The organism is Armatimonadota bacterium, assembly GCA_013359125.1.
In the GTDB taxonomy this organism is placed as follows: domain Bacteria; phylum Armatimonadota; class Fimbriimonadia; order Fimbriimonadales; family GBS-DC; genus JABWCR01.
In genome coordinates, this window is the sequence record JABWCR010000004.1 from 57,672 (window position 1) to 114,550 (window position 56,879).

Sequence of the window (56,879 nt, forward strand, 5' to 3'; positions counted from 1 at the left end):
GCGGCTTTTGATTGAGGTCCTTAACGATGGACGGATCGGCGACTTGGGCATAGCCGACGGACAGCGCGAGGCATATGGAGAGGATCGATTTCATTCGACTTTTTTCCTTAGGACAAAGACCTCTCGGGCGAGTTTGCTTTGTTTGAGATACGCTTTGCGAACATCTTCATACTTGTCGACCGGCAGCGTCTCGTCCTTACCGATTACAAGGCTCGTTGAGGTTAAGACGTTGCCGCTCAGTTTGAAATCGCTCTCGATGCGAGAGCCAGGAAAATCCTTTGACTTGAGATCCGGCGATGCCAGAAGTTCGAAACCTTCAGGGAACTCGATGCGGATAGAAGTCTTGGTCTTGGGCGCCTCGGTAAAGAAGATCGGGTATTTGCGGCTTGGGTCGGTGAAGGCGGCGCTGCCGCCCGCGCCTGCAAAGCCGCCCAAACTTCGGGGAACCAGCATGACGTTGCCCGGCGTCAGAGCGAACTCTTGAAGCTCCATGTCGGCGGTCATGGTCATGGGTCGATCCCAGTCGTCAGTGTCGGTCCAGGTCAGGTTTGTGATCTTTCCAGACTTGGCGAACGACTTGGGCATGCTCTCTTTGATCTCTTCGAGCTCCTTTGGGCTCAGGTCGGCAAAGGTCGCTCGCAACTGAGCAGCCATGTCTTGGCGACCTGTGAGAGCGAGTTTGACCGTTGCAGAACCATCGGGCTTGACGATCACGGATGCGTCGACCTCCATCATTGGGGGCAGCGCGCCAAAGTCAGGGAGTTTTTCGAACTGTCCCTTCTCGATAACGAGCGCTTTGCAGCCTGCCAAAGAGCTAGGAACATCTTCGGCGCCAAAGTACCCGCCGGTCGCATCGAGCCAATAGACTCGGTCGCCGACTTGCGCTCTGGCGATACAGTGGTCGAAGCTATAGGGGCCTTCCCAGTAAAGGTCGGGCGGTTCGTTGCGCGAGTCAAATCGAATCAGCGCCCAAGTGGCCTCGACTTGTGCCGCACGGAGCATTCCGACCAAGAGGGTGGACATGTCCTTACAATCGCCGTACTTGCTGGTGCAGATCTGTTCGGCCGAGTGCGGCTGATAGCCGGATTCGCCCAATTCGACGGCTACATAGCGTATGTTCTGCTGAACCCAGCGGTATACGGCCTTGACGCGATCTTCGAGGCTGGAGTGTCGGCTCACGATGCCTTGTACGACGGTTTTCGCAATCGCCGGCAAGGCTTCGCGCCCTTTGGCGAGCGATTGAAACCACTTGTCAACCTCTGCCCAACTCGTTTCCGATGCGATTTCGACATAAGGGAAGATTTGTTTGGGCGGCGGCATGTTCGGCTCGCCCTTCAGCTCTTCCAGTTGCGAGTACTCGATGGTGTACCGATTGCGACCGTCGGACAGGGTCTCTATCTTGATCGGAGGCGCGCCGTTGAGCGATCGATGCCTGAGCTTCCAACGGGGCGCGGCTGTGATGACGGTTGACGACTGAACCGTGGGAGTCGAGGAAAGAAGGAACTCGGAGTGATGGAAGAAGCCCGGCATTCTGGGCCTGCTATCGGTTTCGTATTCCAGCTCTAACACCGATCCGACTCGAACATCCGGGAAGACGAACGATTTGGCTCGGGTGTCTTCGTACATGGCTGCGCCCGAGTAGACCGGTTCGTCCGAGATGCTGGCAGGAAGAACGTTCTGTACTCGGCCGTCCGACTGAATAGTTCTGGCGGTTAGGATGGTCATTTGGTCGTAATGGCCGCTGTAGTTTAGGCTGACTTCGGCGGCGGACCGTCCGGCATCGGTCAGCACCTTGCGGACCGTACGGATTCTTGTTATAGTCGTTGCGTCGGGTCCAAGAAATGTGGTTTCGCGCCTCAAGATCGTCAGGAGCGAGGAGTTTGGGAAGCGATCTGCCGACGGGGCAGACTGGATTGCTTGACGAAGCTCGTCGCTGAGCCCGTCTTGGGTTGGGAATAGGGCGATCAGAAGCAATAATTGGGGTATCAGCATTTGGCTCTATTTTCTCCTTTGGGTTCGGCGCATCCTGCCTGACTCGTGTATATTATGGATATGAAGGCGTTCGCGGCTTCGTTCGGCTTGTCCGTCGGCTTGCTCATTTGTGCCTACGTTGCTTCGAACGACAAAATTCCCGCGCCGTTGCTTGCATTGGAAAAACGGTTTGAGTCCCAGATATGGCCGATCCTGAACTCGAACGGATGCGTCGCCTGCCACACATCGGGTAAAGGAGGCCCTCTCGAACTGCCCAAGGCGCCGAGGGATGCCTTTTATCATCTGGTAGACGAGGGCTACTTTGACGCCGCGCAGCCAATGAGCCTGGCTGTCCGATTGACCGAGCAAGAGAACGATCGGGTTATGCCGCCGCCGCCGTTAGAGCGTTGCGAGCAGGGCGCGATCGATCGAATAGTCGCATTCTCTGCCGAAGTGATGGAGGCGATCAGCAGTTCGGGAATTGATCTCAAAAGGGAACCGCCATTGTCTGCGCGGATTCCCTATGTCGGCGCCAAGCCCGATCCAGGCGAGACGCCCGCGCTCACTTACTATCAACTAAAGCAGAAGATCTTGGCGCTTTTTGGCGACGATTGGGTTCGAGACGGGAAGGACCGTTGGGCAGAGAGCGCAGCGCTCTTCGGGGGCGCCGATTTTCACAAGAGTTTTTCTGAATCGAACCGCATTACCGCACAATATCTGACCGGCGTCGATCGGCTGGCGAAGGATGTGGTTTCTCGGGCCTATCTCAATGCTGCCGGGCCGTTTCAAGGCCTATCGTTGGAACTCGCGGATCCGCGCAAGTTGAAATCGGTCGATGCGCAGTACAAAGCGGCAATCCGGCATCTGTACCGGCGTCTCTTGTTCCGCGATCCGTCCGTTGCAGAGGAGACGTCGTCGTTCAAGTTGGTTCAGTCGGTCTATGCGAACGAAAGTCGTTTGATGGCGGAGGAGTCGGAGATTGCGTTCGAGGTCGTCGCAACCGATCGAGACGGCATGAAAGCATCGGCGACCGTTTCTATGACCCTACTCAATTCGGAGCTGGCCGTGTATCAGGAAGAGATCGATCAATCGGAGGGCAAGGGCGTCGTCGTCAAGAAGCTTCAGGGAACGTTTTTGCTTAAGAAAGGCGATGTAAGACAGTCCGTGAGAATCGACAATGCCGAGACGGAAGGCGTGGTCAGCGTTTTTGGAATCGAGACGGCGCCTGTTGGAGGGGGGGCGAAGCGGATCAAGGCCAACGATCGGTCGGTCAGGGCGGAAGGCGCCTGGAAGCGAGACGGCGACGGCTATCACGACAACGACGAAAGCAAGGGCGCGAACTCGATTGTGTTTCCGCTCGCAGTGGATCAGGACGGGGAGTATGAGATCGCGCTCGTTTACAAGGTGTTTGGCGATCGGTACATGTCGAAGCGAACAGTGGTCGAGGTGGCCAACCATAGCAGGCGCCAGATTCAGGAAAAACGTTTGGAAGAGACAGGCGTTGGGGCTTGGCTGGTCGATCAATCGGACGATGCAAGGCCGCATTGGCAACCGAACGCGAAGTTTCGGTTTACCGATGCCGGGCATGGCGTTACGATCAGCAATGCGAACACGCGGAAGGAGGTTTCGGCAGACGCCGTGCGATTCGTGCCTGACAGAGGCGAACCGATCCTCGTTCGCAGCACAGAAGCCAAGGGGCATGAGGATTGGGCCGAGTTCAAGCACAAGTCGTTCGAGGCTTACAACACAGTCGGTCCGAAGCTATTGAGCGACGAGAACAAGCGAAAGGGCGAATTAACACTGCGCTACTCTCCGGTGGGTCGTTCTGGATGGAGCCAAGACGCGCTCTATCGAGTACAAGTCGTCTATCCCGGCAAGCAATTTAGCGAGACGCGGGTTCCGGTTACCATTTCGGCAGCGTTTTCAACGCCGATCCTCCGCATAGCGCGTCCCTTGCGGGTTCAAGTTGGCCAGAAAGCAGTCATCCAAGCGGAAGCGCGAAATGTGCAGGCTTCGCCCATTGCGCTCGCTTGGAAACAGATTGGCGGTCCAAAGGTTGCCTTGAAGGCGTCGGCCAGTAGCACGATCGAATTTGTAGCGCCCAAATTGTCGCCCAAACAGGCTGCGTGGGAGGCGCTTGCTCAAGCCCTGATGCGGCATCCGGATTTTCTGCTTTCTCGTCCGCCCAGCTTAGACGCGGTGAAGGATTCAGCGACGATCAAGCGATTGCGACTGGTATGGATCGCTCAAGACTTGGCAGGCAGGCCGCCAACGGACCAAGAGGTCGCCCGGTTGGATCGAGGGGAAAGCTTTGCTCAGTTGATAGACGCCTACTTGGCTTCGGACGAGTTCGATCGGTTCTTTATACGGCGCGTCAGGCTTTACTTGGAATCGAGGGGCAGCGACGAAGACGAGGAGCCGGTTCGTTTGTGGCGCTATGTGCTGAATAATGGACGGGCTGTCGCAGAGTTGCTGACTGCAGACTATACGGTGGGGACAAATGGAGAAAAGAGGGAGCGGCCCGCTCAGCACGGCAAGACCGGGTTGCTGACGATGAAGGGGTTTATGAACGGCAAGCCAGGGCTGCCGCACTTTAATTATGCGGCGATCGTAGCCGAGAAGTTTCTAGATTACTCGTTCGAGGTGCCTCCCGAGATTGTGGAAGCAAGGCAAACGGCGACGGCAGCCGGTACGACCGATCCGAAATCGTCCTGCTACTCTTGCCACAAGGTGTTGACGCCGCTGGCCTACCAGCGATTGCGATGGAAAGACGACGGCACATACGCAGAGCAGGCAGATGGCAAAGCGATCGACGATACGGATAGAGGAGCCGTTGCGTCGTATCCATTTAAGGGGCGGGGAATGGAAGCATTTGCCGCGCAGGCGGTCGAGTCGGAGCGCTTTGCGCGCGCTATGATCAACGTCCACTTTCTTTTTATGAACGGACGGCTCATGCGCTGGCAGACGGATGAGAGGGAGACCTATCTGCGCCTGCGAGCGACTTACGAGCGGCATGGCGGCAAGATCAAGCCCATCCTAAAAGCGATCTTGCTAGAGCGGGTCGCTCGATAGGCTATCGATCTCTTCTCGTTTGTTGGCGATGATCTCGGAGAGTTCGGAGAGAGCCGATTTGAGCGAGGCCAAGTGCCCGGGATGGAGGGAATCGACTTCCAAAAGGTCCAAGTATCGGGCGAAGCTCTGAATGTGTACCGCCGGGCCGGTGATGGCTGGTCGAACTGCGGCCTTGCCTATAGGCTCGGCAAGGAGCTCTTGTGCGAGTTCGGGCGACTGGGTCATGCTGCGCACAAGGCTTTCGGCTTGTGCAGAGGTGAGCCCCTCCTTGCGAATCTTGTTTGCCAGTCCGCGCTGCAATTCAGGCGTTTCGTTCAGGTCTCTCAAACTTCTTGCATGCGACTCGGTCAAGGCTCCCGACGCAGGCCTGCCTTGCGAACTGATCACCTGTTCTGAGATTTCCTCTGGAAGTTCCAAGATGCTGAGCGCATTCCGCACGCTGCGTTCGCTGAGCCCGAGCATGTTGGCAATATCCGTCGTAGCCAGGCCTTGGCTGGTTTTTAGGGCGGCCAATCCTCGTGCTTTCTCGAGCGGCGACAGATCTTCTCTTTGAAGATTCTCTATCAGTTGTTCAGCGGCGATCTCGGCAGGATCGATCTCTTTGACAATGCAGGGGATCTGTGTCAGCCCGGCCGATTGGGCCGCGCGCCAGCGGCGTTCGCCGGTTACTATCTGGAACATGTCGACGCTGTGCAGAGGGCGGACGGTTATCGGATTCAGCAGGCCGTGGCGGCGAATGCTGTCTGCCAGCCCCAAAAGGAGTTGTTCGTCGTATTCTTGTCTCGGCTGATCGGGATCTTCGATGATTTTGTCAACGGGTATGGTCTGGACTTCCATGTGCGGGTTTTCTCCTACAGACTAGTTTACCCGGGGCTTTGTTTGGGGTAGAATCGACCGAACGATGACTGATCAACTTGGGATAGGGATCATTGGCGCCGGCGGAGTATCGGGCGCCCATGCTAAAGCCTACCAATACTTGGGACAGAAAACGCGGCTTGTGGCGGTGGCCGATACGGACGCCGATACCGCGAGAGCATTCAAGGAACGGTACCAGTTTGATCAGTGGACGACGGACTATCAAGAGCTGATCTCTCGCGAGGACGTTCACGCTGTGAGCATCTGCACGCCTCACCATCTGCACTGCAAGCATAGCGTGGACGCGCTGAACGCAGGCAAACACGTCTTGGTCGAAAAGCCGATGGCGATCAGTCTTGAAGAAGCCGACGCGATGATCGCAGCCAGCGAGCGCAACAACAAGAAACTCGCTGTTGTTTATCAGCTTAGAATGGAGCACGATGCTCGACGAGCCAAAGCGCTGATCGACAGCGGCTCGCTCGGCAAAATGTTCTATTGCGAGGCGGCTTGCCTTTGGTGGAGAAAGCCCTCGTACTACAGCGTATCGTGGCGCGGGTCTTGGAACACGGAGGGCGGAGGCGCCGTGATCAATCAAGCCTCGCATCACCTGGACCTGATGCAGTGGCTGCTTGGAATGCCCAAATCTGTGGAGGCGTGCGCGGCCGTTGTCGCCCACGACATCGAAGTTGAAGATTGGTGCCGGGCGACGCTCCAATGGGAGAACTTCCGCGGATCCTTTATCGCAACGACCGCAGCCGAACTGGAGAGCGACCAGAATCGGCTGATGGCGCTTGGGAACCATGCCAGCCTGCAGCTGTTTCCGTTCCGACCCCATTCCCGTAGCGACGAGCAACTTGGTCAGATTATCGACGTGCTGAAGAAGGTAGAGGACGCTGGGTTAAGCGGCCATGTGGCCCAAATCGCCGATTTTGTAAACGCCATTTCGAGGGACCTGAAACCCGCTGTGGATGGCTATGAAGGGCGGAAGTCATTGGAGTTGGCGACCGCCATTTACGAGTCGGCTTTTGCAGGCAGCATTGTAGAGCTGCCTGTTGCATCGACCTCTTCATGTTACACCAGTCTTGGAAAGCGGGAGGCCGCGCTCGCTGCGTTTGGCCGACGCTGACCTCGCTCAGTTAGGCGCCCCTTGCGCGCCTTATGGATGCACATGCGAGAGGTTAGAAATATGGGCACTGTACGCGTTGTTGTCGCAGAGGATGAGCAATTGACGCGCGAACTGCTCGTTGAACAGCTCAAGCAACTCAACCACATAGTCGTAGGAGAAGCCACTACCGGCGCTGAGGCCGTTCAGGTTACGGTCGAGAAGGAGCCGGACCTGGTCATTCTGGACATCCAGATGCCCGAAATGACGGGAATCGAAGCCGCCAAATCGATCATGGAGTCAAGACCGACCGCTTTGCTCTTCTTGACAGGCCATGCCGAGGAGGAGCTTGTCGAACAGGCGGTCGAACTCGGAGCCTTTGGCTATCTCTTGAAGCCTTTTCGGAAGCAGGAGCTCGGGCCGGCCATCGAGGTCGCCATCAAACGGTTTGGCGAGTTCCGTTCGAAAGACCGCGAAGTTTCCGACCTGAAAGAGGCGCTGGAAACCCGAAAGTTGATCGAGCGCGCAAAGGGAATCTTGATGGAACGGCAGAACATCAGCGAGGCAGAGGCGTTTAGGCGCATTCACTTTATGGCGCGCAATCAAAACAAAACGATGAAGGAAGTCGCCCAGAGCGTGATCATGGCGGCCGACATCTTGTAGCGTGCGCCTGCTACTAGCCTCGAACTCTCCTCGCCGGAAGGAACTTCTGGCCCGAGCGGGCTATCAGTTCGAGGTCGCGCCTCAGGACGTGGACGAGAAGCCCTTTCTGTCGCTCGCGCCTGCCCAAGAAGCGGCCATCCGCTGCGCCGAGGCAAAGGCTCGGTCTGCGTTTGAGGCCTGCGGCGGGGTCGTGCTTGCGGCCGATACGGTGGTCGAGATAGAAGGCGACTATCTGGACAAGCCGGTCGATGCGCCGGATGCCGCACGAATGCTGCGGCTATTAAGCGGCAGAGAGCATCGCGTAACGACCGGGGTTTGCGTTTGGTCTCAGAAGGGCAGCGACAGCCTTGCCGCGACGACAAGAGTGTGGTTTCGGTCGCTCGACGCAGAACTAATCGAGCGATACGTGGCGTCGGGCGAGCCTATGGACAAAGCAGGGGCGTACGGCATTCAAGATTTCGGCGCGCTGCTAGTCGAGAGAATCGATGGGTGCTACTTTAACGTAGTCGGCCTGCCCATTTCCAAAGCGTACGACCTCCTCGGCTCGCACGGCGCTCATCCTTCGTTGGTTCCTGTTCCTTAGGGTATTGTGTTGCCTCTATGAGTCTTTCGTCGCCCAAACTCACAATCTCAATCGTCAGTTGGAACGCGCCGGAGCATCTGGCGAAGTGTTTGGAGACGATTCGGCTCCAGCAGACGAGTTTCGAGGTCGAGACGATCGTTGTGGACAATGCGTCGAGCGAAGGGAACGCGGAGAGGGTGCGGCGCGACTTTCCCTGGGCTCGGCTCATTGTCAACGCAGAGAACCTTGGTTTTGGAGCTGGGCACAACAAGGCGATCGAGGCGGCGAACGGCGAATTCGTGTTTGTCTTGAACCCCGACACCGTGCTGCACGACGGCGCATTGGAGACTTTGGTGCAATTTGCCGAGGAGCATCCGGAGGCTGCGATCATCGGGCCCAAGCATCTTTCGCCTTTGGGCGATCTGCAATATTCGTGTCGCACTTTTCCTAATCCCGTTGCGGCGATGTTCAGAAACACGCCTTTGGGACGCTTCTTTCCCAACAATCGGTACACGCGAGACTATCTGATGACGGATTGGGACCACTCGTCTCCTCGCGAAGTGGATTGGGTGAGCGGGGCGGCGATGCTGATTCGTTCGGACTGGCTGAAGGCGCATGGAGGGTTTGACGAACGTTTCTTTATGTATTGCGAGGATGTGGACATTTGCAAACGAGCATGGGAGAGCGGCTGGAAGGTTCTGTACTGCCCCTTGGCCAGCTTGACCCATGTGATCGGCGCCAGCACGGACCGCGCGGTCAACAAGATGCTGATCGCGTTCCATGCAAGCATGTACAAGTATTATAAGAAGCACTTGGTCAACGAGACGCCCTTTTGGCTGAGAGCGCTCGCGCCGCTCGGATTGTCTTTGAGGGCGACGATCTTTATCCTTGCGAACTGGAGAGACGCCCTATTGAGAAAGGTTGCACCGAGGCTAGCTCAACCTAAGAGCCCGCCAAAAGATGCGAACTTGGTTGCGGAATCGACCAAGAGTCGCGACGGCGAGAAGGCTCCAGACCAACAGGCGTAGCGATGCGCCGCAAAGGTTTAGGAGACGGCAGAGCGCGGCGGCGGCCGGACCGTAACGCTGCCCGATAAACAGCGTTTTGCCTCGGTTGTAATGCGCGATCATGGCGCCGCGGTCGCCCTCGCCGCTTCCGCCCAGCGCGTGGACGAAGACGGCGTCGTGAACATAGTAGAGCGGCCCGACTTCTTTCCATAGACGGTCGCACAGATCGGTGTCTTCGCAGTATAGGAAGTAGCTTTCGTCCATTCGTAAGAAGTGGCCGTTTTTGTCTCGGCGCATCAGCAGAGCGGCTCCCATCAGTTGTTCGGTCTGAAAGGTCGAATCGAGTTCCGTTCCCTTGCGCCAGTATCCGCCAAAGTTGCCGATCTTCTCTAACAGGAACTGCTCGCAAAAGATGGCCCATAGGGTTAGCGCTCGGGCGCACGATGGCTGCACCCGACCGTCCGGGAAGAGCAGTTTGGGACCGCAACCGGCGGCCTCTGGATGCGCGTCCATGAAGGCGAGAAGTTTACCGATTGCTCCGGGCTTTGCCGTGCAATCTGGATTGAGCAGAAGCGCGTAGGGCGCGACGGCGCGCTCTAGAGCCTGGTTGACCGCCTTGGACAAACCGAGATTTGCCTGGTTTTGAAAGAAGAGGACTTCAGGAAACTGTGTCCGAACGATCTCTGCGCTCTTGTCTTGCGAGGCGTTGTCGACCACAATGAGTTGGGCTTCAACGTCGACAGAGCGCAGGCAGTCGGCGACGTGCCTTTCGCTGTTGTACAGGATTACGATTATGGAGAGGCGCGGCGAGTTAGGAACGGTGTCGCTCAGCCTCCTCGATCATCTTCTGGACTGCTCGGAGCTTGGCGTTCAGCATCAGCAGGTATGCCCACACTCCAGCCCAGATTATCAGTGGAACCGCGATCATTGCGACTTGCCAGTTCATTTGCTTTTGCCTCCAGAATGCCGACGTCGACTCGGCGACGATAGAGAATCATGACCGTTACAAAGTAAAGCGCAAAGGCCAAGTAGAGGGTCGTTTTGTATTCGATCGAGAGGGCGCTTCGATCCATCAGCGTGTTGGACGGATGCAGGCTGTCAGACATAATGCGGGGCAGCACGAAGATGAGAAAGGGCACGGAGATGGCGGCGAAAAGACCATAGCCTGCCGAGTAGGCCGCTCGCTGGCGATCGTCCTCGATGCTGCTCCGCAGAGCAAAGTAGCCGATATAGATCAACATTTGGATGAGGATCGTGGTTTGGCGCGGATCCCAGCTCCAGTAGGCGCCCCATTGCTGCTTGGCAAAGATCATGCCGGTAGCCGTAGCGAGTATGCAGAAGAGCAGCCCGACTTCGTTTGCGGCACAAGATCGGATGTCGTGCGTCCATTCTTTGGTGGTCAAATACCGAAACGCGAAGTATCCGCCCATAAGAAACGCGACAACGCAAAGGATGGCGGCAGGAACGTGATAGACGATAATCCTTGCGCTTTCTGGCTGGGTAAAGAACTGAGCAGGCGGCACCCAAAGCAACGCGAGAAAGACCAGCGCTACAAATCCAATGCCGATGACTGCGTCTCCAAGTCGTATCATGCTACTTCTCGCTCCATATTCTATCCAATAGCAACGAGGCGGCGCCGCACTGAGCAAGCGAGTAGCCGATCAGTCCCTGAATCGCCGTCCAAGAATTGTCGCCCAAGAGCGCCGCTTTGGTCGCAGCAATGGCCATGATCGTCCAAGGCAGAAGAATAGGAAACGCAGCGACTGCAAGCAACATACCCTTGGCAGAGGAGCGCGCAACGAGCGCGCCGCAAAAGGTTAAAGCGCTGACCAGGCTGGCGCCCCCGACAAGGAAGACCGCAACGAGAGCCATAGGCGAGGCAACGACTGGGACCAACAGAAGATAGTAGACGGGCAACGAGACAGACGCGATCACCGCAAAGAGCAGGGCATGGTAAAACCATTTGCCCCAGAACGCGCCCGCCCCAGAGACTATTGAGCGCAAGAAATCGGCGGTACCGGTCTCTTCTTCTTGAATAAAACCTCTGCCCAGGGCTGCAAACGATCCGAAAAGCAGGGCTACCCAGATGAGCCCCGCATGGTGTCCTGCAGCAAGCGGTTGACCGTAGGTGGCGAATGCGATCGCGACCACTGTCAGCAGCGCCATCATGATAGAGGAAGTAAGGCCGTGCCGAAAGCGAAGTTCGGCTACGACCTCTTTCCTAAACACGGCTTTCGCTTCTTTCGCCCAGGCAGAGGAGCCGGTTTCCAAAAGTCTTCTCCCGTTCGTCGTTGGTCGCAATGACCGTTATGCCCTTTCGATCGTCCAGTAAGTCGGCGAGGATCGCCTTGCCCTTTTCGTCCAAGTTCGAACCAGGTTCGTCCAGCAGCAGGATCGGCGGATCGCCCAATGCAGCCATAGCCAGGCGCAGTCGCTGGCGAAGGCCGGTAGAGAGTTCGCGGGCTAGTTGGCGCTCTCTGGCGTTGAGGCCAAATCGATCGAAGTGTCCTCTCGCAAGTTGGACGCCGCGAACGTCGGCTATGAAGCGGAGATGTTCTTCGACCGTGAGGGTAGCGTACAGCGACTGTTCGACGGCCGACCATCCAATGAGCGAGCGTCGCGATTGGGCTTTGTCGCCATTTAGCAGGAAACTAGTTCGGCCTTCGCTGGGTTCGACAACGCCTGCCAGTATCTTGAGCAGCGTACTTTTGCCGGAACCGTTTTCACCGACGATCACTAGCGATTCGCCGCTGTGGATCTGCAGTTCAAGACCTCTAAAGAGCCATCTTGGGCCGTATCGTTTGCCCAAGTCGGCGCACTCGACCAAGACGTTGCGGTCCATCATTGAGCGGTTACGATCAAGACGCAGCCTTCGGGTCTCATGTCCCAACGGACGAGCGCCGTCCCGTTTTCTTGTCGGATATTGAACTGTGCAGGATTGCCCGTAGCATCAAACATCTCGATTTTGGCGCCCTTGCCGAGGGCGATGCGGGCCGCGCCCGGTACGCCCAGGGGGCCGCGTAGATAGTAGCCGCTACGGCTGGCCGTCTCTTGCACAAGGGTCGCTTTTCCGGTTGAATGCAACAGCGCCGGCTTGGAAAGGGAGTTGGAGACGTGAAGCAGGAGCTTAGGCGTCTTGATAGGGATGGTTGGATCTTTCATCACGGCGAGGTTTGGATCGAGCGCGTCGACAAATAGTCCTTTTAAGGCGGTTGGGGCGGTTGTGGCATAGATGGCATGCCACTCTCCGCGCTTGGCGATGTAGCGAGGGCGTTCGATGTAGCGAAGATTGGCGCGCTGGCAAGCGAACTTGACGATCGACCTCAAGGCGTCGTCCGACTTGGGATACCGACCGAAGGCATCCGGCGCAATGCCGACAAAGACGATGGCGCCTTGGCCGGCCGGGGCGACAAACCCCAGCACGCCTTCGTCCGATTCGAACAGTCGCTCGTAGTTGGGCGCATCGGCGAAGGTCATGGGTTCGTCGTTCCGTAATTTCAGGCCTTGCAAGTCGGGTTTAAGGGCGCGGACAGCACGTTCGGGGAAGGGCGGCTGCTCAGAAAGCGAGACTTCCCACTGTTGCGCGATTTCGAAGCCGATTTGCGCTCGGTCGGCCTTAGGCAGGTTGAAGCGGTAGGTGAAGGATCGGTTGCCATCGGCGAATCGGCCATCGCGGTTGGTCTTGCTGCCTTGGTCGGCATATAGGAAGATTTCTTCGATCTGGCTGCCGGTAAAGAAGGCGGCTCCCACTCGACCGTCCAGTTCGAGTCGGACTTGGCGGATATGGGGGCCGAAGCCGTCCGATGGATAGGGGTCGTTCAATCTTAAGTAGACGCTCTTGCCTTGACGAGCCTGCTCCGCAAGGTCGAACCACACCCAACGACGAGCATTGTCTTGGGTTGGCGCCGGGCCGTGCCTGCCTAACTCGATCCATGTGGACTCGGCAATTGGATCAATATACGTTTGTCGAAGTTTGGCCTCGATGCCAAGCATTGCGAAGAGCGCTTCGGAAGGCGTTTGGCGACCTTGCTGCCGCCACCACGATTCAGGCATGTCGTTGTACGGGTCCGTCCCACCGAGCAGCACCAGCACGTTGCCGCGCTTGACCCAGTCGGCCAACGCTCGGACGTGCGGTTCGTCGGGCTTCATGTAGTCAAAGCTTATCAGGCCCACCCTTGCGCGCGCGGCATAGTTAGGCTCGGTCATGCGCTCCATTGATAGCATCTGTACGGGGATACCGCGCTCGATCAGGGGAAATGTTTTGGCAAGGAAGCCTTCAAAGCGACTGATAGACGGTTCTCCGCGCTGATAGGCCATGGTGTCGGAGAAGAACGCGGCGACCCCGTTCGTGCCGGCATCGAGAGTTGCATTCGAACGGGCCGCCGACTCCAATGCCCGAATCCCGCTGAGAACCGTCGTAGCATAGTCGGTTGGGACGCGGCCAAAGATTCGCTCGGGCCAGGGGAGAACTTCGAATTGTTGGGCTTCAGTAAAGAATAGTGACGCTACCAGCGTGGTCGCATAGAGGCGTCGGCAATCTTCGATCGCTAAGGTTGGAGCGTCGGAGAGCGGGTCCATCAGAAACCAAAGGTTCTTGCCCGTGCCTCGCGTCAGGCCTGCGAGCGATGCGTATTCGGCGTACGATAGCAAGAACGGTTCTTCGGGGTATCGGCCCAGATCGATTTCGGTGCGCACGGTGTCGCTCCAGACCTGACCGATCGCGTCTTGCACGAGAGGATTGAGCAGGGTTTGATGATGAGCAAAGGCAATCCGCCAAAAAGGATAGTTGATGGGGCTGTGAACGGCAATCATGCGGCGCGCATTTGAGAATGGCTTCAAGATCGAATGGGTCATATCCGCCATCAGTTTCGCTTTGAACCGATCCGTCTGCCAACGGGCGGAAGGAGATGAATGGGGAAGCGGCGGGTCGGCGCCGAACTGGTCGCGCCAGAGCGACTTGAAGGCCTCTTCGTAACCGGCGTCGGCCCAATACTCGGGCTCTTCGGGCGCGATCGCGGTGGAGCCTGCTTGGATCGCCTTTCGATAGTAATCTAACTGCGTTTGAAGGCGGTCTTCGGTCGGCGCCAAGTAGAAGCTATTGGCAATGCTGATAGCGGAGCCGTCTGCGCGTCTCTGTACGTTTTGCGGATTGGCCTCGGCATACGGTTGGTAGTCTCGAAATCCGCCCATGGTTTGAACGCGATAGCCTCGGTCGGCCCATCCCTTTATCCGGTTGGCATCGCTTGAATAGACGAGCACGGCGTCTGTGAAGAGGTCTAACTTCGGCTCGTAAGGCGCCCCCGTTTGGAATGTGGAACGGGGAGATGCCGGCGGTTTTACGCGCACCTGGCTGCCCGGCCCGCCGACTAGCCTTTCGATCGCATCGCCATAGCCGCTGTTGTCCAGATCGACGTCTTCTGCGCTAAACGATGCCGAGTAGAAGACCATCCTTTGTCCCCGCCCGGCAGAAAGATTAAGGCTGACCGTTTGCGTCGGCGGCGATGTTGGAAGCGAGAATTCGATTGCGCGCGTGTCGGCTTTGCCCGTAAGCGCTCGCGATAGAATCAGTTTGCCGCCAGATGAAATCCTTGCCGTTCCAGCGCCTGCAGACGTGAGACTGATCCGACATTTCATACCGCTGAGAGCGCGGAAGTTGACGGTCATTTGTGCGTTGGCAGGGACTATTCGCTCCCCATTTTGAAATCGCGTGCGCGCGTTGAGCGACATTGCGCCAGCTTCGCTACCGGCCTTGACGCTGGATGAAATCTTGGCCATCTGGGCGGGCGAATAGTGGAATAAAAGGAAGAGAAGCAGGGCAAGAACGGAACGCATCCCCCTGATGATACCTAAGGCTGTGCGAACCCTACTACGTCGTCAAGCGTATAATAAGGCAGAACCCGCATGAAACGAACCTTGATTCTATTGGCGATTGTCTTGCAGGCCGCGCTTGCGTGTCAAGATCCGCCTCCGGTCGATCCTAAGATGAAGGAGGCGATCGAGTTCGGCACGTCCGCCGCCGCCGAGATCGAGAAGCAGTTCAAGATTGTGAGCGATCCGGCGATGAACGAGCGGGTGAGCAGGATCGGCCAAGCGCTGGCGGAGATTGCGCGCAAGACTCCCGTAGAGGCGCACTGGGGCGAGGAGCGCGGGTCTCAATTCGAATACAAGTTCAAAATACTGGACGAAAAGGACGTTAACGCCTTCTCGATTCCGGGCGGTTTCATCTACGTGCACAAGAGCCTGTTGGACTTTGTTCAGTCAGATCACGAGCTTGCGGGGGTACTAGCGCACGAGATCGCCCATGCGGCGCATTACCATGTGATGAAGCTGATCGCAGAAGACAACAAGGTTAACCGCCAAGTCATGCTGCCTGTGCTGATCGGCGCGCTGATCGGCAAACTTCCCACAGAGGATACGATCAATTTGTATCAGGGCGCGGCGTTGTATCGGGTGGCCAAGATCAACAGTTTTGGTCAAGAAGCCGAGATCGACGCGGACATGACGGCGATCGAATACCTGCGTCGTTCCGATTACAATCCGGTCGGGCTACTGACCTTCTTGGAGCGTTTACAGGCTGAGGAGCGCAAGCGGCCCCAGTTAGATTGGGGTGTTTTTAGGACGCATCCGCCGACCCGAGATCGCGTCAAGAGCGTGCTCGGGCACTTAGCAAAACACAATTTGCCAGTCAAGCGACGAGAGGTCAGCCCGGGATTGAGGATCATCGCCAAAGAGCTCGCGCCCGACCGATTTGAGGTGCGGCTCGAGACCATCAGCATCTTTACGACGGCAGAGAAGGATAAGGCCGAGAAGATAGCCCTTCGGCTCAACGCCGCGCTCGACGACGGTCTGGAGCTTTATGAGATTCAGATGGGGACGGATGGCCGCTCCGTGTTTATGCGCGGCGAACCATTGATCGAGGTATCCGAGGCGGATGCGAAAGCGGCGGGCGACGCGGCCGAGAATCTGGCGCGCGCCGCCCGCGAGGCGATCCGAAGGCTTCTGTGGGCCGATGCCGTTCGTCGATCTTAGCTCTTAGGGACAGCCTTGGCCAAAACCGGCCAACACCGTCGCTAGGTCCGTATCGTCTACCACTCCGTTCTGGTTGATGTCGCCGAGCAGCCGGTCGCCAGTCATGCCGAACTGATCCAGCAAGATCGACAAGTCTGTGTCATCGATACAGCCGTCGTTGGTGATGTCGCCTGGCATGGGAGGTCCTACCCGGACGTTATCGATGTACCAGATGTCGTTCGTTTCATTGACGTTTACGCCAAAGCGAAGTCTAAACTCGTTATGCCGACCGGCGGTCGGGAAGGTGAAACGGTAGCGCCTGACAGAATCGCCCGTCGTCCATGGCTCAATGGTCGCTATGTTGACCCAACGCAAGTTGTTCGCCCAATAGTCGACAATGAGGGCGTCTCCCGGCTCGCAACCTTGAGACTGCGCCAAGAAACTGGCTTCGGTGTTAGAGGGCGCGCCGCCCATGAGGATGAAGTGCGTCCTGAGGTCGTCGTTTCTCAAGGCATTGTTCGGTGTGAAGGAGTTGTCCAAGCGTACTCGCCATGGCTCTCGAAAATCGCTCGCGGTGGCGATAGTCGGGCCCTGGACATAGACCCACTTGTTAGCATCAAAGGAACTAGTGGGGAACGAGTCAAAGAAAGGAAGCGGGATCGGCGCGGGTTCGACAGTCAGACAGGTTCTCGAGTTTCGGAAGGTTGTAATGCTGTTGCGCGATCTCGTTCCAAACGTGGTGCAGTTGCCTGCGCAACCGCCCAGTCCGCTGCACATGATGTAGCAATCGGCGTCGCCGTTGCAGTGGCTGGCGCTCCAGTTGTGGCCCAATTCATGGGCGGTCAGACACGTTCGACTGGTCATGTTGGTCGTGTAGCGCGACTCGGAAACGCCATAACCGCTGCCTTGAGACGTGCTTGCACAGATCGTGCTTAGGTAAGCGATGCCGATAATGTTGCTATCGATATCCTTGCCTGTAAATAGGTGCGCGATGTCTCGCCTCACGAATGGAAGGTTCGTGTTCCAGTGGGATCGGAATTCTCCAAGCAGGGTGCTTGAGTTGGTGCTTGTATAAGGATCAGGTTCGCCGGTTCGAACGATAATGGTGGTAACTTCGTATGAGATGTCAACGGTGTTCTCATAGATGGTCTCCACATTATTCATAACCAGTTCGATATCGTTCACCGTGTTGGGAACGCTATTGCCGTTTCGCCCATAGAACTCGAAATCGGCGTCTATGGCAACATCGCAAATCATGTCGCCTGTCAACTGAATATTGGCCTCGAAATTTGCAAGTTGCTTGAGCCAGGCTCGATGGTCGGGCTGATCGATGTCGTCCGCGCCGCAGCGATAGTTTTCGGTCTTTCGCACGTCGCAACCTTGATAGACGACGTGCATCTTTGGGTCTGCGGTCGGGTCAAAGTCGATAAGGGGCTGAATCCAGTAGGTTGTATCGCTACCGATTCGGATTTGCGCGTTCAGCCGACCGTCGATCAAGTTGCCAGCGACGAGAGAATCTGGGTAGTCTCGCGCTGTACCTCTAAAGGTACGCGGCGCAGGCGCAGGATGGTCCACAAGTTTTCCGTCGGCGCCTTGGACGAGAAGTCGGAAGTCGTCCGAGCGCATTGTATAGGGACGTACGAGGAGCGCTCGATCCATGTCGGCAAATCGAACCACAAGGTCGATTTCGGCTTCCACGCGATCGGGCAATTCAAGCCGAACGAGCTCGCACTGGGCGAATTCGGGCAGTTTCGGTAATTGTTTCGGAGTTGCGCTTCCTGGTTGCGCCGCGGCGACAGCGATCGCCGCAAAGCAAAGGACGGAGATCAGAATCCGGTTGCTCATAGGGCCTCCTATTGCCTTGGTCTCGTTAGGAATTGTACACCAAGTTCTTGAGGAAGGCCCCCTCAAAACCCGAAAGATATGCCATAATCTAAGTAACCCTACACGCGGGAGGCGCACGATGCACAAAGCAATCAAGGTTGGAGTACTGACCGGAGCGTTGGTTCTGGTCGCTGGTTTATTCTTTTCGTCCGGCAGCGCCGAGTTGGCCAAGGGGCAGAAGATGCCCGCAGCCGCGCTCACGGACATCAACGGCAAAGAGGTCAAGATCGGCAAGACCGGTCGAGTAGCCTTGGTCGACTTTTGGGCGACTTGGTGCGGTCCTTGCAAGGCGGCTATCCCCCATCTTCAGGATCTGCACAACAAGTATGCCAAACAAGGCGTAGACATCATTGGCGTTGCGCTCGATTCGGGCGCTCCGAACGAGGTCAAACAGTTTGCTAAGGAGTGGAAGATGACCTATCCGGTCGTGCCCATGCCCAGCGAGCGCGTTGACAAAGAGATGATGTCGAAGTTCAAGGTCGAGGCTTTTCCGACCATGTATATTGTGGACAAGAAGGGCATTATCCGCTTTGCCCATACGGGCTTTAGCAAGGACGACGTTGCGAAGTTCAACAAGGTGATTGGAGATCTGCTTGCGGAATAACGTTCGAGGGCCGCTCTTGACAATAGCGGCCCTCCTTCGATATAATAGCGCGGATTTGGAGGCTACTGCAATCGAGGCGTCGTGGCAATAGATAGGCAATTTCGCATCAACGAGCGCATAACCGCTCGCGAAGTGCGCGTTATCGACGATGAGGGCAATCAGTTAGGCATCATGCCCTCTCGCAAGGCTCTCATGATCGCCCGGGAAAAGGGGTTAGATCTCGTCATGGTGTCTCCTACTTCGAACCCGCCGGTCTGCCGTATTTTGGATTTTGGTAAGTTCAAGTACGAGACAGAAAAGCAAGAGCGGGAGTCGCGCAAAAAGCACAAACAGGCCGAACTGAAGGCCATTCGCATCCGACCGAACATCGACGACCACGACATTGCGGTAAAAGTTCGTCGGGCGATCGAGTTTTTTCAGGATGGCGATAAGGTAAAATTCACTCTCATTTTTCGAAGTCGAGAGATTACGCGGCCCGAACGCGGCCATCAGGTGCTCGAGAAGATCGTCAAACTGACGGAAGAGTACGGCGCGGTTGAAAAGCCTGCTGTGGCCGAGGGACGCACGCTGATCATGATCATGGCGCCCAAAAAGGGCGCGACCAAACCCGCCGAGAAGGCGGCCTCGACGGGAGGTAAGGAGAACGATGCCGAAGCTGAAAACGAACAAGTCGGCGGCCAAGCGGTTTAAGAAAACTTCGACCGGCAAATTGATGCGGCGCCATGCCTATGACAGCCACCTGTTTTTGCACAAAAGCGGGAGCCGCAAGCGCAGACTGGCCCGCGAGGGCGAAGTATTCAAAGGCGAATTGAAGCGAATGTACCGCCTGATGGGCGGCAAAAAGTAATAGCGCCGAATTTAGACGGAGGACGCACATGCCACGAGTGAAAGGCGGGATTGTTACCCGACGACGACATAAGAAACTGCTAAAGAGGGCCGAGGGCTACTTTAGCGGCAAGAGCAAACTGTACAGAAAGGCGCACGAGCAGGTGATGAAGTCCCTGATGTACGCCTATCGCGATCGTCGCGCAAAGAAGCGCGAGTTTCGCCGTCTTTGGATTCAGCGCATCAGCGCAGGTTGCCGAAGCATGGGCGTCAAATACAACGAGTTGATCCATTCGATGACCGAGAAGGGCATGGCGATCGACCGCAAAATGCTTGCCGATCTGGCCGCTCGCGATCCGCAAGCATTCGAGCAATTCGTCCAGCAAGCGCGCGCTTAGTGAATGGACGTTATCGGCGAAGCGCTGAAATCGGCCAAAGCCGAGATTGCTTCGGCCTCAACTGTCTCTGACCTAACTTCCATCGAGCACGCCTACTTAGGCAAGAAAGGCGTGCTCAGCGTTCTTACAAAAGAGATTCCAATGCTGTCGGCCGATCAGCGGCCTGCGTTCGGCCAGCGGTTGAACGATGCTCGACGAGAGGTCGAATCGCTGATCGAAGACCGACGCGCCGTGTTGCTGGCAATAGAAACGGCCACGGCGATCGAGCGCGACAGAGTGGACGTTACCTTCCCCGGGACGGCGCATCGGAGCGCAGGGCGACATCCCTTGACGATTACCGCCGCACGGGTCAAGGCGGCGCTGATCGGCTTGGGCTTTGAGTTCCTGGAGAGCCCCGAGATCGAAAAGCACGAGTACAATTTCGGCGCGCTCAATTATCCGGACGATCATCCGGCGATGGACGAACAGAACTCTTTCTTGCTGGCCGACGGATGGCTTCTGAGAACGCAGACAACGGCCGTGCAGGGCAGGGCATTCGAGACGAAAAAACCACCGATGCGATGCGCAATCATCGGTCGCTGTTTTCGATACGAAGCGGTCGATGCGACGCATCACCACACCTTTCATCAGGTAGACGCTTTCATGATCGATCGCGGAATCAGCATGGCGAACCTAAAAGCCACGCTGGGTCAATTTGCTCGCGCAATGTTCGGCCCCGGCGTCCGAGTGCGATTTAGGCCGGACTTTTTCCCGTTCGTCGAGCCGGGCGTCGATTACAGCGTGTCCTGTTTCTTCTGCGATGGACAGGGCTGCGGGATTTGCAAGAAATCTGGCTGGATCGAGTTGGGCGGCGCAGGACTGATCCATCCGAACATCTTGGAGCGGTACGGGATCGACCCAGAAGAGTGGTCCGGGTTTGCCTTTGGCCTCGGAATCGAGCGGATACCCATGCTCCAGTACGGCGTGGACGATCTGAGGCTGTTTCTTGAGAACGACCTGAGATTCTTAGACCAGTTTAGGAGTTTGGGCGGCTAATGCGCGTCCCTATCGACTGGCTTCGGGAGTTTGTGGAGTTTGACTTGCCAACCGCGAAAGTGGCCGAGCGGCTGACGATGGTCGGGCTGGAAGTAGAGCGCGTGCTGGAACTCCCAGAAGGCGAAACTTTGGCGATCTACGTTACCCCCAATCGCGGCGATTGCCTCAGCATCTATGGCATTGCAAGGGAGGTGGCCGCATCTCTCGGGAGCGAATGCAGAACGACCGAGTTGTTCGAACGCGCGCGAACAGGGTTTGGCAGCAGCGCTCAGGCGACAACTGCGTCGAACGAGAAGGCAAGCATTCAGATCGACGATCCAAAACTTTGCCCGCGATACTCGGCATTGGCGGTATCGGGAATCCGAAACGGCGCATCGGACTCGCTCATTCAGAGACGTTTGATCGCGGCGGGCATGAGGCCCATATCCAAGGTAGTCGATGTTACGAACTATGTCATGCTCGAATTGGGACAACCGCTCCATGCTTTTGATCTGAGCAAATTGCCAGGCGGTCGCATCGTAGTCAGGCAGGCTCAGTCGGGCGAGAGGATAAGAACCTTGGACGATGTAGAGAGGCGATTGGCGCCGCCGATGCTTGCCATCTGCGACGAATCGCGTCCGATAGCAGTCGCGGGCGTAATGGGCGGTGGCGACACGGAAGTCGGACCAGGGACGACCGAAATCTTGTTAGAATCGGCGCATTTCGATGCCTCTTCGGTTCGTAAGACCTCTAAGGCTTTGAATCTTTCTACGGAAGCTTCGCAACGATTCGAGCGGTTTGTCGACCCGACGTTAACGGTGGCCGCCTTGCTCAGGACGGTTGAACTCATAGGCGGAGAGGCGACCATACCCCTGCTGGATGCGAACTCGGCGCACCTCGGCGCTCGGTCCTTGTCTGTGCGATTGAGCAGAGCCTCGTTGCTTCTGGGCTTTGAGGTTGACAAAGACGAGGCCGAAGGCGCGTTGGAGCGATTGCAACTCTCGCCGACCTGGAAGTCCGATCGTTTTGAGGTTCAGATACCGACATTTCGACCAGACTTGGCGCGAGAAGAAGATTTGGTCGAAGAGATCGGACGGATCGTGGGATACGAGCGCATTCCAGAAGCGCCGATCGTGGGGTCAGCGACCCAGGGCAGAGACAGCGAGGTCGGTCAGTTTGCCGAAAGGCTCAGAGGCTTGTTCGTTTCTGCGGGATTGCAGGAGGTTGTAACGCACACCTTGCAGAAACCCTCGCCGCTATCGGAGCCGAATCAGATCGAACTTCACAATGCCCAAAGCGAAGAGCTCTCGGCTATTCGGTCTTCGCTCCTTCCAGGGTTGACGGGCGTATTGAGCCACAACATCCGTCATGGCACGGTCAGCGCAGCGCTGTTCGAGATCGGCCGTACAGGAACTGTGAGAGACGGTTACGACGAGCGAATGAAGGTCGGGGTCTTGATGAGCGGCGATGTTGCGCCAGTGTCATGGAGAGGCAAGCCGCGCGAGATCGATTACTTCGATTTGAAGGGCGCCATAGACTCTGCGCTTGCCGGAATAGGAGCAAAGGCAGAGTATGCCAAGTCTCCAGACAGACGTTTTCATCCCGGTCGGCAGGCGTCGATTCTGTTGGGCGAAGAGGCTATAGGCACGATGGGCGAACTGCATCCCGATTTAGCACGGGCTATGGAGTTCCGACGCCGGATCTACATGGCAGAGTTGGATTTCGACGCTTTGCACCGTGCGGCCAATCTTCATGCAAAGTTTAGATCGTTGCCCAAGTACCCGCCTGTCTTGAGGGACGTTGCATTTGTGGTCGAAGAAAGCGCCCCTTACGTCGAAATCGAGCAGGCGTTAGTCGAAGCCGCGGGCGACCTCTTGGAAAGCGCCGAACTGTTCGATCGATACGCGGGCAAAGGGATTCCGGAAGGCTCCCATAGTCTGGCCTTTTCGCTAACGTTTCGCAGTCCAGAACGAAGCCTGACCGACGAAGAGGCGAACGCCGCGATGGAACGGATCGTCTCGATGCTGGGTCAGCGGTTTGGCGCACAAATCCGATCATGAGCGGCCGACAGTATGCGAGCCTTGCATCCGGCGGGCTTGACCCGTCGTCTCCAGCCATGCGCCTGTTTCAAAAGGCAAAACGGTTCGGCATCTGGAATCCTTGCGATATCGATCTGGCTCAAGATCGAGTCGAGTGGCCGCGGTTTGACGAACGTGAGCAGGATGTCATTTTGAGGCTCGTAGCGCTCTTTCAAGCCGGCGAAGAGAGCGTCGCAGTCGATCTCTTGCCGCTCATTGGGGTCATCGCATCCGAGGGTCGCCTTGACGAGGAACTCTATCTCGCTTCGTTCTTGTGGGAAGAAGCCAAGCACGTTGAGTTCATGCGTCGGTATTTGACCGAAGTCTGCCAAGCGAGCGGCGATCTTCATGCCTATTCCACGCCTAGCTACGAAGCCATCTTTGGCGAGGCATTGCCGACAGCGCTACAAAGGCTTCGAACCGATTCCAGTCCGCGCGCTCAGGCCGAGGCTTCGGTCATTTACAACATGATCGTCGAAGGCGTCTTGGCAGAAACGGGCTATCATGCCATCTTCACCACTTCGGATCGGCTGGGGATACTCCCCGGGCTGCGCCGCGGTATGGAGTTGATGATGCAGGATGAAGCTCGACATATCGCCTATGGAGTGTTGCTGCTATCGCGCCTTGTCGCCGAGCATCCTGAACTTTGGGAGCAGATCGAAGCGAAGCTTCAGGCTTACTTTCCGTTGGCCGCGGGGGTTATCACGGAGGTGTTCGATCATTATCAGCCCGACGTGCCGTTCGGATTGGATTACCAGGAGTTCTTGATGTATGCCATGAATCAGTTTGAGCGCCGGTACAATCGCCTTTTGCGAGCTAAGGGGCGGGGAGCGGACGCCGCAATGCAACTGGCGCACCAATCGATAGACGAAGAGGAGAACTCGCCATGAAGATGGTTACGGCTTTGCCACAATCCGAGCAGTTGGCCGTGCAGACCGCCATGATCCGTCAACTGTTCCCCAACCACGATATCAGCGTCGTTACGACGATGGAAGACTTGTTTCGTGAGGCGACCACCGCTGACGTGCTTGTATCGACGGCCTTCTTCCCGATCTCGAGCGACCTACTGAGAAGCGCTCCGTCTTTGCGCATGGTTCAGGTTGCAGGGGTCGGAGTCGATCACGTCGATATTGCCGTTGCGAAGGAACTGGGCATTACCGTCGCCTGCGTTACCGGCGCCAACACCGTAAGCGTAGCGGAGCACGTAGTGATGTCTGCGCTTGCTTTGATAAAGGGACTTGCTCCCGCAAACTCCGCTATGCACAGGGGAGAGTGGGCGCTGCCTATATGGATCAAGTCGGCGCGCGACATGGCTGGAACGACGTTTGGCATTTTGGGGATGGGTCGGATTGGTCGAGAGGTCGCTTTGCGGTTGCAGCCGTTTCAGGTTACTGTGCTCTACAACGACATCCAACCGATCGACGATGAGGAGCGATACGGCGCCACTTTCGTCGATTTTGACACGCTGATGTCGGAGAGCGACGTGGTTTCGCTTCATCTGCCTTTGAACGATGCGACACGGAAAATCATCGGTGCCGACGCTCTGGACAAGATGAAGTTTGGGGCTTGCCTGATCAACACGGCCAGAGCAGAACTGATAGACGAGGCCGCGCTGGCAAAGGCGTTGCAAAATAGGCTCGGCGGAGCCGCCATCGACGTTTTTCATCCAGAACCGCCGCCGTCCGATCATCCGCTCGTGGGCTTGCCTAACGTCATTCTGACGCCGCACGGCGCAGGCGTAACGCTGGAAGCGCAACAGCGGATCGCTCAGGGAGTCATTCAAAACGTGCTTCGCTTCATCGACGGGCGGCCGCTAGCGGACGTTGTGGTCGAGGGCTCGCGTTGACGGTTCGCGAAGCGGTCTTTCAATGGCTGAAAGAGCGCAAGGTCGATCGGGTGTTCGGCAATCCGGGTTCTACCGAACTCTCGTTCTTGGTCGACTTTCCGAAGGAGATACAGTATGTTCTAGCGCTTCAGGAGAGCGTGGCCACCGCGATGGCGGACGGGTATGCCCAGATGACGGGTCGCCCAGCCTTCCTAAACTTGCACGTTGCGCCCGGCGTCGGCAATGCGATCGGAGCGATGTTCAATGCGCTGAAAAACAAGTCGCCTTTGGTGGTAACGACTGGACAACAAGACACGAGGCACATTCTAAACGAACCGTTTTTGAGCGGCGACCTGGTCGGCTTGGCTCGACCTGTCTGTAAGCACGCGTATGAAGTTCTTAACCCATCGGATACAGCGCCTGCGCTCGAACTGGCCTATCGAATAGCCAATACGCCTCCAAAAGGTCCCGCGTTTGTAAGCATTCCAGTCAACTACTGGACGATGCAAGGCGATCCGGCAACAGTGCGCCAGGAGCATGCTTCTAGCGCGGCGGACGGATTGGATCGCGTTGCCGAAGCGCTGAACAGCGCTGTAAAGCCTGCGCTTGTGTTAGGCGCGCAGTGCGACGAGCCAGAGGGGTGGGAGGCTTCGATCGCGCTTGCCGAGAAGTTGGGCTGTGCGGTGTTTAGCGCGCCATTGGCATCAAGGATGGCATTCCCGACCAATCATCCGCTCTATCGGGGCACGCTGATTCCGGCGGCGCCTCGATTGTTGCAGGTCCTTGCGGAGTTTGATCTGGTTCTAGCGGTCGGGTGTCCTGTGTTTTTGGTCTACCCATACTTTCCCGGCAAACTGATCCCGCCAGGATGCCGCGCCATTCAGATCACGGACGATCCGACCGAAGCGACCAAAACCGTAGCGAGCGAGACTCTGATGGGCGATCCCGTTCAATCGTTGGTCGAATTGGCTGCGCTGGTGGAAGATAAGAAGCCGGCGCTGCCTTCCAAAGCGGTCGAGACAGCCAAACTCCGGTCGGAAGCGATGCGAGCCAAGCCGACCATGGGCGTTTCTTACGCGATGTATGCGTTGAGCAAGAATCTGCCGGACGGCGCAACGGTGTTCGACGAGTCGATCTCATCGACATTACAGCTTAAATCGCACATTGCGAGCGTTGGGCCTAAGCAGTATTTCACAGTGGCGAGCGGAGGCTTGGGCTGGGGCATGCCGGCTTCGATCGGCGCAAAGTTGGCCGAGCCGGATCGCCCGGTCGTCTGCGCGATCGGCGACGGTTCTTGCATGTACTCAATTCAAGCCCTGTGGACGGCGGCCCAGCAGCGCGCTGGGGTGTTCTATTACGCGATCAACAACAGCGGCTACTCCATTCTCAAAAGCTTCACCAAGGCGTTTTATCCCGGCGCAGAAGGCACGGTGCCGGGACTAGAGATACCCCAGTTAGATTTGGTCGCCTTGGCAAAAAGCATGGGGGTCGAGGCAGCCAGGGTCAGCGATCCAGAAGGGTTGGAAGCGGCCATACAACGGGGTTTGGCTTACGGCGGACCGTATCTGTTGGATGTTATGGTCGATCCAACCGTACCCAATCTGTTCTAGTCGAGCATCGGAATCTTGACGCCAGTTGCGCGCGCTGTCTCTATCGCTTGGTTGTAGCGAGCATCGGCATGTCGAAGAACCCCCATGCCCGGATCCGTGGTCAGAACTCGCTGGATTCGAGCGGAGGCTTCGGGGGTACCGTCAGCGACGATCACCATGCCTGCGTGCTGAGAGTAACCCATCCCGACACCGCCCCCATGATGCACGCTGACCCAACTGGCGCCATTGACGGCGTTGATCAACGCATTGAGAAAGACCCAATCCGAAACCGCGTCGCTACCGTCCTTCATCCCCTCGGTTTCGCGATTAGGCGAGGCAACGGAGCCGCAATCGAGGTGGTCGCGCCCGATCACGATCGGAGCCTTGAGGCGACCTTGAGCGACCATCTCGTTCATCTTGAGGCCCATCTTTGCTCTGTCGCCATACCCAAGCCAGCAGATGCGTGCAGGCAGTCCTTGAAAGGCAACTTGCTTTCTGGCAGCACAAATCCAGCGTTGAAGCCCTGCATCGTTCGGGAAGAGTTCCAATACGGCGTCGTCGAGCGCGGCTATGTCGGCGGGATCGCCCGAGAGCGCTGCCCATCGAAACGGCCCTTTGCCTTCACAGAACAGCGGGCGAATATAGGCGGGCACAAATCCAGGAAAGGAAAATGCCTGGGCGAACCCAGCGTTAAGGGCTTCCTGCCGAATGTTGTTGCCGTAATCAAAGACGACGGAGCCTCGCTTTTTAAGCTCGACCATTGCCTTAACATGAGTCGCGATCGATTGGGACGCCAGCTCTAGGTACTTCTTTGGGTTCGATCTTCGGAGTTCGGCGGCTTGTGCTACATCGTAACCGGAAGGCACATAGCCATTGAGCGGATCGTGTGCGGCGGTTTGATCGGTAACGATGTCTGGAACGACGCCTCGAGCCAACAGTTCTGGCAGAACGTCCGCTGCGTTGCCCAATAGAGCGATACTTTTGGGTTCTCCGGCTTCGCACGACTGGCGCGCGATGGCGATCGCTTCGTCAATGTCTGAAGTCCACTCGTCGCAATAGCGGGTCTCGATTCTGCGCTGGATACGGCTGGGATCGACCTCGATGCAGAGCGCGACGCCTTCGTTCATAGTGATCGCCAAGGGTTGGGCGCCGCCCATGCCGCCTAATCCTGCTGTAACGCACAGTTTGCCCCTTAAAGTGGCAGAAAACTCTTGCTTGGCTAACGCGCCAAAGGTTTCGTAAGTGCCCTGCAGGATGCCTTGCGAACCGATGTATATCCAACTTCCGGCGGTCATCTGGCCGTACATCATGAGACCCTGTTGGTCGAGCTCCCGGAACTTTTCCCAAGTCGCCCATGCCGGAACGAGATTGGAGTTGGCGATCAATACCCTTGGAGCGTTGGAATGAGAGGGAAGAATGCCAACCGGCTTGCCCGATTGGACAAGCAGAGTCTCGTCGTCGTTCAATTCCATCAAACTGCGTGCAATGGCGCGCAGGCATTCCCAATTGCGGGCCGCCTTGCCCAAGCCGCCGTAGACGATGAGGTCGTCCGGTTTTTCGGCGACTTCTGGGTCGAGGTTGTTCAAGAGCATCCGGAGCGCGGCTTCCTGAATCCAACCTTTGCAGTTCAGCTGGGTTCCAATGGGCGCGGACAACGGAACAGGGCCATGGGAAGAAAGCAGGCGGTCGATAACGGCATCAGGCATAAGAATAGGATACCCTTGGGTATTCTTGTTAGGCCGATGTTCGACCCTTCCAAATTGCGAATTCCGATTGTTGCTAGCCGCTACAACGGCGTCGTAACCGAGCCGATGGCGGCGGCAGCCCAACAAACCTTGATCGAAGCGGGCGTATTGCCAGAGAACGCGCCTGTTTTCTGGGTTTCAGGAGCATGGGAGATCCCGTTTGCCGTCCGCGAAGCCAAAGGCGACGGGGCAGTCTGTATTGGCGCGGTCCTGGACGGCGAGACGCGACATGCGGAATTCATTTGTAGCACAGTTTTGAGTTCGCTACAGCGCATAAAGCGACCGATCGGTTTGGGCATTTTGACCTGTTTGACGTTGGAGCAGGCGATGGAGCGAGCCGGCGGATTGCACGGCAACAAGGGCGCCGAGGCCGCCCAGGCGGTTTTGGACTTGATCAAGACTTGTGAGGAGATAGCAGAGTGGCGCGATACCAAGATATAGTTGCGATGGAGACTCTCGGCGCGGCGAAGTACCTGTCGAAACTGACGCGAGAGATGCCGGAGGAGAGATTGGGTTGGACGCCCTTAGGCGAAGGTCGGAGCGCGCTTCACCAGGTGGCCGAGTGCGCGGTGGTGGCGGATTGGGTTGCGAACGTCATCGAGAGGCGATCGACCGACTTTCTGCCCAAAGATCTATTCGGCGAGCTGAACAAGGAGGCCTCTTCGGTACAGGATGTAAAGGAAGCGGTTTCGAGGTTGATCGAAAACACAGGGCGATATGTGCGCTTGGTAAAGGAGTTTCCAGACGAGGAATTGGACAACGTCGTGCCCATGTGGACAGGCGATCAACCGATGTGGCGCGTGCTCAATTGGCACTATCGAAACATGATGTATCACATCGGCCAGATCAACTACATTCAAACGCTGTACGGCGATAAGGAGATGCGCTAGGCTTTGTCTGTTGCATAGAGTTCCAGTTCCATATTATAGAACTGGGTGGTCAGACCTAACAGCCTCATGCCCAGCCGCAGGGCGACGCGCTTGGACGGCTCGTTGAGAGGGTGGACGATCGCGTAGATTCGGTCTAATCCAAGGTCGCCGAAGCCATAGTCGAGCAGCGCTTTGCCCGCTTCCGTCGCATATCCTTGACCCCAGCAGTCGCTTCGCAAGTGCCAGCCCACCTCGATCCAATCGGAGTTGGGCAACGGTTTCAAAATGCCCGAGCCGACGATCTGGCCGTCGTCTTTGCGGATTAGCTTGCAGAAGCCATAGCCCGGCAGCACTTCCATGGCCTTGCATCGATCGGTCAATCGTTGATGCTGTTCTTCTAAAGTCTCGATAGGCTGGCCCTGCATGGGCGCCATGACTTGCGGGTCGCCGTAGATTTGGAAGGCGGCCTCGACATCTTCGGGAGTCCAGTCCGCAATCAGCAGACGCTCGGTCTCTAACGTTTTATCGATCAAGATCCGTATCCGCCTTTGTGCCTGCCGCCGCGCATTACGTGGAAGACGTGAAAGATAGCGGGGAAGAGCGCTTCGCAACTTTGGCGGGCTCCTTTTGTGCTTCCCGGTAGCGCGACGATCAGACTGCCGCCAGACATGCCGGCTATCCCTCGAGAGAGCATGGCATAGGGTGTGCGTCGTTGGCCGTACGCCCGCGAAGCCTCCGATATGCCCGGAATTTCGCGGTCGATCATTTCTCTTAAGGCCTCAACCGTCTTATCCCGAGCCGACAAACCGGTTCCGCCGACTGCAAGGATCAGGTCAAATCCGTGCTCTTTTGCCCAGCCGATTCTTTCGCGCAACAGGTCTGGTTCGTCAGGCAAAATCTCGTAGTGTTGCTCGCCGACATTTGGAGACTGTAGGAATTCCATTGCCGCTTTGCCTGCGCGATCCTCCTTTTTGCCCGCGGCTATAGTGTCGGAAAGCACGAACACAGCCGCCTTGATCGGGGGATCGAGCACGGCTTTGAAGTCGCTCTTGCCGCCAGACTTTTCTAAGAGCCGTATTGATTGGATCTCAATATTCTCGGTGTGCGGTTTGAGCATGTCGTAGAGGGTGAGCGCAGCGACGGAGGCTGCCGTCAGGGCTTCCATCTCGACGCCGGTAACCGCGATAGTCTTGACGCGGGCGCGAATAGCCAGCCCTGGCGACTCGAATTCGTACTCGACGTTCGCATAGGTGATGGGCAGAGGGTGGCAGAAGGGGATGATCGAGGGCGAGTTTTTGGCCGCCATCACTCCGGCAACGCGCGCGCATTCCAACGCGTCGCCTTTGTCCGTTGCGCGCCTTTTCAAAAGGTCGATTGCTTCCGAATCAAGGCTCATTCGCGCCTCGGCGACGGCTTCGCGCAAGGTCTCGTATTTGTTGGTAACGTCCTTCATGCTAACCGCCCATCACATGCATGGGCAACGGTTTGAGCGACGAACGGCTGTTAAGAGCGACGAAACCCTCCCATTTGGCATAGATCGCAACCCTGGCTATTTCGATAATCTCCTCGTCGGAAGCGCCGTCGCGCATGGCGTCGCGAAGGTTTGGGCCTCCGGGAGAGAAGAGACACGGCAAAAGCACGCCGTCGCTGGTGATTCTCACTCGATCGCACTGGTCGCAGAAGGGGTTGGAGATCGTGGATATGATGCCCAGAAGGGGCTTGCCATTGAGCAAATAGCCCCGCGCAGGATCGGACGGATCGCCTGCTGAAAGCCGGATGTCGAAGGCTTTGCGACCCTCGGCTAGGATGTCGGATTCGGTTATCGTCAGTTTTGGCTGCCATAGGCCGCGTCCGTCCAATGGCATGAATTCGATGAAACGTAGCACAATTTCTTGCTCAAACGCCCATTGCATCAAGGGCAGAATCTGATCTTCGTTCATGTCGCGGATAGCGACCGCGTTCACCTTGACCTTAAGCCCAGCATGGCGAGACGCCTCAATGCCGTCCATTACCTGCCTCAGGTCGCCCCCGCCCGTGATGCTGCGAAAACGGTCCGCATCGACCGCATCCATGCTGACGTTGACATCGTCCAGGCCAGCGCTCTTGAGGCTCGGCGCCATGTGTCCCAGTCGAACACCATTGCTGGTTAGAGAGACGCGCTCCAATCCATCGGCGCGTAGCGGTTGGAGCATCTCGATAAGCGTCGCGAGCCCAGATCGCAAGGTTGGCTCGCCGCCCGTTAGTCGAATGCGACGTATGCCTAACCTCCGAACAAAGATGGAAGCCAATCGAGCCATCTCTTCAAGGGTCAGCACCTCTTCCCTTGGCTTCCACACCGGTTCTTCGGGCATACAGTAGATGCACCGATAGTTGCAACGATCGGTAACCGAGAGCCTGAGCTTACGCTTCACTCGACCGAACTGATCGACCAACGGGGCGTCGTTTTGCATGGTTCGCTGTAGGATTATACCGGCGTTTAGCGGCAGGAGGAACGGATCGCGCGAAGAATTGGACGCTTGTAACCATGTTAGACACATTGCCAAAGGCGCTGTTCCAGAGCATCGACCAGTATGGCGATAAGCCGGCTTTGATGTATCGCGAGGGCAAGGAGTTTGTGCCCATCTCTTATCGACAGTTGGGCGAGCGGGTTTATCGGTGCGCGGCGGGTCTGTGGGCGTTGGACGTTCGGCCAGGCGATCGCATTTGCATCTTGTCGGATAACTGCCCCGAATGGGCGATCGCCGATTGGGCCAGCATCTGCCTTGGGGCCATCAGCGCGCCGATCTATCCGACTTTGACTTCGGCACAGGCAGCCGAGATACTGGCGGACGCGGAACCAAAGGTCGTCTTTGCCCGAGACGACAAGCAGATCAACAAACTCCACGAAGCTTTCAAGATATTGAAGTTTGGCGCCAGGATCGTCAGCTTCGAGAAGAACTCCTCGACCGACGCAGTAACGTTAGAGCAGCTGAGCGGTATGGCTTCTGATTTGGACGAGGCGACGTTTCGTCGTCGCGCTTTGGAGATCGCTCCGAGCGAGATCGCAACGTTTATCTATACGAGCGGAACAACCGGCGAACCGAAAGGCGCGATGCTGTCGCACAGCAACCTCATGTCGAATATTGAAGCCTCGTTGCAAGTGTTGCCGGTCGACCATAACGACACGCTGTTGTCCTTCCTGCCGCTGAGCCATGTGTTCGAGCGGATGGCCGGGCACTTTTTGGCGATGCGCATAGGAGCAACTGTCGCGTATGCGGAGAGCATGTTCACGCTGTCCAGCGACATGTTGTCGGTGCGACCGACCGCAATGCTCGCAGTGCCTCGATTCTACGGGTCGATAATGGACCGAATTCTTTCGTCGGTTGCCGATTCGCCCGGCTTGCGCAAGGCGCTTTTTTACCGTGCTTTGGAAGTTGGCAAGCAGTACTCGGAGCAGTGGCGCAATGGGCAGCACACCCCGTTTTTCTTGGGCCTTCAGCACAAGTTGCTGGACAAACTTGTGGGCGAGAAGATTCGGGCGCGCACGGGCGGGCGCATACGATTCTTTGCATCGGGCGGGGCTGCTCTGCCTCGCGATGTGGCCGAGTTCTTTCACGCGTTCGGCCTGCTGATCGTAGAGGGGTACGGCTTGACAGAAACCAGCCCGGTCATCACCATCAATACGGTCGAGGCGCCGCGTTTTGGAACCGTCGGCAAGCCGATTCCTGGAGTAGAGGTGAGAATCGCTGACGATGGCGAGATTCTCTCGCGCGGCCCCCACATTATGCGAGGGTATTACAACAAGCCCGAAGCCACTGCCGAGGCGATCGATAAAGACGGTTGGTTCCATACAGGCGATATCGGCGAATTGGACGCCGACGGGTACCTGAGAATAACGGATCGTAAAAAGGATCTCCTAGTTTTGGCCAATGGCAAGAACGTCGCGCCGCAACCGATCGAGAATCTCTTGAGATCGAGCGAATTGATTCAGGAAGCGGCGCTCTTCGGGGACGGCATGAGTCAGCCGATAGCCTTGATCATCCCTGACTTCGAGCGGATAAAGAAGCATGCGCACGATCATCAGATCGTTTTTGCGAACCTACACGAGCTGATAGAAAACGAGCAGATTGAGGCGTTGATCAAGGCCGAGGTGGATCGCGCCAATCGGCAGTTGGCCGACTATCAGCGAGTCCGTAGATTTCGGCTATTGCCCGAGCCATTCTCCATCGAGACGGGCGAGTTGACCCCGACGCTGAAGGTGAAGCGAAGGGTCGTGCTACAGAAATACGCGGCGATTATCAATGAGATGGCTTCATAGAGATGTCCCAACGCATTCCAACCGGTCCTGAGCGTCAGCAGCAGATCTACCAGGCTGGCGCAATGGGACGCAAGCCAACAATCCCCCTTTCGTACTCAGATCTGGAAGCTTTGGCAAAGTCAAAGCTGCCTCAAGAGGCCTACGACTACGTAGCGGGTGGCGCGGGTTCGGAAAACACGATGGCAACAAACTTAGCGGCGTTTGACAGATGGCGAATCGTGCCTCGAATGATGCGCAATGTGGAGCGCAGGGATATGGCAGTCGAGTTGGGCGGGCGCAATATGCCGGCGCCAATCCTGCTAGCGCCCGTGGGCGTTCTGGGGATCGTTCATCCTGACGCCGAACTAGCCGTCGCGCGGGCTTGCAAGGCGCTTGGTCTCACGATGATTCTGAGCACGCTCAGTTCGTTTACTTTGGAGAACGTCGCCGAGCTAGCGGCTCATCGCTGGTTCCAGTTGTATTGGAGCAACGACCAGGACATCGCGGCAAGCATGGTAGCCCGTGCAGAGGCCGCTGGTTTCGAGGCTCTAGTTGTTACTCTCGACACCCCGATCATTGGATGGCGCGAACGCGACCTGCAGAACGCCTACTTGCCTTTCTTGCAGGGCAAAGGATTGGCGAACTACTTTACCGATCCGGCGTTCTTGAAACCACTCAGCAAGTCGCCCGAAGAAGAGTTGCTGCCGGCGGTTATGCGATTTGCTCAGGTTTTCGGCAACACGGCTCTCACATGGTCCGACTTGGCATTTTTGAGGGGAAGAACCAAGCTCCCAATTTGGGTGAAGGGCATTCAGGCCGAGGAGGACGCACGGCTGGCCATCGACCATGGAGCAAACGGCATTATCGTGTCGAATCATGGAGGCAGGCAAGTGGACGGCGCGATCGGATCTCTAACTGCGTTGCCACCGATTGTCGAGGCGGTCAAGGACCGAGTCCCCATACTGTTCGACAGCGGCATCCGGCGCGGCGCAGATATATTCAAGGCCGTTGCATTAGGCGCAAACGCCGTGCTGGTTGGACGTCCTTATACTTGGGGCTTGGCGGTCGGCGGGGAGACCGGGGTTCGAGAGGTCCTCTTGAATCTGATCTGCGATCTAGACCTGACGATGGGATTGTCGGGATGCGCAACCCTGCGCGATGTGAAGGCGGATAGGCTTCATGCCGTATGAGCCTCTTCCATATCGCCCGCCAAGACGATCTCTCGAAGATGCGCGCAGGGAGCTCGACGAAAACTTTCAAATCATGGCGAGTCGTCGAAGCGTGCGCATGTTCTCGTCCGATCCAGTTCCCAAGGATATCATCGAGACGGCCATTCGCATAGCCGGCACTGCGCCAAGCGGAGCCAATCGGCAACCGTGGCAATTTGTAGCGATTAGCAATCCAGAGGTGAAGCAGAGGATTCGGCAGGCAGCCGAGGAGGCTGAACAAGAGTTCTATCTGCGAAAGGCGCCCAAAGAGTGGCTCGATGCGCTGGAGCCCCTGGGTACCGATTTTGTCAAGGAACACATTACGGCTGCTCCGTGGCTAATCGTCGTCTTCCGGGTAGATTACGTCGAACTAGGGGATGGCGGGCGATCGAAGAACTACTATGTGCCCGAGTCGGTGGGGATCGCAACGGGCTTCCTGATTCAGGCCCTGCATAGGGCAGGCTTGGCGACGCTGACCCACACTCCAGCCCCGATGACGTTCTTGAGGGAAATCTGTGGTCGGCCGCTCAACGAGAAACCGTATCTATTGATGCCGGTCGGCTACCCAGCAGACGATTGCACGGCGCCCAACGTATCGCGCAAGGCGTTGGCAGAGATTTTTGAAGCGATCGAATAACTGAGCCTGTCCATTTTACCGTTCTTTGGCCAATCTGAAGCAGTTACTGGGCAGATAGGCACGAGTTTTGCCACGATGAGATAGAGCCAGAAAACTCATATTCTCAACGGAGGCAGAACATGTTTAACCTAAAGACCGTTGCCGTGATCGCTCTTGCTTCGACCGCTCTCTTTATGGGCAGTCAGCGAGCCGAAGCGATCATCATTTTCAACTTTGACACCGTATACACGGGATTTACGCCGGACGGCCCGCCTGCTTGGGCAACCTTGACGATCGTCGATTTTGCAGCAGACGAAGTCAAGATGACCTTGTCTGCGAACTGGGACGGCTCGCTCTACCCGGCACAGTTCATACGAGACCTTTATTTGAACATTAGCCCCTTCCTAAACGCTACGCTGGTCTCTGGCAGCGTGTCTGGTCCTGCAGTGATCTCTGGCGTTTCGTCGTCTCTGGATGGCATCAATGGCGGCGCGGGCACATCGTACGACCATCGAGTCGACTTCCAAGTGGCTGGCGGTCCAGGCAGGCTCACTGGCGGCGAGACGGTATCCTGGCGCGTTACGGCTCCTGGATTGACCGAAGCGCATTTCCTAGCCACAGAGCCTGGCCAAGGACTGGAAGCTGGAATGCATATTCAGGGCATCACGGGCGGCCTGTCGGGTCACGTTACAACCCCCGAGCCGGCCAGTTTGTTCGGCATCGCATCGGGACTGATTGCTCTGGCGAGAGCGCGTCGCAATCGAAAGTAAACAAAAAAAGGAGCCTTGGGGTCTCTCAAGGCTCCTTTTTTGTGTCTCAGGCCTAGTAGTTTTGCCTGTTTTAGAGGTCGAATCTTGTCCCGGGAACGTTGCAAGGCAGCGTCATATTCTATAATGCTATAAGGTAGCGTGATTTCGACAATCCGCGCCACAAAAGGAGACAAGAAATGAGAACCGCAAAGCTTCTACTCGCCGCACTGTCGTGCGCAACACTGATGTTCGCTGGAGCCTATAAGGCTGACGCTATCGTAACGTACAACTTCAACGTCGTATACACCGGCGGCACTCCGGACGGTCCGCCTGCTTGGGCGTCGCTGACGATCACCAACTTTGATACCGACGTTGTTCGAATGTCGCTGACGGCCAACTGGGACGGCACCCTGTTCCCCGACCAGTTCATTCGGGACATGTATCTGAACATCAGCCCGTTTTTGAACGCTACGTTGGTTGCGGGCAGCGTGTCTGGTCCTGCCAACATTACAGGAGTTACCTCTTCTGAAAATGGGATTAACGGCGCTGCGGGAACGGCGTTCGATCATCTGGTCGACTTTCAGGTTTCAGGCGGGCCAGGGCGTTTGACCGGTGGGGAAACGGTATCTTGGAGGGTTACTGCTCCCGGACTGACCGAAACGCACTTTATGGCCGTTGAGCCCAATATGGGTCTGGAGGCCGGAATGCACATTCAGGGCATCACGGGCGGCCTGTCGGGTCACGTTACGACTCCCGAGCCTGCGAGCCTTTTTGGCATCAGCGCAGGTCTTTTGGCGCTGGTTCGCGCTCGACGCAACCGCAAGTAAGTAAGTCGGCACTTTGGGCGATCGGTCGTTCTCCGGTCGCCCTTTTTGCTGTCTAATCGCGGTTGGGTTCGTGGATGTAACGGACGAAGAAACGGCTAGCCGCATGGGCGATACAGTCGGCAAAACCTTCCGCTCTTAGATCGGCAGTGGCCAGGATGGCAGAATCGGGGGTCAACCAGCCTCCGTTGGCCAAGAACAGGACGTCGTTGTGAGCGTAATGGCCCGGTTTGGTCGGCACGGTCTTGATCGCCTCTTTGGGGTTTGGCGGGTAGGGATTCTTGACAATCGTGTTGAGGATGGGCGTTAGCAGTCGGACATAGCGCGCCAGCGACACTGCCAGTTCGAACTTGCCGAGAATGTCTTTTCCTCTGAAGTTGTCGGCGCTGGCCAAGCCGCGCGCTGTAACTTCCCAAACTGCCGAACGTGCCCAATCCGGATGTCTTTGGTCCAGGCGCCTTGCAATCCTTGGAGCGGTGGACACCGGTTTGCTCAGAGACTGGCTCAGCGCTCTTTCTAACTTAGCCATATAGCCGGAGAATGCCAGAGCGAATTCGTATCGCCTTAAGGGGTGTTTCGCTGCTGGATTGTTAGATGTTTTGGGAATGTCGAGGTGCTTTCGCACGCGATCCAAGTCGCTCAGATCGTCCGGCGGTTGGAACAGTCGTCTCATCGTCCTGCCTCTGCGATGGCCGGCATCTCGTCAAGGGCGCGACCGGTGCCGAGCGCAACGCAGGAGAGCGGGTCGTCGGCTACTCGCACTGGGATATCGGTCGCCTCTTGCAAGAGGCGGTCCAATCCACGGAGAAGCGCGCCTCCGCCGGTCAGGACGATTCCCCTTTCGATGATGTCTGATGCCAGTTCGGGCGGCGTCTCTTCTAGTGCCGATTTGAGTTTCTCAACGATATGGTTCACAGGTTCGCTCAAGGCTTCCCGGATCTCGGGCGAGTTGATTTTTACTGTTCGCGGTAGTCCAGCGACCAAGTCGCGGCCTCGAATCTCCATCTCGAGTTCGGGCTCCAAGCGGTAGGCCGAGCCGATCTTGAGTTTGATCTCCTCTGCCGTTCGCTCGCCCACCATTAGATTGTAGGCAGATCGAATATAGCGGCCGATGGCCTCGTCCATCTTGTTTCCGCCGATACGTAGGCTACGGCTCAGCACCATGCCGCCGAGAGATATGACTGCGATGTCGGTCGTACCGCCGCCGATATCGACGACCATGTTGCCGCCCGGCATATGGATGGGCAATCCGGCGCCGATCGCGGCGGCCATTGGCTCCTCGATCAAGTTGACCTCTCGCGCCCCGGCTTCTTTGGCGGCCAATTGAACGGCTCGTCGCTCGACGCCCGTAATGCCCGAAGGCACGCACACGAGCACGTGTGGCTTGAAGAGGGATCGTTTGCCCACGACTTTCTTGAAAATGTAGGAAAGCATCTCGAGCGTAATGGTGTAATCCGCGATGACGCCGTCGATCATGGGGCGGGTTGCGACGATGTTGCCAGGCGTGCGGCCCAGCATCAGCCTGGCTTCTTCTCCCACCGCCAGCACTTTGTTCGAGGGGCGAGCCATCGCAACGACGCTGGGTTCTCGCAGGACGATGCCGCGCCCCTTTTCATAGACCAAAAGATTGGCCGTGCCCAGGTCGATGCCTAGTTCAGGGATTAGGCGAAACATGCTCTCTCTTTCCTGATCGATCTGTACTAAACCGTTCAATATCCGCGCCAAGGCCTCGAAGTTTGTCTTCGAATCTCTCGTAGCCGCGGTCGACGTACTTCATGTTGTGCACTTCCGATTCGCCCTCTGCCGCCAGGGTCGCAAGCACGAGCGCTGCGCCGCCGCGAAGATCCTGCGCCCGCATCGATGCGGCATGGAGGCGGTCTACGCCTCGAATCACGATGGTTCGTCCGTCAGCATTGATGTCGGCGCCCATGCGCTGAAGTTCGGGCACATGGCCGACTCGTTTTTCATAGAGGGTCTCTTTGACCAGCGAGGCGCCGTCGGCTATCGCGAGCATAGCGCACATCGGTTGCTGAAGGTCTGTTGGAAAGCCGGGGTAGGGCATTGTGGTGATGTCTACCGCCTTGGGTCGGCCATGTCCCGAGATGCTGATCTCGTTGTCCCTCTCTTCAATTTCGACGCCGGCGTCTCTCATTTTGGAGAAAAGCGCCTGAAGGTGATCGCCATCGGCGTTCTTGAGGATTACTTGGCCCTTAGAGACCACTGCAGAGATCGCGAAAGTGCCGGCTTCCAGCCGGTCAGGGATGACATCGAACTCAACTTCTCGTTTGAGTTTATGGACGCCGTTTATGGTGATGGTTGGCGAGCCGACGCCCTCGATGTCGGCTCCGCAAGCGGCCAGGAAGCCAGCCAGATTGACCACTTCTGGCTCGGCGGCCGCATTCTCGATCGTGGTCGAGCCTCTTGCAATGGTCGCCACCGTCATCAAGTGCTGCGTTGCGCCGGCGCTCGGCAGGTCGAGGTATATCTTGGCTCCGGCAAAAGAATCGACAGTGCCTTCGTATTGGCCGGGGTCGGCAATAATGGTCGCGCCCATCGCTTGCAGGCCGTTAAGATGGTAATTGACGGGACGGTTCCCGATGTCGCAACCGCCCGGATCGGGCATAACGGCTCGGCCCATTCGTGCCATCATCGGGCCGAAGATGTAGAACGACGCCCGCATCTTTGCGACCAGATCGGTCGGCGGTTCGTTCTTGTCTAAGCCGGAAGTTTTGAGCGTAACAGACGATCCGTTCCAAGTAGATTTGACGCCAATGGCATCGAGGATGTCTAGCATGGTGTAGATATCTCGAATCTTTGGGACGTTGTTCAAGCGAACTTGACCATCGACCAGCAACGAGCCGGAGAGAAGCGCCAAGGCTGCGTTCTTGCTGCCCGAAATTGTAACGGCTCCTGACAGGGAACGTCCCCCGACGATGCGCGCGGCATCCAAGGTCGTCTCATCCATGATGGCCATCTGGCGAATTATACCTGTGAAGCTGGCTCGTCCAGGTACCAATGGATATTGGGTTTGGTGATCCAGGCAACGGGCAGGGTTTGGTCGCCCGATGCGGTTTGTTTCAGGATGAGTCTCTTTCGCTCTCCCGTAGCCAGGAACCAGACGTGTTTGGCGAGATTTAGGTACCGTGGCGTGAGGGTCAGCCGTTGGTAGGGCTTGAACGGCGCGACGGTGGCTGCGGCGAATAGATCTGTGCGCCTCGTTTCCTCGTCGCCCGGGAAAATGGAAGCGGTATGGCCGTCCTCGCCAACGCCGAGAAGCACCAAGTCAAGTCCATTCTGGGGCACGATTCGTGCGTAATTTTGTGCTACAACTTGCGGAGAATCCCGTTCAACGGCAAAAGGGAACAGGTCCTCGCGATCAGGTCTGATCGAGCTAAGCCACAATCGCCATGCCTCTCCAAAGTTGCTGTCCGGGCTATCGTAAGGCACGTATCGTTCGTCCGCCCAAAAGAAGCGAACGTTGTCGAGATTGCTGTTGCCAGCCGCAAGAACCTTGAAAATCGCTTGCGGGGTCGAGCCGCCGCTTAGGGCGATGTTGACCGTGCCATGTTGAGATGCGAACGAGATCAGGCGTTGCGCGACCGCCGTGGCGTACTCTTCTGGTTCGTAGATTGTTACTTCGCCAAACAGCATCCTATCGGCATTTTACCTATCGTACCGAGTATAATCGGAGGCACCAATCCTTTAGGAGGAGCAGTGCAAATGAAATTCGCATCTAAATGGGCCGGCTTGATCGCTGTTCTTGCTCTCGCGGCATCTGCGCCAGCCCAAGACGGGGTGAAGCTGAAGCGAGTCGCTAAGACGGGCGACACGATGGTTTACAAGATGAGCGCTCTGGTGGACTTTCAGGGCACCGAGATTGTTTTTAGCGCAACGGTTACCGAGAAGGTTACCAATGTTGCTTCGGACGGGAAGATTACCGTTGAATCGAAGCAGGGCGACGTGAAGGTGAAGTTTGGCGATCAGGAGATGAACCAGGAAGGCATGGAGATGACGAGCACCGTCGTTTCTGCCGCCAATGGAGCTGTCGTCGAGCTGAAAGGCGACGACACGGGTTCCGACGCCTATCGGCGCGCCAACATGATGGGGTTCATCTTCCCCGACAACGCATTGACCGTCGGCCACAAGTGGAGCCAGGAGTACAAGGCCGACACGAAGACTGGAGCGGTCGCTGCGAAGGCCGAGTATGAGGTCGTCGCTATGGAGAAGGTCAATTCTTGGGATTCGATCAAGATCAAGTTCTCTTATAAAGAGACGGCGGGCGACAATCCGGCTTCCACAAGCGGCCACGTCTGGCTGAATACGGCGGACGGCTCGTTGATCAAAGTCGTTACCGACGTGAAGGCGATGCCTGTCGCTGGCGCTCCGATGCCGATCGACGGCAAGATCACGATGGAGCGAACAAAGTAGGTTTCTCTCGGGCAGGCGGCCATCGCCTGCCCGCTTTGATCATCCTGGCTGTGCTCGAGGTCGTAGTCTGACCTTGGTTTGGGTTGTATCTTCTTCTTCCTCTTCGTCCGGCTCTTCGGCAACTTTGGGAGCGGTCGGCGGTTTATCGTTGGAGTGGGGCGTCTCCATGCCCAGCAGTTCTAGGAACTCCTCTCGATTGAGATTTTCTCTTTCGAGCAAGGCTTGGACGATAAAGTCCATCTTGTCCTTATGTTCTATCAGGATGCTCCGCGCCCGCTCGTAGGCCGATTCAACTATTTGGCGAACCTCTTGATCGATCTCAAAGGCGACCTGTTCGCTGTAGTTTCGGTCTTCCATTAGGTCGCGGCCAAGGAAAGGGTTGCCGTGGCGGCGCCCAAACGTAAGCGGTCCCAGCTTTTCGCTCATGCCGTACTCGGTCGCCATTGCGCGCGCGAGTTCGGTCGCTCGTTCAAGGTCGTTGCTCGCGCCGGTGCTCACGTCTCCAAAAACGATTTCTTCCGCTATGCGGCCACCCAGCAATCCAGCGATCATATCGGTAAGGCGAGCCTTAGAACTAAGGCGCTTATCCGAATCGGGCAGATTGATGGTGTAACCGAGCGCCATGCCTCGCGGCAGTATCGAAACCTTGTGCACGGGGTCGCCGTGGGGCACCAGTTCGCCGACGATGGCGTGGCCGACTTCGTGATAGGCGACTATCTGTCGTTCCTTCTCATCCAGCGTACGGCTGCGCCGTTGCGGGCCGGCCAACACTCGATCGATCGCCTCGTCAAAGTCGTCCATTTCGATTTTGGTCTTGTCTCTGCGGGCGGCTAAGAGCGCCGCTTCGTTGACCAAGTTGGCCAGATCGGCGCCGGTAAAGCCGGGACTTCGCTTGGAGAGCACCTCGCTGTTGACGTTTCGCGCCAATGGCTTGCCGCGCATGTGGACTTCCAGAATCTGTTGTCGTCCCTTTTGATCGGGCGGATCGACGACCACTTGTCGATCAAATCGGCCTGGCCTGAGCAGCGCGGGATCTAGGATGTCTGGACGGTTGGTCGCCGCAATCATGATGATGCCAATGTTGGGGTCAAAACCGTCCATCTCTACGAGGAGTTGGTTCAGGGTCTGTTCGCGCTCATCGTGACCGCCTCCCAGTCCGGCGCCTCGCAATCGACCGACGGCATCGATCTCATCTATAAAAATCAGTGCAGGACGGTTGGCTTTGGCGTTCTCGAAAAGATCGCGCACGCGCGCGGCGCCGACGCCCACGAACATTTCGACAAAGTCGGAACCGCTGATGTGGAAAAAGGGCACGCCCGCCTCGCCCGCGACCGCCCGCGCAAGCAGCGTCTTGCCGCATCCTGGGGGACCAAGCAACAAGATTCCCTTCGGGATCTTTGCGCCCAGCGACTGATACTTCTTGGTATTCTTGAGGTAGTCGACGACCTCGGCCAACTCGATCTTGGCTTCTTCGACGCCGGCGACATCAGAAAACGTTACCTTGGGCACGCTTTCGTTGTACCTTCGGGCGCGGGCTTTGCCAAAGGAGAAGGCCTGGCTGCTGCCAGCCTGCGCCGTTTTGTTCATGATCAGCCAGAAGACGACCAGGATGATGATGAAGACGAGAATCCATCCGCCGATCTGCATGATCATGTCCGAGACCGCGGTATCGACGTACTCAAACTGTACTTTGTTATCGACTAAGAGCTTCTCGAGATCGCGGCGACTGCTCTCTCCTTTAGGCAGTTCTACAAAAAAGAGACCGCCGTTGTTCGCATACTCTCCGTTAAATCGGTTCTTTTCAAAGGTCCCTTTCAAGACGCTGCCACCCTCGATCTTGGTTAAAAACTGAGAGTAGTTCAGCTTCTCCGGACTTTGGCCGCCAAATAGCGATGGACGAGTCTGCATCAAGAACATGAGCAGAATCATCCCGCAGCTTATGATTAGCAACGTTCGCGCGCTTTTACTCAAATGGCTCCTCCTCGGATTCGGGCCGTGCCCGCTCTTTGATTATACCGATTTTCTTACTCGATGGTTTCTTCGTTTTGGACGACTCGGAGCGCGATTGCATTAGTCGTCGATTTAGCGATCTTGACCCTTTCGGCGATGGTGTATCCGGGGAACCATACAATTCCCATATTGTCGGCGATCATAGGCCAGTGCGGGCGGTTCTGTCGCGGGATCTTTCGGTCGATGAAAATGTCCGACAGAAGTTTGCTGCCGTTTAGTCCAAGCGGGGCCATGCGTTCGCGAGGTTGGGCGCTTCTGACAATGAGCGAGCCTGCAATCTTGTCGGCATCGATAGTGGCGGACATTGGGTCGGACGTTTCAACTTGGTCTGGCGGCGTCTCGCGCATGAAAATGGTGAAGTTGCCCCAGCGCGTTTCGTTGGCGAGGCGCATAGGGCTAGGGGGCGCTATGGGTTGTAACGATAATCGAGCTTCGCTGTTCTTGACCTCGATAAGTCCCGCTGGAGTGGCAGTCTTCAGGTCTGATTGGTCTGCGATGGCTTTGGCGAGAGTGCGACTGGAGGCCAGGTCCAATTCTGGAAACTGTCGGCGCAGCGCGCGCCGAACGAGCGGCTCCGGCGGATTTGGACCAAGGTTTGCCGCAAGCTGATCGAGCAGCGCATCTTCTTCTTGAGCGATGTCGGCCAAGTCGCACAGTTTCGTCTTCCAATGTGGCGCGATCTGATCAAGGGCAGGGGCAATGTTCTTTCGAACTTGAACGCGAAGTCGGGAAATATCCTCGTTCGTGCTGTCTTGGCATAGCGCAAGCCCGGAGTTAGAGACTGCTGCATGAACAAGGCTTCGAGGCGCATCGATCAGGGGTCGGACGATCGTCAGATCGCCATCGGTCCGAATTGCTGGGATGCCGCCAAGCCCTTTCAGTCCCGAACCTCGAAGGATGTTCATCAGCACGGTCTCGGCACGGTCGTCTTGCGTGTGGCCGGTGGCGATGATCTTGGCGCCGAATCTAATCGCCGCTGTCCGGAAGGAATCGTATCGCGCCTCTCGGCCGGCCTCTTCGATGTTCAGGCGCCTTTCCTTGGCTAACTTCGGCACATCGACCTCGGCAAGTTCGAACTGTACGGAGAGCGCATGGCAAATGGCCTTGCATCGATCGACATCCGCACGGGCATCGTTTCGCATAAGGTGGTTTACATGCAAAGCGATGGGCTCAATGTCTGGCAGTTGGCGGAGGCATAGGAGCAGGGCAGTGGAATCGGGTCCGCCGCTGAAGCCGACGATGACACGGCCTGATAGCGGCATCTTCCGGTTTTCTATCGTTTTGCGAACGATACACAGCAGTCGCTCCATTTGCTAAGGATACCGCGGTCAGGTAGGATGGGTTTGTCATGCGGACAGCGGTCGCGCTGGGATTAGGCCAAGAACAGTTAGACGTTAAGCTTTGCTGCAACAGCGGGCAGGCCTTTCGGTGGATTCGGTCGGGCGACGAGTGGGTTGGCATCGATGGCCAGCGTTTGTTTCGATTGTGGTTGACCGACCTTGGCTGGGTCGGCGAATCAGAACCTCGGGCGGGCGACGAGGAGGCCCTCAGCCGCTATTTTCGGTTGGACGCCGATTTGAACGCAATTCGAAGTCGGATTGCAGTTTGCGATGAGCGGTGGGCACCGATCGTTGCCGGATTGCCAGGTTTGCGGCTGATACGATGGTCCGTGCCCGAAGAGTGCCTGATTTCCTTTCTTTGTACGTCGGCTAACAACATCCCTCGGATTACGGGCATGATAGCGCGACTGTGCGAGGCTTATGGAGAGCCCTTGAGAGGGGCGGGGAAGATGTTTCCCACTGTCGATCGGCTCTCATTGCTCGAGCCAGAGGCGCTTTATGCTCTGGGATTCGGGTATCGTGGGCGTACCGTGGCGAATGTGGCTCGATCGCTGGTCGAGCGCGGGGACGGATGGTTGGATTCTTTGCGAGAGGTCGGTTATTGGGAAGCAAAGCGAGAGTTGATGCAACTGCCAGGCGTAGGGGCAAAGATAGCCGATTGCGTCTTGTTGTTGGGTTTGGATTTTGCCGAGGCGGTTCCGGTCGACACGCACCTGTGGCAGGCTGTGGCCAAGATCGCGCTGCCCGAGCTAAGGGGCGCCTCGATCACGGAAGCGAGGTACCGGATGGTCGTCGATTTCTTTCACGATCGATTTGGCGCGCTGTCCAACTGGGCGCACCAGTATCTGTTTACGGCCCATTTGAGGGGCATGCTATGAAACTCTGCTATGACGGGAACTGCCGGTTTTGCGCAAGGGCCGCGCGCTGGGTGCAAAAGAAGGTTCCCGCTATCCAGATAGAACCTCGGTCCGACCTCAGCGCTGTCGAACTCCATACTCAGGGCAGGGTTTATTCTGGGATGGAAGCGATCGTGGTCGCTCTTGCGCGACAAGGCGGCTTGTGGCATCTCTGGCGCGTTTACTATGCGCCTGGGGTTCGGCAAGCAATGAACGGGGCGTATGCGCTGTTTGCAGCCAACAGGCATAAATTGGGATGCGCTATAGAAGGGAGCGCTTCGCCTGTTCCAAGCGCGCCACCGTCCTCTCCTTGCCCAGCGCAGCGATCATCTCAAAGAGACCAGGACCGGTCGTCCGACCGCTCAGCGCCAAGCGAACGGGATGAATAACGTGCCCGTTTGGAACGCCCAGCCATGCGATCGTGTCGCGCGTTACGCGCTCGATCTCCTCTGGTTCGAACCGTTCTAAGTCGGTGTAGCTGCGTATCAGGGCGTCCAGCATCTGGCCGATGTGCGGCATCCCTTGCCATTTCTTGGCTGCCGCCTCATCCATTGCGATTCGGTCTGTAAAAAAGAACGAAAGCAGTTCGGGCAGTTCGGATAAGAGTTTGACCTTTTCTTGTTCTAAGGGGATGACTTTGCGGGCGTAATCCAGGTTTTCTTCCGCGACGATGCCAGCCTTTCTTAGAAACGGGACGGCGGCTTCGACAAACTCATCGATAGGCAGCCGTTTGATGTACTGGCCGTTCATCCACTTGAGTTTGTCATGGTGAAAGACGAACGGATTGGTGGAGATGCGATCGAGGCTGAAGTCCCGTATGATTTCTTCGCGGCTCATGATTTCGCGCTCGTCTCCGGGCGACCAGCCGCAAAGCGCTAAGAAGTTGAACATCGCGTCGCTGAGGTAGCCCTGCTGGATAAAGTCGCTGAACTGGACGGCGCCGTGCCTCTTGGAAAGTTTGCTGCCGTCCGGCCCCATCAGCAAGGGCACGTGGTTGAGCTTAGGGGGCTCCCAGCCCAACGCGGCGTAGAGCTGAACGTGCCGCGGCATCGAACTGATCCACTCGTCGCCTCGGATGACGTGCGTAATTTCCATCAGGTGGTCGTCCACCACATTGGCCAGATGGTAGGTTGGGTAGCCGTCCGATTTGAGCATTACAAAGTCGTCGACAAGGATGTTTCGGAACTCGATGAGACCGTGAATCCCGTCGTTGTATTGCGTAACGCCTTCGAGCGGCATGGCAAAGCGAACGACATAGGGATCGCCTTCGTGCGCCTTGACCTCATCCTTGCTGAGGCGACGGCAACGACGATCGTAGCCGGTCGGCTGTTTGCGGGCTTCCTGCTCCTTGCGCATAGCATCAAGGATCTCGGGCGTGCAGAAGCACTTGTAGGCTTTGCCCTCATCGACGAGCCGATGGGCGATCTCTTGATAGATGTGCGTTCGTTCGGACTGATGGTAAGGCGCAAACGGCCCGCCGACGATTGGACCTTCGTCATAGTCCAGACCGAGCCACTGGATGGAGGCCAGGATGTCCTCCTCCGAACCTGGGACATACCGGTTGCGGTCTGTATCCTCGATTCGAACGATGAACTTTCCGCCGGAACCTCTTGCAAAGACCCAGTTGAACAGCGCGGTGCGAATGTTGCCTACGTGGGGCATGCCCGTGGGGCTGGGCGCATATCGAACTCTGACCATTATCGATTAGTGTCCATAGTAGGCATGGATCAGGTCTAAGGCGACCTCGCGGACGTTGTTCGACTGTGGCGCGCTTTGGCTCTTAACAATGGCTTTCACCGCTTTGGTCGGGTGAACTTTGCGCTGGGCAATTTGGTCGAGCCATGCGTCGGGGTCGGGAATCTCGAACTCAAAGCCGTTGACCGTAAGGAAAGAAAGCAGACCAATGAGAGCGGTCCTGCGATTGCCATCGCCAAACGGACGGTATAGGAGGGTCGAGGCAACAAACTGGCCTGCTTGCTTGGCCCAGTCCTTGCTTTCTCCATAGCCGTAAAGGAAGAACGCGCACTCTTCTAGGGCGTCAAATTCGTAAGAGTTCGTGCGTCCGGTAGCTTCAGAATTGATCCAAATGAGGTCTTGGAGCGTAAGGTATTGGTAAGAAAACGAAGGACCGGGCGCCGGTTCTAGCGCGATCGAATTGTGCTGGGCAATGAGCGATTCGGCTTTGACCAACTTGCTTCCGATCGCTCGCACCGCCGATTCTGCGATTTCAAGCCAACGCCGGTCGTCTTTCTTCCCATCCGATGCTCCTGCGCACGCGCCCGGCAAATCTTCCTCGATTCGGGTCAAATCCACCTCGAATCCATTGGCTCGCAGGGTCGCATACGCCGCGCTGGCGGCGACCGCTGCATTACCAATCGGAAACGGCTTTCGGTCGAGGATCGCGTTGGCCAAAGCCAATGCGTAGGCTCTAGGATCAAGTTTTTGGCCCGCAATTTCGAGGCAATCTTCTATCTCGGCCGAAGAGACGCTGCCTTGCTCGCTCGCAATCGACAGATGAAGCAAGATTAGTTCGCGGGCGGTCGGTTGACGAAATCGCCGTTCAAAGGGAATTAGGGCCGATGCTGCGTTTGAGAGCGCATTGAGTTCTGCGGCGCTCGCAATACCGGCCTGCGCTTTGCCCAGAATGTCAAGCGCGCCAACGTCCAGTTTGTCTTTTATGTATTCGGCTTCTGCAATGATCCTTCCCGCACGAACCTCTTTCAGCGGTCCGACTTCCTGAATCTCAAACGTCATACCGAAGAGTCCTCCGTGACCTGACGGCAAAACAGGCCGAGCCAAAGGGATCGCATTGGCTCAGCCTGTGAAATGTAGTCTGCAACGATCAGCAACCGAGGCCGAAGTTTGAGAGTACGATTGCGAGGTCTGTGTCGTCGATTATCCCGTCATCGTTCTCGTCGCCAAGACCCGTGCCGCCGAAGCCGCCCAGCACGATTGCTAGATCGGTATCGTCGACGCAACCGTCCCAGTTGACATCACCGGCCAATCGGGGACGCCAGAATCCGCCCGTTAGCGTGAAGGCGCCTCCAGAGAGGGCATTGGCGCCCGTAGCGTCAGGCTGCCCCACGGTGCCGCCCATTTTGAAGGCGCCGCCCGTGGCAAAGGTGATTCCGCCGCCGTCGATCGTGTTCCAGGTTAGGTCAAACCCGCCGCCCGTCTGAGCGCTGGCGCCTACGATCAGGCACACCGAAAGAACGACCATGAAGCCCGTCTTCTTAAAAAAGGATCCAACCATCTCGCTGCCTCCTTTACGACCTGTGGATATTATACGCCACATCCGCCAGAGATTCCTTCCACGTCAGGAAGATTTTTGAAAGTTCTCGATTTCTTTCGAGGCCAGTTGCAGCGCATCGACCACTTTCAACGCTTGCCCTTCGGCTATCAAGCGCTGCCAATTCTTTGCGCCCAGGGCGTTCTTCGCTTTATCGACTGCCGCTTCCCATCGTTGCTGATCGTCGGGCATCGCATTAAGCAGGTCGTCTTCCAGACGGTCCATCGAGGCTCCGACCAACACGCCTGCAGAATCCAAGAGGCCGACATGAACAAAGAGCTGTGCGGCGACTCGCAGGGTTGCAACCTGGTTGACCGGAGAACCGACCTCGAAGGCATCTTGTACGCATTGGGCACAGAAGTCGAACGACTCCCTCACCCGATTCAGTCGATAAAGAAGCTCGACCCCCGCCTCGTAAGCCCCAAAGATGCCTCGATTGTCATTGATTTCTTTGCTCTTGGCCAAGGCGCGTTGAGCATAGTCCCATCCTTGTTCGAGTTCGCCTGAATAGAGAAGCGTGGATGCCAAGTTGCGGTAATTCTTGGCTTCCCATAGCATGTTGCGTTGTCGAAGGTTGAACTCGAGCGACGATTCGTACAGTTCTCTGGCTTTGGCATAGTTCCCTCGGCTGCGCTGCACGTTGCCCATGTTGTTCTTGATCGCCGCTACGCCGGACAGATCGCCGATACGGGCATAGTATTTGAGCGCTTGTTGGTACGCCTCGTCGGCCGCTTCGATGTCTGCCTTGTATTGGTGCGTCGTGCCGATGTTGAGGTAGTTATGGGCGAGCCAAGAGTAGTTGCCCATTTTCAGGTTGATGTCTCTGGCCTCTTCAAACAGGGCCATGGCTTCGTCCAGTCTGTCGATCTGCTGCAAGGGCAGGCCCATATTGTTCAGGCAGCCGGCAACTCCCCTCAAGTCTCCTTGCTCCCGACGAAGCTTCATAGCGATCTCTATGTGCTTAATTCCATCAAGATAGTTGCCTTGATTGGTGTATGCATTACCGAGACCATTGTGGACCTCGGCAATTCCAATTCTGTGGTTCATGCTCTCTGCCAGTTCGAGCGCCTTTCCGTAAATCTGTTCGGTATCTGCATGTCTGGCTTGGGACCAGGCGACCGTCGCCTTGGCAAGCAACATTCGCAGATAGAGCGTTTGATCCTGCGGGTCGATAATCTGTTCTGCTTGGTCTGCAGCCGACTGAGCGCCCACATAGTCGCCGACGCGTATACAGCTTGCGGATTTCGTTACCAAAGCGATCCCATGCCACACCGTATTGGCAGGTTTAGCGGCCAAGTACTTTTCTAGCCATCGCAGAATCTCGCCCCAATAGCCCTTAACCCCAAAGTAGTGCCGAAGCGCCTCGATCAACCGGACGCCTTGATCCCACTCGCCATGAGATTCTGCAAAGGCGAGCGCCGCCCAGACGTTTTCAATCTTGGAGTCCCACTTGTCGAACAACTCGAGCTGCCGCTCGCTTAGCATCGCCCCGCAGTCTTCCTCCGCACGATCGATGAAGTACTGCAGGTGTCGAAGTCGGAGCTTCGTTTGTTCGTGCGGCGCCAGTTGCGACCATCCGTAGGCTTGCAACGTTTCTAGCAGCCGATACCGTCGTTCGTCCGCCGCGTCGAATCCAATGATCAGGCTCGATTCCTGAAGTTGGTGCAGCCCCTCGAGCGCATCGGGCCACTCGAGAATGGCCTCAGCCGCTTCCAGATTCCAGCCGCCTCTAAAAACCGAGAGTTGACTGAACCGAGTTCTGAGTTCTGGGTCTAACAGCTTCATGCTCCATTCGACGGTGCCGCGCAGCGTGCGCTGTCTCTCGGCAAGGTCCTTTCTTGGAGACGTTAGCCAGTCTAACCTCTGCGAAATTCGTTCGACCATTTGCCTTGGGCTGAGCAGGCGGATGCGCGCTGCCGCCAACTCTATCGCAAGCGGTATGCCCTCAAGTTCGCGGCAAAGTTGTGCTACAGACGCTGCGTTTCCCGCTGAAAGGGCAAAATCGGGCATTTTCTGCTGGGCGCGATCGATGAAGAGTTCGACGCAAGGATTGCTCTGAAGGCTCTCCAGTTCGTCGTCCGTAGGGAGCGGCAGAAGGCCAATGGGAAACTCTTGCTCGGCGGCCAGACCAAGGGGCAGGCGAGAGGTAACGATAATCCTAAGCGCGCTCGCTTGGTCCAGAAGTTTCGGAAGCGTCTCGACGCCGCCTTCGATCAGTTGCTCGAAGTTGTCCAATATCAGGAGCGATGGCGATTCGGAGAGGACCGCCGCCGACTGATCGAGCGTGGAGGCTCCTCGAATAGGGGTTAGGCGCAGAACAGAGGCGATCGCATCGGGAATTATGGACGGGTCGTCCACATCTTGAAGTTGAACGAACCACGCGCCGCCTGGAAAGGCCGACTGCGCGTTACGGGCAGACTGTAGCGCTAATCTCGTCTTTCCTACGCCTCCAAAGCCGATGAGAGTGATCAGCCTTGGTCCTTGTGCATCGCCGAGCATGTCGCAGAGGCGCTCCAGTTCTGACTCTCGTCCTACAAAGCGCGATCGGGAAGAAGGAAGATTGCCTTTCCGCGATTCTGGGCTTACTGCCGCCGGCGTTTGCTCGACTTCTTCTGGCGCGGGCAGAATCGCTGCCGCAACGCCCACGACGACCGGGCGCGATCGTTCTAGGACTGGGGTCCGTACAGTTTGACGGGCAAATTTGCCTTGAAGGGCATTCTGCGCCTCTTGCGACGGCTCGTTGCCCCACTCTTCTTTGATCATCTTCTCCAGCGCTTGGTATTGCCTTTGAGCGGACGCTCTGTCGCCGCTAGCGACCATAAGTCGGATCGCCGCAACGTGCGCGTCTTCCCGCAACGGGTCTGCGGCCACTGCTCGTTTAGCGTACTCCAGCCCTTTTCTTGGATTGTGCGAATGGAGTTCGGCCAATCGATTGAGCGCGGATATATAGGCGTCGTGAAGGCGCGGCTGCTCGTCCATGATCCAGTCGGCATAAAATCCGGGCATCAGTTCTCCCTTGAAGAGGCCGACGGCTTGTTCGAGAGCGGCCATCTCTGCCGATGGATCGGAGATCTTGTTAGCCGCCTCGATCAGACGCGCAAACCGGTGGGCGTCGCACGTTGCAAAATCGGGATTGAGGCCGACCGTGCGCCGATCGGCCTGGAGCACAGTTCCCGGCTCTATGCCTGCCGGTTCTAATTGGTTGCGAAGCGAGGAGACCGCCTTGCTGAGGCTGTTGCGCGCCTGATCGGGGTCGCTGTCGGGCCACAGCATCTCGATGAGCGTTTCGCGCGGATGCTCTCGACCCAAAAAGTAGGCGCAGTATGCCAGCAGAAGCGCGGTCTTCTCGGTTCTGAACCGAGCGACGACGCGGCCAGAGACTATGGCCTTGATTCCGCCAAAGAGTTCGACCTGGCAAAGCTCCATCCCGGTCAGGATGTTACCTGGGCCTTAGGACCATTCCCAAGATTCCTTGTGTTTGGTTTCCAATCGGGCTTGGATTTGGGAAAGGAGTTCTTCGGCCTGGCGGTAGTGCGGGTCGATCTTGAGCGCTAACTGAAGCTCTTCGATGGCCTCGTAGGTTTTGCCCACTTTGTCGAGTATAGCGGCATAGTTGTAATGCGCCATGGCATGGCCGTTATCGAGCGCCGCGGCTCGCGCGAACGATTTCACGGCATCGTCCATGTTGGACATGTGGTAGTAGGCGATCCCTAGAAACGTGTGCAGATCTGCGCAGGCCGGATGGCCGTGCACGGCTTCCTGAAGAGCATCGATCGCCTCTTGGTAGCGCCCTGCCTTCAGAGCGTCTCGGGCTTTGTCTTCGGCTGCTTTAATGTCTGGGTCTTGATGCATCGACATGGAGTCCCCCTTTGAAGGATCAAACTATACGATTACTTGGATAAAATGGCCTGCAATGTGCGACTCGCCGCAGGTCGATGGAGCTTTTCGAGCACGAATCGAGAAGCTTCGGTCAGTTTCTCGATGTCGACGCCGGTTTCGATGCCCATCTCGGACAGCATATAGAGGAGGTCTTCTGAGGCTAAGTTGCCGGCGGCTCCGGGCGCAAAGGGACATCCGCCCAAACCGGCGGCAGACGAGTCGAATATCCAGATTCCATGAAGCATGGCCGTTAAAACGTTGGCCGCCGCCATGCCTCGCGTGTCGTGGAAGTGGTAGGCAAGTCTTTCTGGCGGAATCACCCTCAACAAGGAGTCCGTCAGTTTGGAAACTCTGGCGGGAGTCGCGGTACCAATGGTGTCGCCGATAGCAATCTCATCCGCGCCGATCTTGCCGAGTTGGTTGGCAACCGAAGATACGGCCTTGACCGGCACTGCGCCTTCGTACGGGCAATCAAAGGCCGTCGAGACGTAGGCGCGAACCCAAAGTCCCGCTCCCTTAGCCTGCGCCACGACCTCGGCATAGTTGGCCAGCGACTGTTCGATGGTCATGTTGATGTTTTTTTGGCTGAACGATTCGCTGGCTGCTGCGAAGACGGCGATTTCTTGGGCGCCTGATTCGACTGCGAGCTGAAGGCCTTTGGCGTTGGGCACCAAGACCGGGTAGCGAACCCCTAAGTTGCGTTGTATGGCCTTGAGGACGTCGCCCGTATCGGCCATCTGAGGCACGAGCGACGGCTTGACGAATGCGCCCGCCTCGATGGCGCTGAAGCCGGCCGCCGAAAGGAGATCGATGAACTGAGTTCTATCCTGCCACGATAGAGCGACCGGCTCGTTCTGAAGACCGTCCCGTGGTCCGACCTCGACGATTCTGACGCGCTTGGGCAGTTTTATGGAGGCGATCATTGGCGCGCTCCTGCGCTTAGATAGTTTCGACTTCGACAAGGATTTCTCCTTCTTTGACGACTTGGCCAACTGTGCACTTGATGGAAGTAACTTTTCCATCGTGCGGTGCGACCAGAGGCTGCTCCATTTTCATCGCTTCTAGCACAACAAGGCGCTGCCTTGCATGGACTTCGTCGCCAATGGACACTAGGACTTCCGTAACGACACCCGGCATGGGCGCCGAGAGAGTATCGGCCTGATGTCCGTGCGATCGTTTCTTTGTTGTCTTTGCGGGTTCGGCTCGCCAGGTTCGGCCTTGATGACCAATCCAGACTTCAGAAACGCTGGACGCCATGAATAGGGCGACTTTGCGGCCATTGCAATCGATGATCGCTTTGTGTCGGCTGTCCCACGAGACGGTCGCGTCGAGCACGCCGCTTAAGTCATAGATTTGACTGCGAATCTTATACTTTTGATTCATTGGGCTTTAAGCCTCCATGCATCGATCCATGGGCCTTGGCTTTGTGCAGACTCTATCGGTCGAGCCTGAGCCAAAGCGATCAAGACTTCATCGGTAGGCGGGGGTGGGGTTATCTCCATATTCTCTACGCTGTCGATCGTTATAGAACCCGACCGGAAGGCCGCCGAACCGATCAGGTCTATCAGGAATCCGACGTTGGTCCAGATTCCAAGGATTACAGTTTCCTGCAGCGCCAGTCTCAGACGATCGATGGCTTCGTCGCGGTCTGCTCCCCATGCGATGACCTTGCCAAGAAGCGAATCGTAGTTGAGGGTGATCTCGTCTCCAGATTCTAGCGCGCTGTCTACCCGAACGAAGGGTCTTCTCGGCCATTCGACATAGAGGGCTGTTCCGGTCGATGGAGCGAAGTTTGAATAGGGGTCTTCGGCGCAGATTCTGGCTTCGATCGCCCATCCGTACTGGCTACTCGGTTGATCGGGCGCCGGTAGTCCTTGTGCGATCCTTAGCTGGGCTTTGACAAGATCGATGCCGGTTACCAGTTCGGTTACCGGGTGTTCGACCTGCAGACGCGCATTGACTTCGAGAAAGTAGACCTCGTCGCCCGATACAAGAAACTCGACCGTGCCCGCATTGGTGTAACCGGCTTTCTTGGCAATCGCTACTGCAGAATTCGTGAGCCGATCTCGCGCTTCGGACGAGAGTTTAGGCGCTGGGCTTTCTTCGATGATCTTCTGCCGGCGCCGCTGGGCAGAACAATCGCGCTCGAACAGATGGATGGCGCTTCCATGAACGTCGGCCAAGATTTGAACCTCTACATGGCGGGCGGGCGCGATAAGCTTCTCGATCATTAGGCGATCGTCTCCAAATGCGCCTTGGGCTTCGCGTCGAGCGGCGGCAAGGTTAGGGGCCAGATCGCTAGCGTTGTCAACGACGCGCTGACCGCGACCACCGCCGCCCGCAATCGCCTTGATGAGCAGTGGAAATCCGATTTTTTGGGCCTCTGCTTTTAACCGGTCGTCCGATTGGTCTTCTCCAAAGTAGCCAGGGACGACCCTAGCGCCAGCCTGTTGCGCCAGTCGCTTCGCATCGTCTTTGTTGCCTAGAAGTCGCATTGCGCTTGGCGGGGGACCAATGAAGGTAAGACCAGACCTTTGACAGGCTTCGGCAAACTCAGCGTTTTCAGCCAGAAAGCCGTATCCGGGATGGATGGCGTTGGACTCGGACTCTATGGCTGCTTGGATTATGCGGTCGGACTGCAAGTAGCTGTCGCCGATGCGGCGACTTTGGGTTGCATGGGAAAGATAGCCAGCGCGAGAGTCGGCATCGGTGTAAACGGCAACCGTTTCGATGCCGGATTCCGTGCACGCCTGGATGATTCGCCTTGCGATCTCGCCTCGATTGGCGATCAAAACTCGTTTCACAACCGGCTTCCTTTCAACTGACCGCAGGCTGCTGCAATGTCGTGGCCTTTCTCCTCGCGTTGGGTGGTTTCGATGCCTTTTTCGGTCAGCTTATCTCGGAACAGTCGAACTTGCGATGAGCCGGGGCGCTGAAAGTTTAAGTCTGTACGAACAAAGTTAAACGGAATGAGGTTGACCAGGCAAGGGAAGCCCTTAAGCAGACCTGCGAGTTGGTCCGCGTGTTCTGCCTGGTCGTTAATCCCTTTAAGAAGGAGATACTCGAAGGTAACGCGACGGCCCGTTTGAGCGAAGTAACTTCGGCAGGCATCGAGCAGTTCGGCGATCGACCACTTTTTGGCAACCGGCATCAGCGACTTCCTAAGTTCGTCGTTTGGCGCATGAAGCGAGACAGCGAGCGTAATCTGAAGTTTCTCCTTTGCCAAATCTAAAATGCGCGGAACGATTCCGACGGTTGAAATCGTCATTCGTCTCATGCCAATGCCAATCTCCTTGTTCATAAGGCGAATTGAGGTCAGGACATTATCGAAGTTGAGCATCGGCTCGCCCATTCCCATAAAAACGACATGACTGATCCGGCTTGAAGAAAGGGACTGCATGAGAAGAAGCTGATCGACAATCTCCCCCGGGGTCAGGTTCCTTCCGGCGCCTAATTGTGCCGTTGCGCAAAAATGGCAACCCATGGCGCAGCCTACCTGCGAACTGAGGCATACGCTGGTCCGGTCTTTGAAAGGCAGAAGCACACACTCGACTTGTTCCTTGTCGGACAGTTCTACAAGACATTTGATCGTTCCGTCTGCCGATTCCTGTTTTAAGTATAACTTTATGGCCTCAATCTGAAACTTTTCTTCAAGCAGCGAACGGAGGCTTGCAGGCAGGTCCGTCATCTGGTCGAAGCTGCGGCAGTTGGCCGTGTAGACCCAGCGAGCCATCTGTCGCGCTCGATAGATCGGATGGCCTAACTGCTCGACGATTCCTGCCATATCGATCGTCGAGAGGCCGACCAGTGGTTGGGTTTGAACAGCATTCATCGGGTTTCAATATACCTGGCGGTTACGGGTTGTCGAGCCAGCACGAGGGCGCGAACGAAAAAGAGGACCATGAACGGCGCCATGTGCAAAAGGGTGCGCGAACCGCCGGCATAGAGCCAGATGAAGAACCAGCTGACGAACCAGACGATTGCAATCAGCCAAAGATCGCGCGAACGAACGCGAGCGCCGACAAAGAACCCAATGTGAGCAATGATCAGGAAGATCCAGTAGGCGAAGTCGATCAGCACACTCTTCGCGCTCCGGTGCTCTGGTTTCTGCAGACCAATGGGACTGAGCGTGAGGCGCGTCTTTTGCCAAACAAGGCTTGCAAAATCGGTCGGGTTTTCCTTGATCCAGGCAAGAGCGAGATCCATGTACTTTCGGTCGCCATCGACCCAGTTGTCCGCCTTTGTAAAGTCGGCGACGACCACTTCCTCTCCCTTAAGCGCGATCCGTTCGGG

Annotated in this window: 53 protein-coding genes (2 of these 53 cut by a window edge); 24 read left to right on the forward strand and 29 right to left on the reverse strand. The window is 56.9% G+C overall.

The features are described from left to right. Both HUU60_03305 and HUU60_03310 read right to left on the reverse strand, forming a co-directional pair. Positions 1–94: the beginning of a DUF3857 domain-containing protein gene (locus tag HUU60_03305; protein NUL81734.1), read on the reverse strand. The gene continues 1,862 nt to the left of window position 1, outside the view; the window shows 94 of its 1,956 coding nt (coding positions 1–94); it begins with the start codon at positions 92–94; its stop codon lies beyond the left edge, outside the window. Continuing rightward, on the reverse strand, positions 91–1,992 hold the full coding sequence (locus HUU60_03310) for a DUF3857 domain-containing protein (protein NUL81735.1): 1,902 nt from the start codon (positions 1,990–1,992) through the stop codon (positions 91–93). The genes HUU60_03305 and HUU60_03310 overlap by 4 nt, the downstream gene beginning before the upstream one ends. Before the next feature lie 60 nt (positions 1,993–2,052). Between HUU60_03310 and HUU60_03315 the strand changes: the two genes are divergently transcribed. Beyond that, positions 2,053–5,043 (forward strand): hypothetical protein, encoded by a 2,991-nt coding sequence (locus HUU60_03315; protein ID NUL81736.1) that lies wholly within the window; start codon positions 2,053–2,055, stop codon positions 5,041–5,043. On the opposite strand, the gene HUU60_03320 is transcribed toward HUU60_03315, so the two are convergent. Next, positions 5,023–5,880 (reverse strand): ParB/RepB/Spo0J family partition protein, encoded by an 858-nt coding sequence (locus HUU60_03320; GenBank protein NUL81737.1) that lies wholly within the window; start codon positions 5,878–5,880, stop codon positions 5,023–5,025. The two genes, HUU60_03315 and HUU60_03320, sit on opposite strands and share 21 nt — an antisense overlap. A gap of 64 nt (positions 5,881–5,944) precedes the next feature. Between HUU60_03320 and HUU60_03325 the strand changes: the two genes are divergently transcribed. The 4 genes from HUU60_03325 to HUU60_03340 are packed head-to-tail and all read left to right on the forward strand — an operon-like array spanning position 5,945 to position 9,253. Then, positions 5,945–7,024, forward strand: coding sequence for a Gfo/Idh/MocA family oxidoreductase (locus HUU60_03325; protein NUL81738.1), 1,080 nt, complete (start codon positions 5,945–5,947; stop codon positions 7,022–7,024). Between the two features lie 60 nt (positions 7,025–7,084). Further along, on the forward strand, positions 7,085–7,663 hold the full coding sequence (locus HUU60_03330; GenBank protein ID NUL81739.1) for a response regulator: 579 nt from the start codon (positions 7,085–7,087) through the stop codon (positions 7,661–7,663). Between the two features lies 1 nt (position 7,664). Then, on the forward strand, positions 7,665–8,246 hold the full coding sequence (maf, locus tag HUU60_03335; GenBank protein NUL81740.1) for a septum formation protein Maf: 582 nt from the start codon (positions 7,665–7,667) through the stop codon (positions 8,244–8,246). A 17-nt stretch (positions 8,247–8,263) separates the two neighbouring features. Next, on the forward strand, positions 8,264–9,253 hold the full coding sequence (locus tag HUU60_03340; GenBank protein NUL81741.1) for a glycosyltransferase family 2 protein: 990 nt from the start codon (positions 8,264–8,266) through the stop codon (positions 9,251–9,253). Here the strand turns inward: HUU60_03340 and HUU60_03345 are convergent. From HUU60_03345 to HUU60_03365, 5 genes are read right to left on the reverse strand one after another with little or no spacing between them, the layout of a single operon-like run. Beyond that, positions 9,158–10,063, reverse strand: a complete 906-nt coding sequence (locus HUU60_03345; protein NUL81742.1) for a glycosyltransferase family 2 protein — start codon at positions 10,061–10,063, stop codon at positions 9,158–9,160. The genes HUU60_03340 and HUU60_03345 overlap by 96 nt on opposite strands. Then, entirely contained in the window at positions 10,060–10,824 is a 765-nt protein-coding gene (gene ccsA / locus HUU60_03350; GenBank protein ID NUL81743.1) for a cytochrome c biogenesis protein CcsA, read from the reverse strand. Before ccsA ends, HUU60_03345 begins: the two co-directional genes overlap by 4 nt. Before the next feature lies 1 nt (position 10,825). Beyond that, on the reverse strand, positions 10,826–11,503 hold the full coding sequence (locus tag HUU60_03355; protein ID NUL81744.1) for a heme exporter protein CcmB: 678 nt from the start codon (positions 11,501–11,503) through the stop codon (positions 10,826–10,828). Further along, a complete protein-coding gene (locus tag HUU60_03360; GenBank protein ID NUL81745.1) occupies positions 11,454–12,077 on the reverse strand; it encodes an ABC transporter ATP-binding protein in 624 nt (207 codons plus the stop codon). The genes HUU60_03355 and HUU60_03360 overlap by 50 nt, the downstream gene beginning before the upstream one ends. Further along, positions 12,074–15,064, reverse strand: a complete 2,991-nt coding sequence (locus HUU60_03365) for a hypothetical protein (protein ID NUL81746.1) — start codon at positions 15,062–15,064, stop codon at positions 12,074–12,076. Before HUU60_03365 ends, HUU60_03360 begins: the two co-directional genes overlap by 4 nt. Positions 15,065–15,133: 69 nt before the next feature. Here HUU60_03365 and HUU60_03370 point away from each other — a divergent pair, with 69 nt between their 5' ends. Beyond that, positions 15,134–16,261, forward strand: a complete 1,128-nt coding sequence (locus tag HUU60_03370; GenBank protein NUL81747.1) for a M48 family metalloprotease — start codon at positions 15,134–15,136, stop codon at positions 16,259–16,261. A 3-nt stretch (positions 16,262–16,264) separates the two neighbouring features. Here the strand turns inward: HUU60_03370 and HUU60_03375 are convergent, their stop codons facing one another. Then, positions 16,265–18,085: a hypothetical protein gene (locus HUU60_03375; protein NUL81748.1), complete on the reverse strand. Its 1,821-nt coding sequence runs from the start codon at positions 18,083–18,085 to the stop codon at positions 16,265–16,267. A gap of 118 nt (positions 18,086–18,203) precedes the next feature. Here HUU60_03375 and HUU60_03380 point away from each other — a divergent pair, with 118 nt between their 5' ends. From HUU60_03380 to HUU60_03420, 9 genes are all read left to right on the forward strand, one after another. Next, positions 18,204–18,728 carry a TlpA family protein disulfide reductase gene (locus tag HUU60_03380; GenBank protein NUL81749.1) on the forward strand — a complete coding sequence of 175 codons (525 nt, stop codon included), beginning with the start codon at positions 18,204–18,206 and terminating at the stop codon, positions 18,726–18,728. Positions 18,729–18,815: 87 nt separating this feature from the next. After that, the gene (locus HUU60_03385) at positions 18,816–19,418 is read left to right on the forward strand and encodes a translation initiation factor IF-3 (GenBank protein ID NUL81750.1); all 603 of its coding nucleotides are present in this window, start codon (positions 18,816–18,818) and stop codon (positions 19,416–19,418) included. Then, on the forward strand, positions 19,375–19,575 hold the full coding sequence (rpmI, locus tag HUU60_03390) for a 50S ribosomal protein L35 (GenBank protein ID NUL81751.1): 201 nt from the start codon (positions 19,375–19,377) through the stop codon (positions 19,573–19,575). Before HUU60_03385 ends, rpmI begins: the two co-directional genes overlap by 44 nt. 28 nt (positions 19,576–19,603) lie before the next feature. After that, complete coding sequence (gene rplT / locus HUU60_03395; protein ID NUL81752.1) at positions 19,604–19,951, forward strand: 50S ribosomal protein L20; 348 nt, start codon at positions 19,604–19,606, stop codon at positions 19,949–19,951. Positions 19,952–19,954: 3 nt separating this feature from the next. After that, entirely contained in the window at positions 19,955–20,986 is a 1,032-nt protein-coding gene (pheS, locus tag HUU60_03400; GenBank protein ID NUL81753.1) for a phenylalanine--tRNA ligase subunit alpha, read from the forward strand. Next, positions 20,986–23,025, forward strand: coding sequence for a phenylalanine--tRNA ligase subunit beta (locus HUU60_03405; protein ID NUL81754.1), 2,040 nt, complete (start codon positions 20,986–20,988; stop codon positions 23,023–23,025). The genes pheS and HUU60_03405 overlap by 1 nt, the downstream gene beginning before the upstream one ends. Further along, positions 23,022–23,933 carry a R2-like ligand-binding oxidase gene (locus HUU60_03410; GenBank protein NUL81755.1) on the forward strand — a complete coding sequence of 304 codons (912 nt, stop codon included), beginning with the start codon at positions 23,022–23,024 and terminating at the stop codon, positions 23,931–23,933. The genes HUU60_03405 and HUU60_03410 overlap by 4 nt, the downstream gene beginning before the upstream one ends. Continuing rightward, positions 23,930–24,889 (forward strand): hydroxyacid dehydrogenase, encoded by a 960-nt coding sequence (locus tag HUU60_03415; GenBank protein ID NUL81756.1) that lies wholly within the window; start codon positions 23,930–23,932, stop codon positions 24,887–24,889. The genes HUU60_03410 and HUU60_03415 overlap by 4 nt, the downstream gene beginning before the upstream one ends. After that, positions 24,886–26,478 carry a benzoylformate decarboxylase gene (locus HUU60_03420; protein ID NUL81757.1) on the forward strand — a complete coding sequence of 531 codons (1,593 nt, stop codon included), beginning with the start codon at positions 24,886–24,888 and terminating at the stop codon, positions 26,476–26,478. The genes HUU60_03415 and HUU60_03420 overlap by 4 nt, the downstream gene beginning before the upstream one ends. Here the strand turns inward: HUU60_03420 and hutU are convergent. Continuing rightward, positions 26,475–28,163: a urocanate hydratase gene (hutU, locus tag HUU60_03425; protein ID NUL81758.1), complete on the reverse strand. Its 1,689-nt coding sequence runs from the start codon at positions 28,161–28,163 to the stop codon at positions 26,475–26,477. The two genes, HUU60_03420 and hutU, sit on opposite strands and share 4 nt — an antisense overlap. Before the next feature lie 54 nt (positions 28,164–28,217). Between hutU and ribH the strand changes: the two genes are divergently transcribed. Both ribH and HUU60_03435 read left to right on the forward strand, forming a co-directional pair. Continuing rightward, positions 28,218–28,643 (forward strand): 6,7-dimethyl-8-ribityllumazine synthase, encoded by a 426-nt coding sequence (gene ribH, locus HUU60_03430; GenBank protein NUL81759.1) that lies wholly within the window; start codon positions 28,218–28,220, stop codon positions 28,641–28,643. Beyond that, the gene (locus HUU60_03435; GenBank protein ID NUL81760.1) at positions 28,622–29,092 is read left to right on the forward strand and encodes a DinB family protein; all 471 of its coding nucleotides are present in this window, start codon (positions 28,622–28,624) and stop codon (positions 29,090–29,092) included. Before ribH ends, HUU60_03435 begins: the two co-directional genes overlap by 22 nt. Here HUU60_03435 and HUU60_03440 read toward each other — a convergent pair. The 3 genes from HUU60_03440 to moaA are packed head-to-tail and all read right to left on the reverse strand — an operon-like array spanning position 29,089 to position 31,521. Beyond that, positions 29,089–29,601: a GNAT family N-acetyltransferase gene (locus HUU60_03440; protein NUL81761.1), complete on the reverse strand. Its 513-nt coding sequence runs from the start codon at positions 29,599–29,601 to the stop codon at positions 29,089–29,091. The two genes, HUU60_03435 and HUU60_03440, sit on opposite strands and share 4 nt — an antisense overlap. Continuing rightward, the gene (locus tag HUU60_03445) at positions 29,601–30,524 is read right to left on the reverse strand and encodes a bifunctional molybdenum cofactor biosynthesis protein MoaC/MoaB (protein NUL81762.1); all 924 of its coding nucleotides are present in this window, start codon (positions 30,522–30,524) and stop codon (positions 29,601–29,603) included. The genes HUU60_03440 and HUU60_03445 overlap by 1 nt, the downstream gene beginning before the upstream one ends. A 1-nt stretch (position 30,525) precedes the next feature. Next, positions 30,526–31,521: a GTP 3',8-cyclase MoaA gene (gene moaA, locus HUU60_03450; protein NUL81763.1), complete on the reverse strand. Its 996-nt coding sequence runs from the start codon at positions 31,519–31,521 to the stop codon at positions 30,526–30,528. Between the two features lie 74 nt (positions 31,522–31,595). On the opposite strand from moaA, the gene HUU60_03455 reads away from it, so the two are divergent. The 5 genes from HUU60_03455 (at position 31,596) to HUU60_03475 (ending at position 36,747) form a co-directional block, all read left to right on the forward strand. Beyond that, complete coding sequence (locus HUU60_03455; GenBank protein NUL81764.1) at positions 31,596–33,368, forward strand: long-chain fatty acid--CoA ligase; 1,773 nt, start codon at positions 31,596–31,598, stop codon at positions 33,366–33,368. A gap of 2 nt (positions 33,369–33,370) precedes the next feature. Then, positions 33,371–34,537: an alpha-hydroxy-acid oxidizing protein gene (locus HUU60_03460; protein ID NUL81765.1), complete on the forward strand. Its 1,167-nt coding sequence runs from the start codon at positions 33,371–33,373 to the stop codon at positions 34,535–34,537. After that, positions 34,527–35,192 carry a nitroreductase family protein gene (locus HUU60_03465; GenBank protein ID NUL81766.1) on the forward strand — a complete coding sequence of 222 codons (666 nt, stop codon included), beginning with the start codon at positions 34,527–34,529 and terminating at the stop codon, positions 35,190–35,192. Before HUU60_03460 ends, HUU60_03465 begins: the two co-directional genes overlap by 11 nt. 119 nt (positions 35,193–35,311) lie before the next feature. Further along, on the forward strand, positions 35,312–35,941 hold the full coding sequence (locus HUU60_03470; protein NUL81767.1) for a PEP-CTERM sorting domain-containing protein: 630 nt from the start codon (positions 35,312–35,314) through the stop codon (positions 35,939–35,941). A gap of 176 nt (positions 35,942–36,117) precedes the next feature. Next, positions 36,118–36,747 (forward strand): PEP-CTERM sorting domain-containing protein, encoded by a 630-nt coding sequence (locus tag HUU60_03475; protein ID NUL81768.1) that lies wholly within the window; start codon positions 36,118–36,120, stop codon positions 36,745–36,747. 52 nt (positions 36,748–36,799) lie between these two features. On the opposite strand, the gene HUU60_03480 is transcribed toward HUU60_03475, so the two are convergent. Genes HUU60_03480 through pgl form a run of 4 tightly spaced genes read right to left on the reverse strand, consistent with a single transcriptional unit; the run spans position 36,800 to position 40,395 of the window. After that, positions 36,800–37,417, reverse strand: a complete 618-nt coding sequence (locus HUU60_03480) for a hypothetical protein (protein NUL81769.1) — start codon at positions 37,415–37,417, stop codon at positions 36,800–36,802. Next, positions 37,414–38,418, reverse strand: coding sequence for a rod shape-determining protein (locus HUU60_03485; GenBank protein NUL81770.1), 1,005 nt, complete (start codon positions 38,416–38,418; stop codon positions 37,414–37,416). The genes HUU60_03480 and HUU60_03485 overlap by 4 nt, the downstream gene beginning before the upstream one ends. After that, a complete protein-coding gene (murA, locus tag HUU60_03490; protein ID NUL81771.1) occupies positions 38,399–39,694 on the reverse strand; it encodes a UDP-N-acetylglucosamine 1-carboxyvinyltransferase in 1,296 nt (431 codons plus the stop codon). Before murA ends, HUU60_03485 begins: the two co-directional genes overlap by 20 nt. Before the next feature lie 32 nt (positions 39,695–39,726). Then, entirely contained in the window at positions 39,727–40,395 is a 669-nt protein-coding gene (pgl, locus tag HUU60_03495) for a 6-phosphogluconolactonase (GenBank protein ID NUL81772.1), read from the reverse strand. Between the two features lie 69 nt (positions 40,396–40,464). On the opposite strand from pgl, the gene HUU60_03500 reads away from it, so the two are divergent. Beyond that, complete coding sequence (locus HUU60_03500; GenBank protein ID NUL81773.1) at positions 40,465–41,172, forward strand: hypothetical protein; 708 nt, start codon at positions 40,465–40,467, stop codon at positions 41,170–41,172. A gap of 39 nt (positions 41,173–41,211) precedes the next feature. Here HUU60_03500 and HUU60_03505 read toward each other — a convergent pair whose 3' ends face one another. Together HUU60_03505 and tilS are read right to left on the reverse strand one after the other, a co-directional pair. After that, positions 41,212–43,101, reverse strand: a complete 1,890-nt coding sequence (locus HUU60_03505; GenBank protein NUL81774.1) for an ATP-dependent metallopeptidase FtsH/Yme1/Tma family protein — start codon at positions 43,099–43,101, stop codon at positions 41,212–41,214. Between the two features lie 95 nt (positions 43,102–43,196). Then, on the reverse strand, positions 43,197–44,492 hold the full coding sequence (gene tilS, locus HUU60_03510; protein NUL81775.1) for a tRNA lysidine(34) synthetase TilS: 1,296 nt from the start codon (positions 44,490–44,492) through the stop codon (positions 43,197–43,199). Positions 44,493–44,530: 38 nt separating this feature from the next. Between tilS and HUU60_03515 the strand changes: the two genes are divergently transcribed. Then, a complete protein-coding gene (locus tag HUU60_03515) occupies positions 44,531–45,400 on the forward strand; it encodes a hypothetical protein (GenBank protein ID NUL81776.1) in 870 nt (289 codons plus the stop codon). A 279-nt stretch (positions 45,401–45,679) separates the two neighbouring features. On the opposite strand, the gene HUU60_03520 is transcribed toward HUU60_03515, so the two are convergent. From HUU60_03520 to HUU60_03565, 10 genes are all read right to left on the reverse strand, one after another. After that, positions 45,680–47,116: a glutamate--tRNA ligase gene (locus tag HUU60_03520; GenBank protein ID NUL81777.1), complete on the reverse strand. Its 1,437-nt coding sequence runs from the start codon at positions 47,114–47,116 to the stop codon at positions 45,680–45,682. Positions 47,117–47,122: 6 nt separating this feature from the next. Then, complete coding sequence (locus HUU60_03525; protein NUL81778.1) at positions 47,123–48,172, reverse strand: hypothetical protein; 1,050 nt, start codon at positions 48,170–48,172, stop codon at positions 47,123–47,125. Positions 48,173–48,260: 88 nt separating this feature from the next. Beyond that, positions 48,261–48,671 (reverse strand): hypothetical protein, encoded by a 411-nt coding sequence (locus HUU60_03530; protein ID NUL81779.1) that lies wholly within the window; start codon positions 48,669–48,671, stop codon positions 48,261–48,263. 63 nt (positions 48,672–48,734) lie between these two features. After that, positions 48,735–52,133: a tetratricopeptide repeat protein gene (locus HUU60_03535; protein ID NUL81780.1), complete on the reverse strand. Its 3,399-nt coding sequence runs from the start codon at positions 52,131–52,133 to the stop codon at positions 48,735–48,737. Positions 52,134–52,157: 24 nt separating this feature from the next. After that, the gene (locus HUU60_03540; GenBank protein ID NUL81781.1) at positions 52,158–52,565 is read right to left on the reverse strand and encodes a tetratricopeptide repeat protein; all 408 of its coding nucleotides are present in this window, start codon (positions 52,563–52,565) and stop codon (positions 52,158–52,160) included. Positions 52,566–52,597: 32 nt separating this feature from the next. Continuing rightward, positions 52,598–53,497 (reverse strand): hydroxymethylglutaryl-CoA lyase, encoded by a 900-nt coding sequence (locus tag HUU60_03545; GenBank protein NUL81782.1) that lies wholly within the window; start codon positions 53,495–53,497, stop codon positions 52,598–52,600. Between the two features lie 28 nt (positions 53,498–53,525). Further along, a complete protein-coding gene (locus HUU60_03550) occupies positions 53,526–53,969 on the reverse strand; it encodes a hypothetical protein (GenBank protein NUL81783.1) in 444 nt (147 codons plus the stop codon). Next, positions 53,966–55,390 (reverse strand): ATP-grasp domain-containing protein, encoded by a 1,425-nt coding sequence (locus tag HUU60_03555; GenBank protein ID NUL81784.1) that lies wholly within the window; start codon positions 55,388–55,390, stop codon positions 53,966–53,968. The genes HUU60_03550 and HUU60_03555 overlap by 4 nt, the downstream gene beginning before the upstream one ends. Beyond that, the gene (rlmN, locus tag HUU60_03560) at positions 55,387–56,418 is read right to left on the reverse strand and encodes a 23S rRNA (adenine(2503)-C(2))-methyltransferase RlmN (GenBank protein ID NUL81785.1); all 1,032 of its coding nucleotides are present in this window, start codon (positions 56,416–56,418) and stop codon (positions 55,387–55,389) included. The genes HUU60_03555 and rlmN overlap by 4 nt, the downstream gene beginning before the upstream one ends. Next, positions 56,415–56,879 carry the final stretch of a glycosyltransferase family 39 protein gene (locus HUU60_03565; protein NUL81786.1) on the reverse strand. The gene runs 723 nt beyond the window's last position, so 465 of the gene's 1,188 nt are visible here — the last part of the coding sequence; the start codon falls outside the window, past its right edge — the gene reads right to left on this strand; its stop codon occupies positions 56,415–56,417. The genes rlmN and HUU60_03565 overlap by 4 nt, the downstream gene beginning before the upstream one ends.

What these genes read in the sequence shown, in the direction of transcription:
- pgl (NUL81772.1), bottom strand. Translation starts at nt 40,395, where the DNA reads ATGCTGTTTGGCGAAGTAACAATCTACGAACCAGAAGAGTACGCCACG.
- HUU60_03475 (NUL81768.1), top strand. Translation starts at nt 36,118, where the DNA reads ATGAGAACCGCAAAGCTTCTACTCGCCGCACTGTCGTGCGCAACACTG.
- HUU60_03370 (NUL81747.1), top strand. Translation starts at nt 15,134, where the DNA reads ATGAAACGAACCTTGATTCTATTGGCGATTGTCTTGCAGGCCGCGCTT.
- HUU60_03470 (NUL81767.1), top strand. Translation starts at nt 35,312, where the DNA reads ATGTTTAACCTAAAGACCGTTGCCGTGATCGCTCTTGCTTCGACCGCT.
- HUU60_03340 (NUL81741.1), top strand. Translation starts at nt 8,264, where the DNA reads ATGAGTCTTTCGTCGCCCAAACTCACAATCTCAATCGTCAGTTGGAAC.
- HUU60_03505 (NUL81774.1), bottom strand. Translation starts at nt 43,101, where the DNA reads ATGATTCTGCTCATGTTCTTGATGCAGACTCGTCCATCGCTATTTGGC.
- pheS (NUL81753.1), top strand. Translation starts at nt 19,955, where the DNA reads ATGGACGTTATCGGCGAAGCGCTGAAATCGGCCAAAGCCGAGATTGCT.
- HUU60_03410 (NUL81755.1), top strand. Translation starts at nt 23,022, where the DNA reads ATGAGCGGCCGACAGTATGCGAGCCTTGCATCCGGCGGGCTTGACCCG.
- HUU60_03480 (NUL81769.1), bottom strand. Translation starts at nt 37,417, where the DNA reads ATGAGACGACTGTTCCAACCGCCGGACGATCTGAGCGACTTGGATCGC.
- HUU60_03405 (NUL81754.1), top strand. Translation starts at nt 20,986, where the DNA reads ATGCGCGTCCCTATCGACTGGCTTCGGGAGTTTGTGGAGTTTGACTTG.
- HUU60_03515 (NUL81776.1), top strand. Translation starts at nt 44,531, where the DNA reads ATGCGGACAGCGGTCGCGCTGGGATTAGGCCAAGAACAGTTAGACGTT.
- HUU60_03500 (NUL81773.1), top strand. Translation starts at nt 40,465, where the DNA reads ATGAAATTCGCATCTAAATGGGCCGGCTTGATCGCTGTTCTTGCTCTC.
- tilS (NUL81775.1), bottom strand. Translation starts at nt 44,492, where the DNA reads ATGGAGCGACTGCTGTGTATCGTTCGCAAAACGATAGAAAACCGGAAG.
- HUU60_03365 (NUL81746.1), bottom strand. Translation starts at nt 15,064, where the DNA reads ATGCGTTCCGTTCTTGCCCTGCTTCTCTTCCTTTTATTCCACTATTCG.
- rpmI (NUL81751.1), top strand. Translation starts at nt 19,375, where the DNA reads ATGCCGAAGCTGAAAACGAACAAGTCGGCGGCCAAGCGGTTTAAGAAA.
- HUU60_03380 (NUL81749.1), top strand. Translation starts at nt 18,204, where the DNA reads ATGCACAAAGCAATCAAGGTTGGAGTACTGACCGGAGCGTTGGTTCTG.
- HUU60_03485 (NUL81770.1), bottom strand. Translation starts at nt 38,418, where the DNA reads ATGTTTCGCCTAATCCCTGAACTAGGCATCGACCTGGGCACGGCCAAT.
- HUU60_03525 (NUL81778.1), bottom strand. Translation starts at nt 48,172, where the DNA reads ATGACGTTTGAGATTCAGGAAGTCGGACCGCTGAAAGAGGTTCGTGCG.
- HUU60_03455 (NUL81764.1), top strand. Translation starts at nt 31,596, where the DNA reads ATGTTAGACACATTGCCAAAGGCGCTGTTCCAGAGCATCGACCAGTAT.
- HUU60_03360 (NUL81745.1), bottom strand. Translation starts at nt 12,077, where the DNA reads ATGATGGACCGCAACGTCTTGGTCGAGTGCGCCGACTTGGGCAAACGA.
- HUU60_03375 (NUL81748.1), bottom strand. Translation starts at nt 18,085, where the DNA reads ATGAGCAACCGGATTCTGATCTCCGTCCTTTGCTTTGCGGCGATCGCT.
- HUU60_03535 (NUL81780.1), bottom strand. Translation starts at nt 52,133, where the DNA reads ATGGAGCTTTGCCAGGTCGAACTCTTTGGCGGAATCAAGGCCATAGTC.
- HUU60_03320 (NUL81737.1), bottom strand. Translation starts at nt 5,880, where the DNA reads ATGGAAGTCCAGACCATACCCGTTGACAAAATCATCGAAGATCCCGAT.
- HUU60_03330 (NUL81739.1), top strand. Translation starts at nt 7,085, where the DNA reads ATGGGCACTGTACGCGTTGTTGTCGCAGAGGATGAGCAATTGACGCGC.
- HUU60_03530 (NUL81779.1), bottom strand. Translation starts at nt 48,671, where the DNA reads ATGGTTGGATCCTTTTTTAAGAAGACGGGCTTCATGGTCGTTCTTTCG.
- HUU60_03415 (NUL81756.1), top strand. Translation starts at nt 23,930, where the DNA reads ATGAAGATGGTTACGGCTTTGCCACAATCCGAGCAGTTGGCCGTGCAG.
- HUU60_03310 (NUL81735.1), bottom strand. Translation starts at nt 1,992, where the DNA reads ATGCTGATACCCCAATTATTGCTTCTGATCGCCCTATTCCCAACCCAA.
- hutU (NUL81758.1), bottom strand. Translation starts at nt 28,163, where the DNA reads ATGCCTGATGCCGTTATCGACCGCCTGCTTTCTTCCCATGGCCCTGTT.
- moaA (NUL81763.1), bottom strand. Translation starts at nt 31,521, where the DNA reads ATGCAAAACGACGCCCCGTTGGTCGATCAGTTCGGTCGAGTGAAGCGT.
- rlmN (NUL81785.1), bottom strand. Translation starts at nt 56,418, where the DNA reads ATGAATGCTGTTCAAACCCAACCACTGGTCGGCCTCTCGACGATCGAT.
- HUU60_03445 (NUL81762.1), bottom strand. Translation starts at nt 30,524, where the DNA reads ATGAAGGACGTTACCAACAAATACGAGACCTTGCGCGAAGCCGTCGCC.
- ccsA (NUL81743.1), bottom strand. Translation starts at nt 10,824, where the DNA reads ATGATACGACTTGGAGACGCAGTCATCGGCATTGGATTTGTAGCGCTG.
- HUU60_03540 (NUL81781.1), bottom strand. Translation starts at nt 52,565, where the DNA reads ATGTCGATGCATCAAGACCCAGACATTAAAGCAGCCGAAGACAAAGCC.
- HUU60_03325 (NUL81738.1), top strand. Translation starts at nt 5,945, where the DNA reads ATGACTGATCAACTTGGGATAGGGATCATTGGCGCCGGCGGAGTATCG.
- HUU60_03550 (NUL81783.1), bottom strand. Translation starts at nt 53,969, where the DNA reads ATGAATCAAAAGTATAAGATTCGCAGTCAAATCTATGACTTAAGCGGC.
- HUU60_03460 (NUL81765.1), top strand. Translation starts at nt 33,371, where the DNA reads ATGTCCCAACGCATTCCAACCGGTCCTGAGCGTCAGCAGCAGATCTAC.
- rplT (NUL81752.1), top strand. Translation starts at nt 19,604, where the DNA reads ATGCCACGAGTGAAAGGCGGGATTGTTACCCGACGACGACATAAGAAA.
- HUU60_03465 (NUL81766.1), top strand. Translation starts at nt 34,527, where the DNA reads ATGCCGTATGAGCCTCTTCCATATCGCCCGCCAAGACGATCTCTCGAA.
- HUU60_03315 (NUL81736.1), top strand. Translation starts at nt 2,053, where the DNA reads ATGAAGGCGTTCGCGGCTTCGTTCGGCTTGTCCGTCGGCTTGCTCATT.
- HUU60_03520 (NUL81777.1), bottom strand. Translation starts at nt 47,116, where the DNA reads ATGGTCAGAGTTCGATATGCGCCCAGCCCCACGGGCATGCCCCACGTA.